The sequence below is a fragment of the Caballeronia cordobensis genome (genome assembly GCF_001544575.2).
Taxonomy (GTDB): Bacteria; Pseudomonadota; Gammaproteobacteria; order Burkholderiales; family Burkholderiaceae; genus Caballeronia; species Caballeronia cordobensis.
In genome coordinates this window covers 112786-162779 of record NZ_FCNY02000016.1, presented here as the reverse complement: position 1 = coordinate 162779, position 49994 = coordinate 112786, and the positions used below count along the sequence as shown (strand labels likewise).

Annotated in this window: 49 protein-coding genes (1 of these 49 running past the window's edge); 15 read left to right on the top strand and 34 right to left on the bottom strand. The window is 63.7% G+C overall.

All coding sequences use genetic code 11. From position 1 onward, the window contains the following. Positions 1-1869 (top strand): NADP-dependent malic enzyme (locus AWB70_RS27470; RefSeq protein ID WP_060854219.1); only part of this gene is annotated, 1869 nt, incomplete at its 5' end. Here the strand turns inward: AWB70_RS27470 and AWB70_RS27465 are convergent. From AWB70_RS27465 to AWB70_RS27455, 3 genes are read right to left on the bottom strand one after another with little or no spacing between them, the layout of a single operon-like run. Then, entirely contained in the window at positions 1870-2436 is a 567-nt protein-coding gene (locus AWB70_RS27465) for an SLOG cluster 4 domain-containing protein (protein ID WP_053570005.1), read from the bottom strand. It abuts the gene before it with no gap. Then, positions 2433-2939, bottom strand: coding sequence for a flavin reductase family protein (locus AWB70_RS27460; protein WP_235024363.1), 507 nt, complete (start codon positions 2937-2939; stop codon positions 2433-2435). Before AWB70_RS27460 ends, AWB70_RS27465 begins: the two co-directional genes overlap by 4 nt. A 17-nt stretch (positions 2940-2956) precedes the next feature. Beyond that, positions 2957-3538, bottom strand: coding sequence for a cyclase family protein (locus AWB70_RS27455; RefSeq protein WP_053570003.1), 582 nt, complete (start codon positions 3536-3538; stop codon positions 2957-2959). Between the two features lie 96 nt (positions 3539-3634). On the opposite strand from AWB70_RS27455, the gene AWB70_RS27450 reads away from it, so the two are divergent. Then, the gene (locus tag AWB70_RS27450; RefSeq protein WP_053570002.1) at positions 3635-4420 is read left to right on the top strand and encodes a helix-turn-helix transcriptional regulator; all 786 of its coding nucleotides are present in this window, start codon (positions 3635-3637) and stop codon (positions 4418-4420) included. On the opposite strand, the gene AWB70_RS27445 is transcribed toward AWB70_RS27450, so the two are convergent. The 7 genes from AWB70_RS27445 to AWB70_RS27415 form a co-directional block, all read right to left on the bottom strand. After that, positions 4411-5328, bottom strand: coding sequence for a LysR family transcriptional regulator (locus AWB70_RS27445; RefSeq protein WP_045457913.1), 918 nt, complete (start codon positions 5326-5328; stop codon positions 4411-4413). The genes AWB70_RS27450 and AWB70_RS27445 overlap by 10 nt on opposite strands. 67 nt (positions 5329-5395) lie before the next feature. Then, entirely contained in the window at positions 5396-6724 is a 1329-nt protein-coding gene (locus AWB70_RS27440) for an MFS transporter (protein WP_053570001.1), read from the bottom strand. A 172-nt stretch (positions 6725-6896) separates the two neighbouring features. Beyond that, a complete protein-coding gene (locus AWB70_RS27435; RefSeq protein ID WP_014192956.1) occupies positions 6897-7583 on the bottom strand; it encodes an isochorismatase family protein in 687 nt (228 codons plus the stop codon). A 200-nt stretch (positions 7584-7783) separates the two neighbouring features. After that, positions 7784-8800 carry a porin gene (locus AWB70_RS27430; RefSeq protein ID WP_235024362.1) on the bottom strand — a complete coding sequence of 339 codons (1017 nt, stop codon included), beginning with the start codon at positions 8798-8800 and terminating at the stop codon, positions 7784-7786. Positions 8801-8814: 14 nt separating this feature from the next. Beyond that, a complete protein-coding gene (locus tag AWB70_RS27425) occupies positions 8815-10152 on the bottom strand; it encodes an MFS transporter (RefSeq protein WP_053570310.1) in 1338 nt (445 codons plus the stop codon). Between the two features lie 134 nt (positions 10153-10286). Further along, positions 10287-12041, bottom strand: coding sequence for a hydantoinase B/oxoprolinase family protein (locus tag AWB70_RS27420; protein WP_053569999.1), 1755 nt, complete (start codon positions 12039-12041; stop codon positions 10287-10289). A gap of 13 nt (positions 12042-12054) precedes the next feature. Continuing rightward, on the bottom strand, positions 12055-14148 hold the full coding sequence (locus AWB70_RS27415) for a hydantoinase/oxoprolinase family protein (protein WP_053569998.1): 2094 nt from the start codon (positions 14146-14148) through the stop codon (positions 12055-12057). A gap of 542 nt (positions 14149-14690) precedes the next feature. Between AWB70_RS27415 and AWB70_RS27410 the strand changes: the two genes are divergently transcribed. The 4 genes from AWB70_RS27410 to AWB70_RS27395 are packed head-to-tail and all read left to right on the top strand — an operon-like array spanning position 14691 to position 17784. After that, positions 14691-15560, top strand: coding sequence for a transporter substrate-binding domain-containing protein (locus AWB70_RS27410; protein ID WP_053569997.1), 870 nt, complete (start codon positions 14691-14693; stop codon positions 15558-15560). Positions 15561-15587: 27 nt separating this feature from the next. Then, on the top strand, positions 15588-16232 hold the full coding sequence (locus AWB70_RS27405) for an amino acid ABC transporter permease (protein ID WP_045458037.1): 645 nt from the start codon (positions 15588-15590) through the stop codon (positions 16230-16232). After that, positions 16229-16888 (top strand): amino acid ABC transporter permease, encoded by a 660-nt coding sequence (locus tag AWB70_RS27400; RefSeq protein ID WP_014192949.1) that lies wholly within the window; start codon positions 16229-16231, stop codon positions 16886-16888. The genes AWB70_RS27405 and AWB70_RS27400 overlap by 4 nt, the downstream gene beginning before the upstream one ends. Beyond that, positions 16885-17784 carry an amino acid ABC transporter ATP-binding protein gene (locus AWB70_RS27395; protein WP_053569996.1) on the top strand — a complete coding sequence of 300 codons (900 nt, stop codon included), beginning with the start codon at positions 16885-16887 and terminating at the stop codon, positions 17782-17784. Before AWB70_RS27400 ends, AWB70_RS27395 begins: the two co-directional genes overlap by 4 nt. Positions 17785-17831: 47 nt before the next feature. Here the strand turns inward: AWB70_RS27395 and AWB70_RS27390 are convergent, their stop codons facing one another. The 9 genes from AWB70_RS27390 to AWB70_RS27350 all read right to left on the bottom strand — a co-directional run bounded on the left by AWB70_RS27390 (position 17832) and on the right by AWB70_RS27350 (position 27230). Continuing rightward, complete coding sequence (locus tag AWB70_RS27390; RefSeq protein WP_053569995.1) at positions 17832-18662, bottom strand: phytanoyl-CoA dioxygenase family protein; 831 nt, start codon at positions 18660-18662, stop codon at positions 17832-17834. 74 nt (positions 18663-18736) lie between these two features. Beyond that, complete coding sequence (locus AWB70_RS27385) at positions 18737-19942, bottom strand: amidase (RefSeq protein WP_053569994.1); 1206 nt, start codon at positions 19940-19942, stop codon at positions 18737-18739. Next, positions 19939-20328, bottom strand: coding sequence for an oxalurate catabolism protein HpxZ (hpxZ, locus tag AWB70_RS27380; protein WP_053569993.1), 390 nt, complete (start codon positions 20326-20328; stop codon positions 19939-19941). Before hpxZ ends, AWB70_RS27385 begins: the two co-directional genes overlap by 4 nt. Then, positions 20325-21524, bottom strand: a complete 1200-nt coding sequence (locus tag AWB70_RS27375; protein WP_053570309.1) for an oxamate carbamoyltransferase subunit AllG family protein — start codon at positions 21522-21524, stop codon at positions 20325-20327. The genes hpxZ and AWB70_RS27375 overlap by 4 nt, the downstream gene beginning before the upstream one ends. 2 nt (positions 21525-21526) lie before the next feature. After that, positions 21527-22165, bottom strand: a complete 639-nt coding sequence (locus tag AWB70_RS27370) for an SRPBCC family protein (RefSeq protein WP_053569992.1) — start codon at positions 22163-22165, stop codon at positions 21527-21529. A gap of 24 nt (positions 22166-22189) precedes the next feature. After that, on the bottom strand, positions 22190-22711 hold the full coding sequence (locus AWB70_RS27365; RefSeq protein WP_053569991.1) for a (2Fe-2S)-binding protein: 522 nt from the start codon (positions 22709-22711) through the stop codon (positions 22190-22192). Beyond that, positions 22708-23544, bottom strand: a complete 837-nt coding sequence (locus AWB70_RS27360) for an FAD binding domain-containing protein (RefSeq protein ID WP_053569990.1) — start codon at positions 23542-23544, stop codon at positions 22708-22710. The genes AWB70_RS27365 and AWB70_RS27360 overlap by 4 nt, the downstream gene beginning before the upstream one ends. Further along, positions 23541-25949, bottom strand: a complete 2409-nt coding sequence (locus AWB70_RS27355; protein ID WP_053569989.1) for a xanthine dehydrogenase family protein molybdopterin-binding subunit — start codon at positions 25947-25949, stop codon at positions 23541-23543. The genes AWB70_RS27360 and AWB70_RS27355 overlap by 4 nt, the downstream gene beginning before the upstream one ends. 18 nt (positions 25950-25967) lie before the next feature. Next, entirely contained in the window at positions 25968-27230 is a 1263-nt protein-coding gene (locus tag AWB70_RS27350; protein ID WP_053569988.1) for an amidohydrolase/deacetylase family metallohydrolase, read from the bottom strand. Positions 27231-27562: 332 nt separating this feature from the next. Here AWB70_RS27350 and AWB70_RS27345 point away from each other — a divergent pair, with 332 nt between their 5' ends. The 5 genes from AWB70_RS27345 (at position 27563) to AWB70_RS27325 (ending at position 32759) form a co-directional block, all read left to right on the top strand. After that, entirely contained in the window at positions 27563-28129 is a 567-nt protein-coding gene (locus AWB70_RS27345) for a MarR family winged helix-turn-helix transcriptional regulator (protein WP_014192938.1), read from the top strand. Between the two features lie 2 nt (positions 28130-28131). Continuing rightward, positions 28132-28893 carry a GntR family transcriptional regulator gene (locus AWB70_RS27340; protein WP_053569987.1) on the top strand — a complete coding sequence of 254 codons (762 nt, stop codon included), beginning with the start codon at positions 28132-28134 and terminating at the stop codon, positions 28891-28893. Between the two features lie 136 nt (positions 28894-29029). Continuing rightward, positions 29030-30661, top strand: a complete 1632-nt coding sequence (locus AWB70_RS27335; protein WP_053569986.1) for a gamma-glutamyltransferase family protein — start codon at positions 29030-29032, stop codon at positions 30659-30661. A 100-nt stretch (positions 30662-30761) separates the two neighbouring features. Further along, positions 30762-32051 carry an oxalate/formate MFS antiporter gene (oxlT, locus tag AWB70_RS27330; RefSeq protein ID WP_374730261.1) on the top strand — a complete coding sequence of 430 codons (1290 nt, stop codon included), beginning with the start codon at positions 30762-30764 and terminating at the stop codon, positions 32049-32051. A 78-nt stretch (positions 32052-32129) separates the two neighbouring features. Beyond that, positions 32130-32759, top strand: a complete 630-nt coding sequence (locus tag AWB70_RS27325; protein ID WP_053569985.1) for a glutathione S-transferase family protein — start codon at positions 32130-32132, stop codon at positions 32757-32759. A gap of 23 nt (positions 32760-32782) precedes the next feature. On the opposite strand, the gene AWB70_RS27320 is transcribed toward AWB70_RS27325, so the two are convergent. Genes AWB70_RS27320 through AWB70_RS27290 form a run of 7 tightly spaced genes read right to left on the bottom strand, consistent with a single transcriptional unit; the run spans position 32783 to position 39409 of the window. After that, complete coding sequence (locus AWB70_RS27320) at positions 32783-33703, bottom strand: ketopantoate reductase family protein (RefSeq protein ID WP_321167021.1); 921 nt, start codon at positions 33701-33703, stop codon at positions 32783-32785. 51 nt (positions 33704-33754) lie between these two features. Next, entirely contained in the window at positions 33755-35197 is a 1443-nt protein-coding gene (locus AWB70_RS27315) for an NAD(P)(+) transhydrogenase (Re/Si-specific) subunit beta (protein WP_053569983.1), read from the bottom strand. Further along, positions 35194-35532 carry an NAD(P) transhydrogenase subunit alpha part 2 gene (locus AWB70_RS27310; RefSeq protein WP_053569982.1) on the bottom strand — a complete coding sequence of 113 codons (339 nt, stop codon included), beginning with the start codon at positions 35530-35532 and terminating at the stop codon, positions 35194-35196. Before AWB70_RS27310 ends, AWB70_RS27315 begins: the two co-directional genes overlap by 4 nt. A 19-nt stretch (positions 35533-35551) precedes the next feature. Next, a complete protein-coding gene (locus AWB70_RS27305; protein WP_053569981.1) occupies positions 35552-36694 on the bottom strand; it encodes a Re/Si-specific NAD(P)(+) transhydrogenase subunit alpha in 1143 nt (380 codons plus the stop codon). A gap of 44 nt (positions 36695-36738) precedes the next feature. Next, positions 36739-37935: a CaiB/BaiF CoA transferase family protein gene (locus tag AWB70_RS27300; RefSeq protein WP_053569980.1), complete on the bottom strand. Its 1197-nt coding sequence runs from the start codon at positions 37933-37935 to the stop codon at positions 36739-36741. Between the two features lie 58 nt (positions 37936-37993). After that, entirely contained in the window at positions 37994-38665 is a 672-nt protein-coding gene (locus AWB70_RS27295) for a glutathione S-transferase family protein (protein ID WP_014192928.1), read from the bottom strand. Positions 38666-38677: 12 nt separating this feature from the next. Beyond that, on the bottom strand, positions 38678-39409 hold the full coding sequence (locus AWB70_RS27290) for an SDR family NAD(P)-dependent oxidoreductase (protein WP_060854218.1): 732 nt from the start codon (positions 39407-39409) through the stop codon (positions 38678-38680). A 178-nt stretch (positions 39410-39587) separates the two neighbouring features. Here AWB70_RS27290 and AWB70_RS27285 point away from each other — a divergent pair, with 178 nt between their 5' ends. From AWB70_RS27285 to AWB70_RS27275, 3 genes are all read left to right on the top strand, one after another. Further along, complete coding sequence (locus AWB70_RS27285; RefSeq protein WP_053570307.1) at positions 39588-40298, top strand: SDR family oxidoreductase; 711 nt, start codon at positions 39588-39590, stop codon at positions 40296-40298. Between the two features lie 23 nt (positions 40299-40321). Then, positions 40322-40912: a 2-hydroxychromene-2-carboxylate isomerase gene (locus AWB70_RS27280; RefSeq protein WP_053569979.1), complete on the top strand. Its 591-nt coding sequence runs from the start codon at positions 40322-40324 to the stop codon at positions 40910-40912. 79 nt (positions 40913-40991) lie between these two features. Next, positions 40992-42179: an acetyl-CoA C-acyltransferase family protein gene (locus tag AWB70_RS27275; RefSeq protein WP_053569978.1), complete on the top strand. Its 1188-nt coding sequence runs from the start codon at positions 40992-40994 to the stop codon at positions 42177-42179. Positions 42180-42261: 82 nt separating this feature from the next. Here the strand turns inward: AWB70_RS27275 and AWB70_RS27270 are convergent, their stop codons facing one another. From AWB70_RS27270 to AWB70_RS27245, 7 genes are all read right to left on the bottom strand, one after another. Beyond that, on the bottom strand, positions 42262-42771 hold the full coding sequence (locus tag AWB70_RS27270) for a MarR family winged helix-turn-helix transcriptional regulator (RefSeq protein WP_053570306.1): 510 nt from the start codon (positions 42769-42771) through the stop codon (positions 42262-42264). Positions 42772-42846: 75 nt separating this feature from the next. Next, the gene (locus tag AWB70_RS27265) at positions 42847-44172 is read right to left on the bottom strand and encodes an LLM class flavin-dependent oxidoreductase (protein ID WP_053569977.1); all 1326 of its coding nucleotides are present in this window, start codon (positions 44170-44172) and stop codon (positions 42847-42849) included. A 47-nt stretch (positions 44173-44219) separates the two neighbouring features. Continuing rightward, a complete protein-coding gene (locus tag AWB70_RS38885; protein ID WP_159680325.1) occupies positions 44220-44375 on the bottom strand; it encodes a hypothetical protein in 156 nt (51 codons plus the stop codon). Positions 44376-44416: 41 nt separating this feature from the next. After that, the gene (locus AWB70_RS27260) at positions 44417-45766 is read right to left on the bottom strand and encodes an MFS transporter (RefSeq protein WP_053569976.1); all 1350 of its coding nucleotides are present in this window, start codon (positions 45764-45766) and stop codon (positions 44417-44419) included. 89 nt (positions 45767-45855) lie between these two features. After that, positions 45856-46989 carry a porin gene (locus AWB70_RS27255; protein WP_053569975.1) on the bottom strand — a complete coding sequence of 378 codons (1134 nt, stop codon included), beginning with the start codon at positions 46987-46989 and terminating at the stop codon, positions 45856-45858. 59 nt (positions 46990-47048) lie between these two features. Further along, a complete protein-coding gene (locus AWB70_RS27250; protein WP_014192919.1) occupies positions 47049-47762 on the bottom strand; it encodes an NAD(P)H-dependent oxidoreductase in 714 nt (237 codons plus the stop codon). An 82-nt stretch (positions 47763-47844) separates the two neighbouring features. Next, entirely contained in the window at positions 47845-48573 is a 729-nt protein-coding gene (locus tag AWB70_RS27245) for an SDR family NAD(P)-dependent oxidoreductase (protein WP_060854217.1), read from the bottom strand. 210 nt (positions 48574-48783) lie between these two features. Between AWB70_RS27245 and AWB70_RS27240 the strand changes: the two genes are divergently transcribed. Continuing rightward, positions 48784-49368, top strand: a complete 585-nt coding sequence (locus tag AWB70_RS27240) for a TetR/AcrR family transcriptional regulator (protein ID WP_235024365.1) — start codon at positions 48784-48786, stop codon at positions 49366-49368. On the opposite strand, the gene AWB70_RS27235 is transcribed toward AWB70_RS27240, so the two are convergent. Next, positions 49360-49994 carry the 3' portion of a helix-turn-helix domain-containing protein gene (locus tag AWB70_RS27235; protein WP_053569973.1) on the bottom strand. 469 nt of this gene lie beyond the right edge of the window, so the window shows 635 of its 1104 coding nt (coding positions 470-1104); its start codon lies beyond the right edge, outside the window; the stop codon is at positions 49360-49362. The genes AWB70_RS27240 and AWB70_RS27235 overlap by 9 nt on opposite strands.

The window sequence follows — 49994 nt, the reverse complement described above, 5'->3', positions numbered from 1 at the left end:
ATCAAGGCGCCGGAATGCTTCTATATCGAGAAGAAGCTGCGCGAGCGCATGAAGATTCCCGTTTTCCATGACGATCAGCATGGCACGGCGATCATCGCGTCGGCGGCGATTCTCAACGGGCTGAAAGTCGTCGGCAAGAAGCTGGACGAAATCAAGCTCGTATGCTCCGGCGCGGGCGCGGCGGCCATCGCGTGTCTGGATCTGCTGGTTCACCTCGGTCTGAAGAAGTCGAACACGCTCGTGATCGATTCGAAGGGCGTGATCTACGAAGGACGCGGCAATCTGGATGCATCGAAGGAGCGCTATCAGGCGAGCACCGACGCGCGCACGCTCGGCGATGCGATGCACGGCTGCGACGTGTTCCTCGGCTGTTCGAGCGCGGGCGTGCTGAAGGCCGAGATGGTCACGACGATGGCCGACAAGCCGCTGATTCTCGCGCTCGCGAATCCGGAGCCGGAAATCCGCCCGGAAGAGGCGAAGCGCGTGCGTCCGGACGCGATCATCGCCACGGGCCGGTCGGACTATCCGAACCAGGTCAACAACGTGCTGTGCTTCCCGTTCATCTTCCGTGGCGCGCTGGATGTCGGCGCGACCACGATCACCGAAGAGATGAAGCTTGCGTGCGTGCGCGCGATCGCGGAACTTGCGGAAGAAACCGATCAGGGCGATGAAGTCGCGAAGGCCTACGAAGGTCATTCGCTGGAATTCGGTCCGGAGTATCTGATTCCGAAGCCGTTCGATCCGCGTCTGATCATCAAGATCGCGCCGGCCGTCGCGCAAGCCGCGATGGATTCGGGCGTGGCGACGCGTCCGATCAAGGACATGGACGCGTATCGCGAGACGCTTGGCGCGACGGTGTATCGCACGGGCATGGTAATGCGTCCGGTGTTCGCGGCGGCTCGCCAGGCACAAGCGCGCATTGTGTTTGCTGAAGGCGAAGACGAACGGGTCCTACGCGCAGCACAATTTGTGCTCACCGAGCGCCTGGCCAGGCCAATCATCGTCGGGCGTCCGGCCATTGTCGCGATGCGACTCGCACGAATCGGCTCGAAATTGGAAGCGGGGAAAGACTTCGAGATCGTCGATCCCGAGAATGACAAGCGCTACCCTCAGTACTGGCAGGAATATCATCGCCTCGGGGCGCGTGACGGTGTGACGCCGGACAGCGCCAAGGCCGCGATGCGTAAGTTCAATACGCTTATCGGCGCGATGCTCGTTCGATTCGGTGACGCGGACGGCATGATCTGCGGTCTTGAAGACGAGTACCACAGCCATCTTCGATTCATCGACCTTATCCTGGGTCGCGCCGAGCGCGCAGGCAACTATGCTGCAATGAACCTGCTCATGCTGCCAGGTCGCAATCTGTTCATCACGGACACCTACGTCAACGAGACCCCCACCGCAGAAGAGCTTGCCGAGACCACGCTGCTGGCGGCCCGCGAGATTCAGCGCTTCGGCATCCAGCCGAAGGTGGCTTTGTTATCCCACTCCAATTTCGGAAGCGTGCGCAGCCGGTCCGCTGAGCGCATGGCGGCTGCGTGCGAGTTGCTCGCGCAAAAAGCGCCGGAGCTTGAGGTAGACGGCGAGATGCAAGGCGACGCGGCGCTTTCGGAAACGATCCGGAAAGCATCGTTTCCCGAGGCAAAGTTCAGCGGCGAAGCAAACCTGCTTGTGATGCCCAACGTTGAAGCGGCGAACATCGCCTACAACTTGCTGAAGGTTGTCAGTGGGGACGGTGTGACAGTCGGTCCTTTCCTGCTCGGCGCGAGCCATCCCGTGCATATTCTCACGCCGGCCGCCACCGTCAGGCGCGTCATTAACATGACCGCCGTCGCATCTGCGAACGCTTCTCGAAAGAGTGCGCGCTAGTCAACGTCCGGACCCGGGTTGATCCGGTTTTGCATCCATCTGGGCGAGCACTTCACGGAGAAAGCTTTCCACTTCTGCGAGAGTTGTCGCAAGCGGAGCATCTTCAATTCCATATTCATGGACGTCGCGCGGACCAAACAGGATCAACGGCTTTCTCCAGCGCAGCGCGATTTCGATTTCCTGCGCGGTGCCCGGCCCTCCCGGTAGTGCCACGATCGCATCGCCGCTCAAGACGTTGACGTGATTCCTGTTGATCGCGCCCTCGTCCTGTCCGGGCTCGCGACGCGGCAACGGTGTCACGATCGCTATGTCGATATACGGATTCGGATACCCGTCCAGCGGAACGAAGCCCGCCATCGGATCGGGTCGTGTGGGCACGATACCGATAGAACGTCCTGCCCTGCCCTCGACGCTGGTGAATGCACGCGAGACTTCCGACATGACGCCCTGACCTCCTCCGGTCAAAAGGTTATGACCGGATTCGGCGATCCATTTGCCAAGCGGAACGGACAGCTCCGACCAAGGTAGTTTTCCTGAACCCATCACCGCAATCGTTTTTAATTTCATGCCTTTCCTACCGCGTGATAACACCGGTCGAAATAGATCAGACCACGAGACTGATCCTCTCGATAGCGCATTTCGAGCACCTCCGCCAGAATAACGCTGTGGGTTCCATACGCGATTGCATTGACGATCTTGCAGTCCATCGATGCGAGAGCATGATCGAGTACCGGTGAGCCGGTTATCAGGGTTCCCCATTGCGCGCAGTCGAAGCGTTTATCGAAAGAGATCTTTTCGCTGAAGCGGCGGGACAACGCCTCCTGCTCGTCCGAGAGCGTATTCACACATAGTACCCCGTTGGCAATGATCGGTCCGTGAGACGAGGCGGAGCGGTTCACGCACACGAGCAGCATCGGCGGCGAGTCGGTCACGCTGGATACAGCCGAAGCGGTAAAGCCGACCCGGCCGGCAGGTCCCGCGCTCGTGATGATGTGAACCGAAGCGCCTACGCGAGACATCGCGTTACGAAAGGAGGAAGTCGGCGATACCGGCCCGATCGGTTGCAGCATGTCTATTCTCCCTTGCATTAGTCGATGATGGCGGTGACCCGGCACGAGAGACCTGTCGCGCCAAGAAATCCCGTCCAACCCGTCACCACCTCGAATGGGCGCGTTCCTGCATGCTTCACTAGATCGCCAAGACGAGCGAGGTTTTCGATCACGTAGGTCCCGTGCTCCGCGCATACCGCATCGGCCTGATTGTGTTCGGGGCCACGACGCAGACCCGGAAAGTCCAGCCCGATAAAAGCAGGTTTGCGTTTCGCGATCGATCGAATGGATGCCCAGTTCAATTGCGGATGGTCCTTGAAATACGCCGGACTGCCGTAGCGAAAATCGGTGGTTCGCCCGGTGTGCAACATGATGAAATCGCCCTCCGACCAGTCAATGCTATGGAGGATCGATGCATCGATCTCTTCGTGGCTTGCGCCGCTCGCATCGACAACCCAGCCGCGCCGGCGGCAGTACTCCGCCGGAGGCCGGTCGTGTCCGAAATTCACGTCGAGGTGCGTGCCAATATGCCCTTGCGACATGTAGCTGTTCGGGTCCTTGCTGGCTTTGCCAATGACCGGGTCCTGCCCGTCGATTGCAAGGGTGAGATCGATATACATGGACGTCTCCGCCGTGGTTGATGTTGATTTAAATATACGGAGTCGCTAGCCTTTCCGCCGGTGAACAAGGGACATACGCCGTTTAAAAATGGACAGATGACCGATATGAATCACCCAAACCTTCCGCCCGCTGCTTTCCCGGTCGCCTGCGTAGTGCGCCATGGGCAAACGGCGCACGCTGGTGCACACAGCCACGCTTGCGGTCAGCTAATTTATCCGCAGCTCGGTGGCGTATTGCTTGAGACTGTTAACAGCCTGATCCGGCTGGCCCCAGACCGGGCCGCGTGGATTCCTGAGGGCGTCAGCCACGGCATAGCAATTGATCGAAGCTTCCGCTACTACAGCCTTTACATCAGTCGGGACCTTCTGCGGCGGGATGAGACGTGCGTGCTTCCGGTGCGCCCCCTGATGCGCGAACTCATACTCGATGCGAGTCAATGGGCTTCGGAAAGCAGTGATGTTGCAACGGCGAAGGCGCTGGTTCTTGTCGATGAAATCCAACGCGCGCAATCGATTGATTCCGCTATCCGCATTCCCGACGATCCGCGCATCGAGAACATTTGCAGGACCTTGGAGCAGAACCCCGGAAGCGCAAAGACGATCGACGACTGGGCCGATGAAGCGGGCGTCAGCAGCAAGACGCTGCAGCGCTATTTTGTCAGTGCTACGGGTATGTCGTTCCAGCAATGGAGAAATCGGGTTCGAATGGCCAAGGCAGTTGAACTGCACGCCGCTGGCCTTCGAATCATCGATGTGGCCATGACTGTGGGCTATTCAACTGAGGGCGCTTACGCCCAGGCCTTCCGCAAATTCTACGGATATCCACCCAGCAGACTGCGATTGGACGGCGCGTCCATAACTCGACCCAGACCTCAACCGTGAGCAGCGACCTCTTTCCTTGATCGTGCTTCAGCCACCTTCAACTCGCCAATGAAGGTGTTGACCGACGGGTTACGCGTGTCCCCGCGCCAGCACACGACCATGTCGATTGCCGTGTCCCTGTCGGTGAGCGGACGGATGCATAAGCCGCTGCGCTGAATATTGCGAATGCACTCGGGATAAACGCTCACGCCGGTATTCGCGGCCACGAGGCCGATGATCCCGTCACTTGTCGACGCCTCTTGCGCGATCGTCGGCGCAAATCCGGCGCGATGACAGATCGAAAAGAAGTGATGCCGGAAGGCTTCCCATGAATGCGGCGTGCCGAGCACGAAACGCTCATCCGCAAGATCGGTAAGCTTCAGCGTCTTCTTCTGCGTGAGCGGATGCGCGGTGGGTAATAGCGCGACCATCTGCTCGCGACCGAACACGCGCGTCTGCACGCCCGGCGCGGCAAATGGTCCGATCATGAAGCCGACATCGATGGTCGAATCGAGCATCGCCTGCTTCTGCACCGTGCTCGGCATATGCACAAGATCGATATTGATCGACGGAAATTTCTTGCCAAACGCCTCGATGAGCGCCGGAAGTGCTCCGTTGATCGCGAAGTCCATATAGGCGATGCGCAGATGTCCGACATTGCCGGCCTCGGCCCGGCGGGCAAGCGAAACCGCCTGATCGATGTGCGCCAGTGCGAGCTGACAATGCTCGGCGAAGACGCGCCCGGCATCGGTCAACTCGACACGCCGCGTGGTGCGTGCAAGCAGCGCTGCGCCCACCGATTCTTCGAGCGCCTTGATAATGCGGCTCAACGCGGGCTGCGTCATGTGCATCCGGTCGGCGGCGACATTGAACTGGAGCGCATCCGCGACCGCGAGAAAGGCTCGGATGTGATGAATGTCGATGCGCATATTCCGTCGTGCCTTCGTTGAGCGTCGGGCGGACCGGGTGCGGGCCCCACGGATTCCGGTGAATGCTCTATCTTATCGGTTGCCGGGACGAACGCAGCGTAATCAATGCCCCCGTCACGAGCAAGGCGGATACCACGTACAGGCCACTGTTCAGGCTTCCCGTCATCGACTTGACGAATCCCAGCATGCTCGGGCTCACGAATCCGCCGAGCAGGCCCAAACTGTTGATGAAAGCAATCGTGCCCGCCGCCGCGCGCGTGCCGCCCAGGAAGTCGGTCGTGATCGCCCAGAATAGCGGCTGCAGCGTGAAGATTGCAGCCGTGGCGATGCTGATGCACACGAGCGCGAGCCTGAGGTCCGAGCCCGCCGCGGAGATGGCGGAAAGCGCCGCGGCACCGATCAGCGCGCAACTCGCTGTATGCCAGCGTCGCTCGCGCGAGCGATCCGAATGGCGGCTGACGAGTACCATCGTGACCACGGCGACGCCGTAGGGAATCGCGGACAGCATGCCGATCGAATAAGCGTCGGTGACGCCCGCGCCCCGGATCAGTGCAGGCAGCCAGAAACTGATGGCATAGACCCCGCAGATGAACGTGAACCAGATAAGCGCCAGCGCATAGGTGCGGCCGCTCTTTAACGCGCCACCAAAGCCGTGCCGCTCGAACATCGACGACGGATCGCGCTCCCTCTCGAGCTGATGCAGTACGACTGCCTTTTCGTCATCGCTCAGCCAGCGCGCCTCACGCGGATTGTTGTCGAGATAGAAGTACGCGACGACGCCGAGCAGGCACGACGGGAGCCCTTCCACCAGGAACAGCCACTGCCAGCCCTGAAGCCCATGCAGACCGTCGAGACGATTCAGCGCCCATCCCGACACGGGGCCGCCCAATACGCCCGCCATCGCCACTGCGGTCAGAAAGAGCGCCATCACGCGTCCACGACGCTCGGCCGGATACCAGCAAGTGAGGTAAAAGATCATGCCCGGAAAGAAGCCGGCCTCGAAGACACCAAGCATGAAACGCATGATGTAGAACGCGGCCGGCGAGTTCACGAACATCATGCCCGCCGACGTGAGGCCCCAGAGCAGCATGATCCGGATCAGCGTCTTGCGCGCGCCGATGCGCTCTAAGATCAAATTGCTCGGCACCTCGAAGAGGAAATAGCCTGCGAAGAAGATGCCCGCGCCGAGCCCGTACACCGCATCGCTAAAGCCAAGATCGTTGCGCATCTGAATCTGCGCGAAGCCGATGTTGATTCGGTCCAGGTAGGCTGCCACGTAACACACGAAGAGAAACGGAATCAGCCGCCACGTGATGCGACGATAGATAGCGCTCACTCTCGCGGACGGCGCGGCTTCATTCGTCAGCGCCGCGCCCGGTACTGTAGTCGGGTTCATCTCTTTCTCCAAACATGCGTGGCTTGAAGTCTCGAACCGATCACCGCGCGGGTGTCGGAGGGCACGCTATCTCTCGGTGACGACATCCGCATGAGACGCTGGATCGGCCTGCGGATATCGTCCCGTTCCAACCGCAAGTGCGGCATCGTGGGCCGCGAGCGGCCCGCGGCACTCAGCCCTTCACGGATTGCAGATAGTCCACGCAGCGATCGACCGGTTCGACATCCGCGAACTTGGCATCGATATCGAAGAGGTTCCATTCGACCGCGCCCGGCACGCGGTCGCCGATGCACTCACGCACCGCGATCGTACGGAAGCCTTCAGCCAGACCGTCACACAGCGTCGTGCGCACGCACGCCGAGGCCGTCACGCCGGTCACGAGAATCGTGTCGACGCCTGCCGCGCGCAGAAAGCCCGCGAGGTACGTGCCATGAAACGAGCTCGCGCGCTTCTTGATCAGCACCTGCTCGCCTTCGATCGGCGCGATACGCGAGTCGATCGCCCAGAGGTTCTCATCCGATTGCGCGACCACATCGACAGGAATCTTGTTGTGCCACAGACCCATGTCGGTATGCGGGTTCTTGCGGTCGGTGACCTGATAGCACGTAGTCACGTGAATGACCGGATGACCGTTCGCGCGGCATGCGGCAAGCAGGCGCTGCACGCCGGGGATGATCTGATCGTCGATGTGCTCGCACGTGAACGGATTGCCCGGTCGCGTCCAGGCATTCGCGAGATCGACGTTGATCAGCGCGGGCTTCTTGCCAAAGCCCACGCGCCGCTGAAAACCGCGCTCTTGATAGAGCTTCGTTGATTCTGCGAAGGCTTGCGCCAACATTTCGTTCAGTCCTGCATTCATCTCTTCAATCTCCGAAAGTTTCTCTGGAACGCCTGGTGCCTTTGTGTGTCGGCAGGGAAACTATAGGTTCGTCATTATTGCTCGTCCAATTCCGTTTTGGCCATGTTTAATAGCGATTTTGGTACGAATAACACGGGCGTCCGCACAAGCGCGAAAAGCCCGGGACAGGCCCGGGCCGGGACGGCGTCAATCATCGCGACTTAGAATCGGCTGCGAATGCCCACGCCGTAAGTCATGCCCGACGACAGCGTGCTGGCGCGATCCGCAAGCACGGCGGCGTACAGGTCCGTTCGTCTCGACACGTTGTAGTCGAAGCCGACGGCGAGCGTGCTGCGGCTCGCCTGCGAAGCGCCCGAGGACTTCGAATGCATGTAGGAGGCGAGCGCCTTGCCGTCACCGATCGGCACGACGAAGCCCAGTTGCACCCCGTTGACCGTCGTGTCCGCGCCGCTGATGTCGTTGGACAGGCGCTGATACTGGGCGTTGAACTGCACCGCGCTCAGGTTGCACAGCGCGGCGACCATCACGGCGGTCTGTCGCGAATAGCCTGGCGCGATCGCATTGAGGTCACCGGGCGTCGTGTCGAAAGGCTGGCTCTGAAACGCGACGCTCAGGGAAAAGATGCCCCCTGCATACGCGGCCGATCCACCCCATTTGTGCGCGTTGCCCGGTTGATTGCCGAGCGCGTAGATCGCGTCCGCGCTAAAGCCCGAAAGGACCGGCGTGCGATATAGCGCCGCATTGTTCCAGGCATATCCGCCGATGAGTCCCTGTCCGTTCACGCCCAGATACGTTTGCAGTACCGTCGGCGAGAACGTGTAAGAGTCGATGAACGGGTTGAACAGCACCGCCGTCACGAAATAGGGCGAGACGATGCGTCCGAGATGGATCGATCCGTACGGGCCGCCGATCGAAACCTCCGCGCTGCGTCCGAAGAAGGGTTCGCCATCGAAGCTGCCCGCGCGTCCGTTCTGAGGCAGGAAAAAGCTTTCCAGCGTGAAGCTCGCGCGCCATCCGCCGCCCAGATCGTCCCTGCCGCGCATGCCCCAGTACGACGTCGACATGCCGCCGCCACCAACTGTCCACGCCTGCCCCCCGCCCAGCGGTTTGGATGAACCGATCCACGCATCGACCGCGCCGTAGAGTTGGACCGACGATTGCGCGTAGGCTGCGGACCCCTGCCATGCCACGACGAGCGCGGCGGCCATTCTTGTCATTGTCTTTACGCGCGTCATGTGCCGGACACCTCGCCACTTTTGCGCGCAAATACCATCAGCAGCGCGGATGCGAAGCATGGCAGCACGCCGAACCAGAATGCGCCCTCCTTCCACGTGCCGCCGTTCGAGAGCAATGCGGTGACGCCGGCGCTGGCGATCACCGCGCCGATCGGTCCCATTGCGGTGACGATCGCGCCGCCCGTCGCGCGAATAGAGGTGGGATAGCTCTCGCCGATGAAGAACAGCGCCGCGGCATAGGGGCCGATCAGGAAGAAGAGTCCCAGACTGTAAAGTGCGACAACGACGGAGAAGTCGCTCGGCGCATAGAGCATCGCAAGAAACGAGAGCGCACCGAGCATCCATCCCGCCACGATAGTATTGCGCCGACCCAGCCGGTCGCCGATGAAGCCATGCGCAACATAGCCCAGATAGCCCACTACGTTCGACAGCACGAGCACGACAAGCGAGCTCTGAAACGACAACGCATGAACCTTGGTGATGACCGTCGTGCCGAGCACGCTGAAGACCTGAATCGTCGACCAGTTCAGCATGAAGCTCAAGCCGAGAACCAGCGTCGAGCGCAGCGCCCGCCCGCGAAACGCCGCACCGATTCCTCCACTGTGTGTCCCATAGTCGAGCCCATGCGCTTGCGCCAGTTCCCGCGCTTGCGCCGTGTCTCCGGCCCGCATCGTCTCGACGATGCGCCGGTGCAGCAGGAACTGCGGGCTCTCCCTGAGCCGCCGCGTCATGAACAAGATCGCGACAGCCGGAAACGCCGCGAAAATGAAGCACCCCTGCCAACCGACGAAGGGCAACAGAACCGCGGTGAGCCCGGCCGCGACCAGCGCGCCGATCGGCCAGCCGCCTTGCACGAGGCTGAAGAAAAAGCCCTTGCGGCGGGCCATGCGCGGATCGTCGAGCGCCGCGTACATCTCGTTCAGATAGGTCGCATTGACGGTCTGCTCGGCGTAGCCCAGTCCTGCGAGGGAACGCACGAGCACCAGCACGGCCTGCCCCGCGTTACCCGCCGCCGCCGTGAGTCCGGAGCAGAGCGCGGCGCCCGCAACCGTCGTGATCATTCCGGTGCGCCGCCCGAAGCGGTCGACGATCGGGCCAACGAGAAACGCCACGACCGCCGAACCGATTGCCACCAGCGTCGCGATCTGCGCCTGTTGTGCCTCGTTCCATTGATAGTGAAGACCGATCTCGGGCAGCAACGTGCCGAACAGAATGAAGTCATACACGGCGAATATCCAGGCGAAAAAGGCCGTCCAGCTTGCTCGGCTCACGTCGCGGGCATCGACGGGTGGCGGCGCCCAGAATTTCTGCGATACGGCGTCTTCTCGTTTCATCATGGCTCTCCTTGCGCTCGCGCGAGTGACCACATCAACGATGATTAGTTGATATGTATAACTAATTAATGAAGTGAAAAATTGAAGAGGAAAGGCAGTTGCGGGCCGGAGAACCCGACCCGCGATTTGATGCGTTAGTTACGGACCTTTGCGCGCAGCGCCTCGGTCGCCGGCAGATCGAGTGTCAGGTCGGACTTGATCACGACGCCGTAGGCCTCGCGTGCGTGGGCGATCGTGCAGAAATCGTCGAGCACGTCGTCGAGCACCTGCTGCGCGGGCCGCTGCAGCGGATCGCCGTAGCCTCCACCGCACGGCGCGTAATACGCCATCGCTTCGCCCGCTTCGAGCGCGACATTGGAGAACTTGGCGGGCATGGGCTTCACACTGCCGTCGCGTGCGACGATCTCCACCTTGCCCACCTGCCCCTCGCGGCCACCGAATGCGCCCCAGGGGACGTCCTCATGACGTTCCGATTCGTGCGTCACGGTGCCGCCTTCAAGCAAGCGCTGCGTCTTCACGACACCGATGCCGCCGCGATGCCTGCCCGCGCCCGGCAGCACATCGTCGCGCAGCTCGTAGCGGTCGCACACCATCGGCAGATGCATGCCGAGGTCCTCGATCGGATTGTTGCGCGTGTTGGCCATCAGGTTGTCGATCGAATCGGGACCGTCCGATGCGGGCCGTCCGCCGTACGCGCCCTCGTTCACTTCGAGAAACACCCAGTAATCGCCCGCCGGACGAAGGCCCGAGTACGCGGCAAACGACAGCGTCGCCGAATTGCCCGCCGTCGTGCGTTCGGGCAGCACCGGGGACAGCGCCTTGATGATCAGATCGATCATGCGGTTGCACTGCGTGAAGCGCGCTTCGGCCGCGGCCGGGAAAATCGGATTGAAGATCGAGCCTTCGGGCGCGGTCACGCTGATCGGCCGGAACGATCCTTCGTTCGGCGGCAGCTTCACGTCCATCAACGCCGTGTCGGTCAGGAGTGCGCGAAACGCGCAGTAGCAGGCCGGTTTCGTGGACCCCTCGAACGGCACGTTGAAGCCCGTCGGCACCTGATCGGCGGAGCCAGTCAAGTCGACTTCGACGCTGTCGCCACGCACCTTCACGCACACCTTGATCGGCAGACGCTTGCCGCGATTCAGCCCGTCGTCGTCGAGAAAGCCTTCGGCGGAATAATCGCCATCGGGAATCTCGGCGATACGATTGCGCATCATCGTTTCGGTGTATTCCATCAGCTGATCGGCGGCGCCGAACACCGTTTCGCGCCCGTATTCGTCGAGCAATTCCTGCATGCGCCGTGCGCCGAGTTGCGCCGACGCGATCTGCGCGTCGATGTCGTCCTTCGTCTGGCGCGCCGTGCGGCTGTTGTAGCCGATGAACTGCCACAGCCCGTCGTTGCGCTTGCCGCCCTCGTAGAGCTTGACGCCCGCGAAGAGCATGCCTTCGGCGAACACATCGGGAATGTCGATGATGAGGCCCGGCGTCGCCGCGCCGATATCGACGTGATGCGCCGTGTTTGCCGCAAACGCCACCAGTTCGCCGCGCCAGAACACCGGCACGACGATGCACAGATCCGGGCTATGACTCGACCCGTAGTACGGGTGATTGTGGATGACCACATCGCCTTCTTCCCACTTGCCGCCCTGCAGGCAGCGGGAAATACCGCGCAAGTACGCGGGAATCGAGCCGATATGCAGCGGCGAGCCTTCCGATTCGGTCAGCGTGTTGTACTTCAGATCGAAGAGCCCGGCTCCGATGTCCTGCGATTCGCGGATGATCGACGAAAACGACATGCGGTACAGCACGTGTCCCATCTCTTCCGCGATCGTATGCAGCGCCCCGCTGATGACCTGCAGGGTAATGGGATCGACGCGTCCGTTTTCCATGGTTGCTCTCCTCTTACGCCGCCAGACGGTTGATATGGATATTGCCGTTCGTCACGACGCGCGCCCGATAACCCGGCGGCACGAGCGTCGTCGAATCGCGCTGCACGACGATGGCGGGCCCGTCGAGCGTATTGCCGGCAAGCAGGCGGCTGCGGTCGTAACGCGGCGTGTCGTAGGTCTCGCCGTCGTCGAAGGTCGTGCGGCGCACGAACATGATCGCGCGATCGTCGGGCCTGACCGATCCCGTCGATAAGGGCGGCCACTGCAAGGCCGGCGTCTTCGCCACGCCGATGACGCGCAGGGTGACGATTTCCACATCAACGTCGTCGAAAGCCCAGCCGTAGTCGCGCTTGTGCTGTCCGTGGAAGTTCTCCTTGATCTGCACGACGTTCGCGAGGCTCACGGCACCGTCGGGGATATCGGCACGCAACTCGAAGCCCTGACCGTGATAGCGGCATTCCGCCACGCGCACATAGTGCTGGCGGTACGCCGGCACGCCGTCCGCTTCGAGGCGTGCACGGCATTGCGCGGTCAGCTCTTCGATAACACCGTTGATCTTGTCGATGTCCTGCTCGCTCACCTTGTCGAGCACGGTCATCACGGAGCGCGTGAACTCGTACTGCATGTCGGTCACGAGCAGGCCGATGGCGGCCGTGATGCCCGGCGCGGGCGGCACGATCACCTCGCGCGCGCTGACGGCTTCCGCCAGCGCGACGCCGTTCAGCGGACCCGCGCCGCCGAAGGGCAGCAACGCGAAACGCCGCGGATCGAAGCCCTTCGCGACGGAATTCGCGCGTATGGCGAGCGACATGTTGGAGTTGAGAATACGGATGATGCCGAGCGCCGCCTCTTTCACACTCATGCCGAGCGGTCGCGCGATCTTCTCCTCGATCGCACGATGCGAGAGCGCTGGATCGATCTCCACACCGCCTCCGAGAAACTGGTCGGGATCGAGCCGGCCCAGCACCACCTGCGCGTCGGTCACGGTCGGTTCCGTGCCGCCGCGGCCGTAGCACGCGGGGCCCGGATCGGCGCCCGCCGAGCGCGGTCCGACACGGAACGCGCCACCCTCGTCTATGTACGCGATCGAGCCGCCGCCCGCCCCCATCGTCGCCATGTCGATCATCGGCGCGAGCACCGGATACGCACCCACGTAGGTGTCGCGCGGATTCATGATCTTGACCTGGCCGTCGGGGATCGTGCTGAAGTCCGCCGACGTGCCCCCGATATCGACCGTGATCACGTCGCGTGCATCGGACATCGCGCCCGCCCAGCGCCCGCCCATCACGCCGCCCGCAAGACCCGACATGAGGATCGACACGGGACGCTGCGCACACATCTCGACCGTCGACACGCCGCCGTTCGACTGCATGATGCGCAGATGCGCCTGTATGCCCGCGTCGCGCAGCTTGCTTTCCAGGTTATTCAGATACAGCGCGGTCTTCGGTCCGACGAAGGCGTTCATCGCGGTCGTCGAAAAGCGCTCGTACTCGCGGATCACATTCACGACTTCGGACGAACACGACACGTAGGCATCCGGCAGCACCGACTGGATGAGTGCCTTGGCGCGGCGCTCGTGCGTATCGTTGAGAAACGAGTACAGGAAGCAGACGATCACCGAGTTGATGCCGCGCGCCTTGAACACGTGCGCCGCTTCGAGCACTTCATCCTCGTTCAGCCCGGCCGCGATCTCGCCGTTTGGCGGCATGACGCGCTCGGTGATCGCGATGCGATTGCGGCGCTTCACGAGCGGATGCGATTGCCACGGCACATCGAACTGGAGCGAGAAATTATGCGGCCGCTTATGGCGGCCGATATGCAGAATGTCGCGGAAACCTCGCGTCGTGAGCATGCCGACTTCGGCGCCGTTGTGCTCGATCGTGATATTCGTGGCGACGGTCGTGCCGTGCACGATCATCGAGACATCGGCAGGTTTCACCCCCGCGAGCTCGCAGATCTCCAATACGCCGCGCAGCACGCCCACCGACTGGTCGTGCGGCGTGCTCGAGACCTTATGAACGAAAACGCTCGCTCGTTCATTCTTGTCCGTTTTTTCGAGGACCAGGTCGGTGAACGTGCCGCCGACATCGACTCCTATTCTTGCCATGGCCATTTCCTCATTGAACCCTGATGAAGCGCTCCTGCTTCGATCTAGCCCGATCGAAGCGATAGCGCACGATTGTGCCGCCGCGCAGCGAAAGCGTGAAACCAACGATAGAAATTTGGCCGCCCAATATTCACATGTCTATTGATATTTCAGCCCGGATTGATAGCACTTGGGATATGAATTAAGCCGCAGTTGACGGACGAACGCGTTGATCCAAAGCCCGCAATCAAACGCGAATCAGCGCCCGCGCAAGCAAGCCGCCGCTTCCCCCATCCCATGTCGCAAGTCGGTGCGCTCATGCACGAAGACGAGGCCGTCACGACATCCGTGGTGCACCACACATCTCGATAGGGCGGCTTGTGCGACGCATGACTACCGGTTCATCGGGAATGCCGGCGCCATCGATCGTTGGCATACCACTTGCATATTCCGAAGTCGTTTCGTCAGTACTCGAACGAATCGTCCGTTCGACGATCGCCAACCAGCGACCGCGCATGCAACCAACGCCGTGCGCGCCATCGCAAACATCAAAGGGACCTCTCATGTCAGCCTGTCTCACCCGTCGCGATGCTGGTCAGTCGAAACAGCGCACCGCCGTCACGCTTCTTCGCTCGTGCGCGCTCATGCTCGTCGCGACGTTCGGTCTGAGCCAGGCGGCTCATGCAGCGGGCGCGGAGGACATCAAGGCGCGAGGCTATCTGAGCGTCGCGACCGAGGACGATTACAACCCGTTCGAATTCGTCGAAAACGGCAAGAACACGGGCTACGACAACGACCTGCTCGCGCTGATGCGCAAGAAGCTCGGCGTCGACGTCAAACAACAGGTGATGCCGTGGTCCGGCATCCTGCCCGGCGTCACGACGGGCAAATACGACATGGCGTTGAGCGCGGTGCTCGTCACCGAAGAGCGCAAGAAGATCTTCGACTTCGCGTCGCCGACCTGCGAGGCCTTCACCGTGTATGCGACCAAGAAGGGTTCGCCGATCAAGACCACGGACGATCTCGTCGGCAAGGTCGTGGGCGCGGAAACGGGCAGCGCGATGCTGACGGACCTCAAGGCCTTCAACGAAGAGCTGAAGAAGAAGCACGGCGGCAACGGTCTCAAGCAGATCGTCGAATATCAGTCGTATCCGGAGGCTTATCAGGATCTCGGGCTCGGTCGCGTCGATGCGGTCGCGAATACGCAGATCAGCCTGAACTCGCTCGTGAAGACGCGCCCGGACGTGTTCGTCGTCGGCCAGGCGATCGGCAAGCCGACCTACATCGCGTGGGCCGTGAAAAAGGGCAATGCCGACGTGCTGAGGATGGTCGATGCCGCACTGCTCGAACTGCGCAAGAGCGGCGAGATGTACCAGCTCCAGCAGAAGTGGCTCGGCGCGAGCTACAAGGACATGCCGCAGTCGGTCAACTGATCTTTACGCCTCTACCATCCCGCATCGATGAACGCCTTCGATTACTGGAGCATCGCGCAGGGCGCGCTGTCGACCGTGCTCCTCTCGGTCGCCAGCATCGTGCTCGGCGTACCGCTGGGACTCGGCCTCGCGTTGATCCGCTGGGCGCGCGTGCCGTACCTCAACCGCATCGTGCTCGCGTACGTGAGCCTGATTCGCTCGTGTCCCGCCGTGACGCTGACGCTGCTGATCTTCTTCGCGCTGCCGCAGTTCGGCATCTCGCTGGACCCGACGCCCGCCGCGATCCTCGCGCTCACCATCAGCACCGCGGCGTTCAACTGCGAAATCTGGCGCGCCGCGCTGATCGACTTTCCGCGCGATCAGTACGATGCCGCCCTCGCCTTCGCGATGCCGCGCAGCCTGCGATTCCGGCGCATCGTGATGCCGCAGATCTGGCGCGCGAGCCTTCCGGGTCTCGTCAACGAGATGACGCTGCAGATCAAGTCGACGCCCGCGGTCGCGGTCATCGGCATCGTCGAAATTACGCGCGCGGCCTTGCGTGTGGGCGCGCGCACCTATGACCCGCTGCCGCCGTTCGTTTTCGCGCTGGTGCTGTACGGACTGATCGTGTTCGTGCTGATCCGGGCGCAGCGCGTGATCGAGCGTCGCCAGCCCGTGGAGGCCCGCGCATGACGGAACATTTTCTGATCGTCTGGCAGCAGCGCGCGGACGTGCTCTCGGGCTTGCTCGACACGCTCGGACTGCTCGCGGTTGCCGCGTTCGCGTCGCTCGTGCTGGGCGCGCTGCTCACACCCGCGCTGATGTCGAAGCGCCCGGCCATCGCGCGGATCGCCGTGCTCTATGTCGATGCGATGCGCTGCGCGCCCTTCCTGCTGTTCGTCTATCTGCTCTATTTCGGGCTGCCGAGCGCCGGCATTCGCCTGTCGAACTGGTGGGCCGGCGCCATCGCGCTGATTCTCTACAACACCGCCTACATGGCCGAGCTGCTGCGCGGCGCGTGGGCCGGCCTGCCCGCGCCGATGATCGAAGCCGCGCGGGCCTACGGCTTTCACGGCTTCGGCCTGGTTCGCCGCATCATCCTGCCGCAGGTCTTCACGGTCGCCTTGCCGATGATCGGCAATCAGCTCGTGCAGATCGTGAAGGACAGCGCGTTCCTCACGGTGATCGCGGTCGGCGAGCTGACGCATCAGATGAACGGCATTCAGGCCACCTATTTCATCCCGTTCGCCGCGTTCATCACGGCCGTGCTGCTGTACTGGGCCATCTGCCTCGTGATCGAAGGCGGCAGCGGATTACTGTCCAGATTCGCCGAGGAACGCAGAGCATGAACATTTCGAACGACGTCCCGCTCACCATCATGCGCGAGACCGACGCGGCCGGCGCATCGTCCGGCCTCGCGAGCGGCGCGGCGAGCCAGGCGGCGCTTACGGTCCTGCAACTCAACGGCATATCGAAGTCGTTCGGCGAGAATCACGTGCTGCGCGATGTCTCGCTCACCGTGCACAAGGGCGAGACCGTGTGCCTGCTGGGACCGTCGGGTTGCGGCAAGTCCACGCTGCTGCGCTGCGTAAACTGGCTGGAGATTCCCGATGCCGGCACCGTCCATGTATCCGGCCGGCGCATGGGCGTGCGCGAAGGCTCGTCGATCAAGATGAACGATGCCGAACTGGCGCGTTCGCGCGCGCGCATCGGCATGGTGTTTCAGCATTTCGCGCTCTGGCCGCATCTGACGGTGCTGCAGAACGTGATGGAAGCGCCGCTGCACGTGCTCGGACGTCCACGCGACGAAGTGCGCGCGCAAGCCGAGCGTCTGCTGGAACGCGTCGGCCTCGCGGCCAAGATGGAGGCGTATCCGTCGCGGCTGTCGGGCGGGCAGAAGCAGCGCGTGGGCATTGCGCGGGCGCTGGCGATGAATCCCGACATCCTGCTCTTCGACGAACCCACCAGCGCGCTCGACCCGATGCTCGTCGGCGAAGTGCTCACAGTGATGCGCTCGCTCGCGCAGGAAGGCGCGACCATGGTCATCGTCACGCACGAGATGGAGTTCGCGCGGCAAGTGGCGAGCCGCGTCGTGTTCATGGACGCGGGACAGGTGATCGAGAGCGCGCCGCCCGAACAGTTCTTCGACTCGCCGCAGACGCCGCGCGCGCGGCAGTTTCTCGCGCGCTTTCACTCGCCGCATCGCGCGGCCGACGCCTGGAACGCGCCTTCGGAACGCGCCTGACGTTCAGGCAGTCGCGGCCCGCATGCGCCGCGACTGCCTGAGCGGATTCATTGCGGCGCACCCATGTCCGCGGCCTGCCTGACTTCACCGTCCTTGTACTTGCCCCAGGTTTGCGCCAGTTCGCTCATCGAACGCGGATCGCAGTCGTATTCCGGCAAGGTGTCGGCATCCCAGTGACCGAAGCGATCGACGCCGCGCACGAGCGTCGCCCGGCGCCGGCCGGTGGCGGATCGCACATGCGCCGGCACATAGAAGAACGCGAAGCCGATGCGCCGATCATCCGAGCGATTCGGCAAGGAACTGTGCGCCGTGCGTTCGTGATGCATCGAAAATTCGCCCGGCTGAAGCGGCATTTCGACCGCCAGATTTTCGTCGATGCCGACGAGCGTCTGCCCCTTGGCGAGCATGTTGTCCTTCGCGTAGGTCTCGACGTGCTTGAGGTCCGGCCCGCTGTGCGAGCCGGGCAGCACGCGCAGCACGCCGTTCACCGAATTCGCCGGCGTGAGCGCGACCCACACGGTCACTTCCTCGTGCGGCGTCAAGCCGAAATACGTCGAGTCCTGATGCCACGACACATAGCGCGGATCGCGACCGTTTTTCGCGAAGATCGACGCGCCGAACAGCATGATGTCCGGCCCGATGAGATCCTCGACCGCATCGAGAATGGCCGGATGACGGCCGAGTTCGACGACCGCCGGCAAGGCCAGATGACCCTTGATCTTGAGCGTTTTGTTGACGTCCTCGCCGGAGGACGCCTCGTACCGTTCGATGATGCGGCGATACTCCGCCGCCTCGTGCGCGTCGATCGCGCGCATCGGATAGACATAGCCGTGCTGCCTGAAGTGCGCGACCTGGGCTTCGGTGAGATGCTTCGTCATGGACGTTCCTTTGAGTGTGCTTCGATCGGAAAGACGCTTGCTCGTCCGGTCACGGGTCGCGCCCGCGCGGACGCTTAACGCATGAGTTCGTGCACCGCGCGCGCGACGCGCAACACGCCTTCGTCCGCGCCGCGCGCGCCGATCACGGACACGCCGACCGGCGCGCCGGCGATGCGCGTCCACGGCATGCTCACTTGCGGCAGGCCTGCAAGACCGGCGACGCACAGCATCTGCTGTGCTCGCGCGCGCGTGTGATCGACCGTTTCAGCCGACGCATCGGTGCGCGGCGCGCCGCCCGGCACGGTGGGAACCAGCCAGTAGGTGCCGTGCGGCAGGGCTTCGGCCATGGCACGGATCGCTTCGATGCGCACCCGCTGCGCCGCTGCAATCTGCTCGCGCGTGATGGTCAGGCTCATCGCGAAGCGCGCGCCGACATCGGCACCGAAGCTCGCCGAATGCTCGCGCGCCCACGCTCCGTATCGCTGGGCGATTTCGCCCGCCTGCAACACGCGAAACGCCTGCGCCCAGTCCGGGAGCGATGCCCGCGGCGTGACGAAGCTCGCGCGTTCGCCGAGCGCCTCGAGCGACGCCTCGAAGCGCGCCGCGACGGGCGCATCGGCGCAGGCGAGCAGGTTGCGCGGCACGTGAACGGCGAATGCATCGTCATCCGGTCCGACGACGCTTTGCGCCAGAACCTCGAACATGAGCGCGAGCGTATGCGGATCGCGCGCGAACCAGCCGACCGTGTCGAAGCTGTGCGCGAGCGTGAGACATCCGTCCGTCGCGATGCGGCCGTGCGTGGGCCGCATGCCCCACACGCCGCAATAGCTCGCGGGCAGGCGCACGGAGCCGCCGCAATCGGTGCCGAGCGCGACGTCCGCATGACGCGCGGCCACCGCCACGACCGACCCCGACGACGATCCGCCCGGCATGCGCGCCGGGTCCGCCGGATTCACGGGCGTGCCGTAGTGCGCGTTGACGCCGGCGAGGCTGTAGGTAAGTTCGTCGGTAACGGTCTTGCCGATCCACTGCGCGCCTTCTTCGAGCAGCGCGCGCACGGCGAGTGCGGTGCGCGCGGCGACCGGCTGCTGATCGCGCCAGACCGGATTGCCGCCGCCGGTGCGCAATCCGCCGATATCGAATACATCCTTCACCGCGAGGCGCACCGTCGCGAGCCGGTCGCCGGTGCGCGGCGGCAGCGCGGCGGGCGGCAGCGAACCGAAGCCATCGGCGACGAATGCGCCATGCAGGCCTGCTTGCAGCAAATCGTTGTGCGTCATGACGGGTCCATCCAGCTGACATGAGCGGTGACGACGCGCCATTGACCGTCGATACGCGCCCACGTCTGCGACTGGCGCCCGATGCGCCGCTCGCCTGCGCGCGAGAACGTGATGTTTGCCACGGCGAAGTCCTCGCCGAAGCTCGTCACCGACCGGTCGATGATCGTGCGCATCAGGCCCTTGCCCGGACGCTGCGCGCGAAACTCGCGGATGGCGTCGTAGCCTTGCAGGTTTTCGGTCGCGCCGTAACGCAGCGTGTGCGGACTCATCCAGAAGAGCGTGTCGAGCATGGCGACGTCGTTGGCCGTGAGCGCGCGCTCGTATTCGTCGAAGGCGGCTTCGACCGCCGCGAGTGTCGCCGGATGGTTGATCGGTTCTGCGCTCATGCGGCGTCGCCGGAAAGGTTTTTGATGGCGCGCGCGAAGAGTTCGGGCGGCGCGGTGTAAAGGCCGCGCCCGAGCAAGCCCGCGCGTCCGTCGCCGCCGATCATCGCGATGGCGGCGAGCGGCGCGATGCCTTCGCGCTCGACGCGCGCCGCATCGAGCACACCGGGCAGCCGCGCGAACGCGGGATGCGGCGCCGTATGAATGCGCGCCTGCCGCTCGCGCCAGCCAGCGGGCAGATATGCCTCGAACGCCTGCGCCGGCTCCGGCGCGAACGCGAGCGCCTGCGCGCCGAAACCGGCCGCGTCGATGACGCCGCTGTCGCCGGTCAGCGGCGCGGCCTCCGCCTGCTGTTGCGGATCGATGCGCGGTCCTTCCGGCGCGCGCGCATCGGCGGTGATCCACTGCGAGGGCGCGCCCGCAAGCCGGATACCGACGCGCTCGCCGTTGCCCGCCAGCGCCACCACGAGCGTCGATGAAGCATCGCCCGCACGCGCCGCCGCCGAAAGCATCAGCGCGCACGCGGCCATCCACGGCGTCAGGAAGAAGAGCGGCGTCTGGGCGAGCATCGCGTCGATTTCGGCGGCTGCATCGGCGAGGCGCGGCGCGAGCAGCGCGCGCAGTGCGGCGGTGGCCGCCGTGGTGCGCGCGTGCAGATCGTCGCCGTCATCGAGACCGGTTTGCGCCAGCGCGAACAGATCGATCGGGCCGCGAGCGAGCGCGGCATCGAGCGCGGGCGCGAGCACGCGGTCGCGCCACGTCATGCGATCGAGAACGCGCGGGTCGCGGCCGCCGAAGCGAATCTGCGGACCCGCGCCGCTGCCCAGCAAGGACCACGCGCGCGCGGCGGGATCGTTCGCGTCGTTCACCTCGACGAGCATCGTGCGCGGCGAGATCACCGCCGCGAGCGGCGTCACCACGCCATACGACTGCGCGCATTCGAGCCGCACCTCGCCTTGCGCGATCAGCCGTTCGGCGTGCGCTTCGTCGTTCGCCCAGCCTTCGTACAGACAGCACAGGACGGCCGACGAACGCACCGGTGCGGACGGCTCGCGCGGATTGTCGAATGGCGGCCCCGCATGCAGCAGCGTAAGGTCCGGCAGACGCACCGCTTCGCGCGCCGCCGCGACCCCGCGCCATTGCGGACGCACCGCGTGGACGCGGCGCAGCGCGCGTGCGTTGGCATCGTCGGTGCGCATGCTCAGCGGGCCGCGAAGGTGAACAGGCCGCGCAGGCGCGACCACAGCATCTTCCAGAACAGATTGCCGACATCGAGCGGCGCGTTTGCCGCTTTCGCCGATGCCGCACGCGGTTCCACGCGCAGTTGCGGCGCGGGCGCTTCGGCTTCCGGCACGACGGCCTGCGCCTGCGCGCTGCTCGATTCAGCGCCTGCGTCGTCGAGCTTCGCCTTGAGATTTTCCGCGAACGCTTCGGTCATGCGCGTCGCCAGTTCCTTCACGATGCCGCCGCGCGAAAACTGCGCAAGGCTGCCGCCGATCGTGTAATCCACCTTCACGTCCACACGCGTTTCGCTCGCCGCCGTGGCATCGAGCGCGAACGACGCCACGCCCTTTACGCGCGACGAACTCTTGCGGTCCACACCCGTTCCCGTGATGCTGCCGCGATACTGCGCATCGTCGAGCTGCATCTCGCCGTCGCCCGCGAACGACGCGACGATCGGCCCGAGCTTGACGGTCATCGCGAGCTTGAGCATGCCGTTCTCGACCGGCGCGGTGAGCGAGGCGCCCGGCAGGCACGCGACGATCTCGGGCGTGTCGTGAAAGCGCGCCCATACGGCGTGGCGCGGATAAGGGACGGTGAAGCTTTGTTCGATTTCCATGACGTGCGAATTCCGTATGAGTGTTCAGGCGGTCGCGGCGGCGGCCGCGAGCGGGGCGGCCGCACGGGCGCGACGCGCATCGAGCACGCGGCGGATCGCGCGGACAATGCCCACGTAGCCGGTGCAGCGGCACAGGTTGCCGGAGAGTTCGAGGCGCACGCGCGCGTCGTCGGCATCGGGCAGGCGCGTGACGATGTCGCGCGCGGTCATCAGCATGCCCGGCGTGCAATAGCCGCATTGCAGCGCGTGTTCGGCGCTGAAGGCCGCGCGCAGCTCGTTCATGGTGACGTCGTCGTCGAAGCCTTCGATGGTGCGCACGGCGCTCCCCGCGCAACTGATCGCGGGCGTGATGCACGAACGGGTCGGCGCGCCGTCCACGTCGATCGTGCATGCGCCGCATACGCCCTGCTCGCAGCCGATGTTGGTGCCGCACAGCATGCGCTGCTCGCGCAGGAAATCGGCGAGACTCGTGCGCGGCTCGACGCGGTCCGCGACCGGCGCACGGTTGACGACGAGTTCGATCGTCTTGATGAATGCGTCGCTCATGATGCTTTTCCGCCCTGATTGCGAATGCCCGCCGCCGCGCGCACGAGCGCGACGCGATGCACTTCATGTTCGTAGCTGCCCGCTTCGATGCCCGCCGCGTCGAGATGCGCATCGAAACACGAGGTGTGCGGATTCGCGTCGCGCAGCAGATCGCGCGCATCGGCGATGGCGAAGGGCGGTGCGTCGATCGCGCCGATCACCGCACGGCACACGCCGCGCGCCGCATCGTCGATGAACACCGCGATGGCTTCGGCGAACTCGCCCGGCTTGCGGTTGAACTTGTAGTAGCTCCAGCGCGCCGCGGGCGAAAGACGCGCGAAGCGCACGCCGGTCAGGATCTCGTCGGCTTCGAGCGCGGTCGTGAATGCGCCGGCCATCCAGTCGCCGCCCTCGATCACGCGCGCGCCGCCCGGTCCCGCGACGAGAAACTGCGCATCGAGCGCGCACATCGTGTTGATCCAGTCCGCGGCGGGATCGGCATGGGCAAGACTGCCGCCCAGCGTGCCGCGATTGCGCACCGCGCGATACGCGATGCCGCGCGCCACATATTCCATGAGTCCGCGCGTGCCGGTCTCGACCTTGCCGTCCTCGATCTCCGCGTGCGTGATGCCCGCGCCGAGCGTGACCGTCTCGCCTTCGATGCAGCATGCCCGCAGCGCCGCGATGCCGCGCAGATCGACGAGCATGTCCGGCTGCGCGAGGCGCAGGTTCATCATCGGTCCGAGCGACTGGCTGCCGGACACGAACTTGCCCATGCCGTCGCTCTGGCCGATGCGCGCGATCGCCTCGTCGCAGGCGAGCGGCTTTGCATAATCGTAGGTCGCGGCTTTCATGCGGGCATTCCTTTTGTCGCGTGGGCCTGGCGTTCGCGCTCCTTCGCGAGCGCTTCGACGACGAGGCGCGGCGTGATCGGCAACTGGTCGATGCGCACGCCGAGTCCGCGCAGCGCATCGTTGACGGCATTGGCGAGCGCGGCGGGCGGACCGATCGCCCCGCTCTCGCCAATGCCCTTCTGCCCGAACTCGGTGTACGGCGCGGGCGTTTCCATGTGTTCGATGCGAATGGCGGGCACTTCGGTCGCACCGGGCAGGAGGTAGTCGGCGAGCGTCGAGGCGAGCGGTTGGCCGTCGTCGCTGTACGGCATCGCCTCGTAGAGCGCCGTGCCGATGCCCTGCGCCGCGCCGCCGTAGACCTGTCCGTCGACGACCATCGGATTGATGAGCACACCGCCGTCTTCGACGATCACGTAATCGAGAATCTCCGTCTGGCCGAGCGCCGGATCGACCGCGACGACCACCGCGTGACACGCGTAACTGAAGGTGCCCGAATCGCGCTTCGCCTGATAGGACGTCGAGACTTCGAGGCCGCGCGGATCGACATCGGACGGCAGCAGTTGCGGCGCGAGATACCAGGTCCGCGCGATGTCCCGCAGGCTGCGCGACGCCTGTCGGCCGACTACCGCGCCGTTCTCCCAGCGCACCTCGCTCAACGGTTCGCCAAGCAGATGCGCGCCGATCTTCAAGAGCCGCTCCTTCAGTTCCTTCGATGCGCGGCCCACCGCGCCGCCCGCCATCACGATCGAGCGAGAGCCCCAGGTGCCGGTGGAATACGGCGTGACGCCGGTGTCGCCGAGCACGATGCGCACGCGGTCGGTGTCGATGCCGAGCACTTCGTGGGCGATCTGCGCGAGCGTCGTTTCCATGCTCTGCCCGTGCGAATGCACGCCCGCGCGCACTTCGAGCACGCCGTCGGGCGTGAGGCGGATGACCGCCGGCTCGTAGCCCGGCACCATCGGAATGCCCCAGCCGTGATACACCGACGTGCCGTGCGCGCCCTGCTCGCAGAACACCGCCATGCCGAAGCCGATGCGCCTTCCGTCCGGCTCGCCGCGGCGCTGCCGTGCGCGAACCGCGGGCAGGTCGATCGCGGCCATCGCGCGGCGCACCGCCTCGGGATAGTCGCCGCTGTCGAAGTGCTTCTTCGTGATGTTGTCGTAGGGCATCTCGTGCGACTCGACGAGATTGCGCAGACGCACCTCGTAGGGCTCGATGCCCGCTTCGAGCGCGATCGCATCCATGATGGTTTCGATCGCGTAGCACACGCCCGTGCGCGCCACGCCGCGATACGGCAGGATCGGCGGCTTGTTGGTGGCGACCGACCACGTGCGGCACTGGAAGCGCGCCATTTTGTACGGCCCCGGCAGGATGCTGCCGATCTGCGCCGCCTCCAGACACGCCGAGAACGGATACGACGAATACGCGCCCGAATCCACATGCGCCTCGCATTCGACCGCGAGCAGGCGGCCGTCGCGATCCGCGTAGCCGGTAACGTCGTAGTCGTGCTCGCGGCAGTTCGCATTCGCCGTGAGTTGTTCGCGGCGATCCTCGATCCAGCGCACCGGCTTGTCCAGTTGCATGGCGAGCCAGGCGCAGCAGACTTCCTCAGGCAGCAGAATGCCTTTGTAGCCGAAGCCGCCGCCCACATCGGGCGCGATCACGCGCACTTGCCCTTCGTCCAGGCCGAGACATTCCGCAAGCCCGGTGCGCGTGATGTGCGGCATCTGCGCGGACGTGTGGAGGATCAGTTGCGACAGCCGCCGGTCCCAGTGCGCAACGCAGCCGCGCCCTTCCATCGGCGCCATGCTCTGGCGCGCCGTGCGCAGTGTGCGATGCACGCGAATCGGCGCGTCGCGGCGGATCGCGTCGAGATCGACGTCGGGGTTTGCATCGACGAAAGTTTCGAGGAAGACGTTGTCGCCCCAGTGTTCGTGCACGAGCGCGGAATCGTCGCGGCGCGCGTCGAGCATGTCGACCACGGCGGGCAGTTCCTCGAAATCGACGAACACCTGCGCGGCGATGTCCTCGGCCTGCGCGCGCGTCGCGGCCACGCACATTGCAATGGTCTCGCCGACCTGCCGCACCTTGCCGCTCGCGAGCACCGGCTGCTCGGAAGACTTGAAGCCCGGCAGACTCGAATTCGCAACGATGGGCTTCACGCCTTCCATGTCGGCAAGCGTATAGATCGCGTGTTCCAGGCCCTCCGGCTTCTCGATGCCGACGATATGGCCATGCGCGATCGGGCTGCGCACGAACGCCACATCGACCATGCCGACCATGCGGATATTGGGCACGTACTCGCCGCGCCCGTGCATGAAGCGCTCGTCTTCCTTGCGCGTGAGCGATGCGCCGATGCCTTGCGGGCGATCGCCGCCACCCTGTCTATACGGACGTTTGATCATCGTGTGAACCTCGCATCCTCAGGCGGCGCGCGCGAGCGGCAGGGTCGGCGAAACGGCGTCGTGGCGCACGCCGTCGCGCAGGCAGAATAGCGGCGACAGCATGCGGTCGGTGATGACCTGCGTGCCTTCGTTGTCCTCCAGCACCCAGCGCCCGCGCCGGTCGTCGAGCACGCTGATGTCCGCGCGGCGTCCCACTTCGAGCGTGCCGATCTCGTGCTCCATGCCGACCATCTTCGCGGCGTTGCAGGTCGCCATCGCGACGACGTGATCGAGCGGCAGGCCGAGCGCGAGCATGCTGGTCATCGCGCTGACGAGGCTGAACTGCGTGCGGCCGAGGAACGAATGCTCTTCGTCGGGATGGCTGTCCGGCGTGCCGGCTGGCGCGGGCACGTGCGTGTTGTAGCCGTGCATATCCGCGCCGAGCGTGTCGGGCACGACGCCCGCATCGAGCACGATGCGCGCCGTCTTGAAGCTGAAGTGCGAGCCGTGGCCCACGTCGATCTTTAAGCCGCGCGAAACCGCTTCATGCACGAGCGGATGCAGTTGCCCGTTCTCTTCGACGAAGCCGCCCGGATGACGGCTGAACGGATGCGCGAGGATATCGCCGGGCTTGAGCGTCTCGACCACCTGATTGAAGATGCAGTCCGGCTGGACCGGCAGTCCGCCGCTCTGTGGCTTCGGCCACAACTGGCCGAAGTGGATGTACAGAGGCAGTTGCGCGCCACGGCCGATCTGCGCGGCGATCTTCATCACGTCGAGGCCCCAGCGCGCGAAGCCGCCGATTTCCGCATGCGCCTTGATGCCCTTCACCAGATCGGCATTGGCCTTGATGGATCTGATGGTCGCATCGGCATCCAGACAGTCGGGGCGATACAGGTCCGGGTAGTAGTGGCCTTCGAGCCCGCCGACGAGATAGGCGGAGATGAACGCGAGCACGCGCGTGGCCGAAGGCTCGGCCACGTAATGACGAAAGCCCGGAATCGTGATGCAGCTCGGACCGCCCTGATCGACGATCGTCGTGACGCCCGACTGCACGCCGCACTGATCCGCATTCAGGCCGAAGCGGCCCGTCACGTACTGATAAACGTGGCCGTGCGTGTCGATGAGACCGGGCAGCACCAGCTTGCCGCCGCAATCGACGACCTCCGCCTGCCGCGCCTGACTCGTGGCGGCGGCGCCGATTGCGGCGATGACGCCGTTGTCCACCAGGACGTCGAGCGTGGCGTCGAGTTTCTGGGCCGGGTCGATGACGCGCCCTCCCTTGAGCAGAACTTGTGACATGTACGGTGCGCTTGGCCGAGTCGAAAGATGCGTGGTGTACCGCAAGTTGTATGCCGGTTTTTATGCATCGATTTACGAGCTGATTTTCTTTTTTCGAATCACTCACTTAGCCGTCTTCTTCAGCGCCTTATGCGTGCCGTACCACGGATCTTCCGAAACTGCCTCGCACCAACTCGGGTGTCGCCGGCGCATTCCCGCACCACGCTCAGGCGCGATGCCTTCTTATGGTGATTCGTCGGTGTACCCCGCATTTGCGGCGCGCCGCGATTTCGGCCTAGAATGCGGCATCGGAGCGTGCGACGCTCGTCCCTTTTTCCACAGAAGTCGCTGACATGCGAAACCCAGTCACCGATCACATCGACATCGAAAGCGTTCGTGCGGAGCTTGCGCAGCGGCAGGCGCGTTCGCCGCTGTTTGCGCGGCCCGGCTTTCTGATTCGTCGCATGCATCAGATTCATACGTTCCTGTTCGTGCAGGAAACGAGCGAGTTCAACATCACGCCGGTGCAATACAGTTTGCTCACGGCGCTGGAATCGCTCGGCGAGATGGATCAGAACTCGCTCGCCATCGAAGTCGGACTGGAGCGCTCCAGCGTCGCTGAAGTCATTCCGCGACTCAACGCGCGCGGGCTCGTGAGCCGCACGCAGGCCGAACATGACAAGCGGCTGCGGCTTGTCAAGCTCACGCCGGCGGGCAAACGCCTGGTGAGGAAGATGTCCGCCGCCGTGCAGCGCGCGCACGCGCGCACCATCGAGCATCTGTCGCCGGTCGAGCGCGACGTCTTCATGCTGCAGATGATCCGGCTGGTCGAAGCCAACAACGCCGACAACCTCGTGCCCTTCCGGCTGCCTGACAGCGAGTTGCTCGCTCAAGACGAAAGCGAAGCCGGCGCGACGTGAACATGCCGCCCGACGCGCGCCCCGCCATCGCACGGCAGGCCACGCTTTCGCGTGCGGATCGCGTCTATTACACGCTCCGCGACGAAATCTTCGACATGCATCTCCTGCCGGGCGACCGGCTGACGGAAGGCGCCATCGCCGAACGCTTCGCGGTCTCGCGCACGCCCGCACGCGAAGCCCTGCAGCGCCTCCAGAGCGACGGTCTGATGCAGGGCTATGTGCGCGGCGGCTGGGAAGTCGTGCCGATCGACAACAAGCGCTTCGACGACCTCTACGAGATGCGCCAGATGATCGAAACCTTCGCCGTGCGCAAGCTCTGCGACGCACAGACGCCGCCGGATGCGCTGCATCCGCTGCTCGATGCGCTCGATCGCATCTGGAAGGTCGGGCGCGCGCGGCGCATCACCGATGGCCGCAAGCTGGTCGAGCTGGACGAAGCGCTCCATCACGCGCTCGTCGCGGCGGCGGGCAACGACGAGCTCACATCGGCGATGCAGCGCGTCACCGACCGCATTCGCGTGGTGCGGCGGCTCGATCTCGTGCATGGCGACGGCATCGCCGAAACCTATGATGAACACGCCGCGATTCTCGACGCCATTCGCCGCGGCGATGGCGCGATCGGTGTCGAACTCGTGTCGCGTCATATCGGCGGAAGCCAGGCCAGTGTGAGCGGCCTGACCCTGCAGCGCCTGCTCGGCGCGCGCACCGGGACAGGGCGCGAAGCCGTCGCGCACGCACCGGCGAGGCCGCGGCGCACCATCTGACGACATCGCGAGGCATCGCACCGGCGTCGCTGATACGGCGCTGCAAGCCTTATCAGGCAAGCCTCGTCAGGGTTATCACCGAGTACTGGCACGGATCTCGCATTGATCGCTTTCGTTGTATACAAGGAAAACGTCAATGCTTCTGGACTACGCGCAAGCCGCAGCCAACACACTGAATCCCACGCGCGGATCGCGCGGCATGGCGGTCGCGCCGCACGCGCTCGCCTCGCAGAGCGCGCTCGCCGTCCTGCGCGAAGGCGGAAATGCGATCGAGGCAATGATCGCCGCCGCCGCGACCATCGCGGTGGTCTATCCGCACATGAACAGCATCGGCGGAGACGGCTTCTGGCTGATCTCGCGTCCCGGTCACGCGCCGGTCGGCATCGAGGCATGCGGCGCGGCCGCGATGCGCGCCAGCATCGATACGTATCGCGCACTCGGCCTGAGCGCGATTCCCTCACGCGGCCCGCTCGCGGCCAATACCGTCGCCGGCACGGTGTCGGGCTGGGACTTCGCGCATCGCTACTCGCAAAACGCGCTCGGCGGTCGCATGACTGTGGCGCGGCTGCTCGAAGACGCCATTCATTACGCGAAGGACGGCATGCCGGTCACGCGCAGCCAGGCCGATTGCATGGCGGGCAAGCGCGCCGAACTGGAGACGGTGCCCGGCTTCGCGCAGACCTTTCTCCCTGATTCACGCGTGCCGCGCACTGGCGAGCGCTTCGTCAACGCGCGGCTTGGCGCGACGCTGCAACACCTTGCCGATGCCGGTCTCGACGACTTCTATCGCGGCGACCTCGCGCGCAGCATCGCGAGCGATCTGTCGTCGCTGGAAACGCTCATCACGCTCGACGACCTCGAACGTCACCGCGCCCGTGAGCGCACACCGCTCGCGCTGCGGCACACGCTCGGCACCGTCTACAACATGCCGCCGCCGACTCAGGGCCTCATCTCGCTGCTGATTCTCGGCGTGCTGGACCGCGTGCTTACCGACGACATGGACCCGCTCGGCCCCGAGTTCGTGCACGCGTGCGTCGAGGCGACCAAGCTCGCCTTCAAGGTGCGCGACGAGAACGTGACCGACCCCGACCATATGCGCATCGACCCGGTCACGCAGCTCGATTCCGCCGCGCTCGACGCGATGGCCTCTCAGGTGTCGATGTCGCGCGCCGCGCCGTGGGGTCAGGGCCGTGGCCCGGGCGATACGGTGTGGATGGGCGTCATCGATGGCGATGGCGTCGCGGTCAGCTTCATTCAGAGCATCTATCACGAGTTCGGCAGCGCAATCGTGCTGCCGCAGTCGGGCATCAACTGGCAGAACCGCGGCTGCAGCTTCTCGCTCGACCCTTCGTCGCTCAATCCGCTGATGCCGGGCCGCCGCCCCTTTCACACGCTCAATCCCGCCCTCGCGCATTTCGCCGATGGCCGCACGATGGTGTACGGCAACATGGGCGGCGATGGCCAGCCGCAGTCGCAGAGCGCCGTGTTCTCGCGCATCGCGCGATTCGGCTGGAATCCGCAGGCCGCGATCGATGCGCCGCGCTGGCTGCTCGGCCGCACGTGGGGCCAGTCCACCGATTCGCTGAAGCTGGAAGCGCGCTTTGCCGCCGGGACCGTCGACGCACTGCGTGCGCTCGGGCACGACGTCGAAGTGCTCGCCGCCTACGACGAAGCGATGGGTCATGCCGGTGCGATCGTTCGCCATCCTGATGGATCGTTCGAAGGCGGAAACGATCCGCGCAGCGACGGCGGCGTCGCGGGCTGGTAACGCTTCAGGGCACATCGACCCTCGCCGTCCGGTCTTGCGCTTCGCCGGACCGGAGGGCGCCTCTCATTCTTCTTGATTCGCACTACAACCGGGGAACGCAATGAACACTCGCATCCAGACGATGCACGACGATGCCGCCGTGCCCTCGCCCGCCGTCGTCGCACATAACCGCTGGCTCCAGCTCGGCCTGGGCCTTCTCTGCATGATGGCGATCTCCAGCCCGCAATACGTCTGGACGCTGCTCACGAAGCCACTGTCGGCGAAGCTCGGCGTGCCGCTGCCGGAACTGCAGGTGACCTTCTCGATGCTCATCATCCTGCAGACGTTCTTTTCGCCGTTTCAGGGCAAGCTGATCGACCGTTTCGGACCGCGCCTGCTGATCTCGCTCGGCACGGTGATGTCGGGCCTGAGCTGGGTACTGGCCTCGATGGCCACGAGCACGTCGATGCTCTATCTCACGTATGGTCTCGTCGGCGGACTGGGCACGGGCATCGTGTATGTCGGCGTCGTCGGACTGATGGTGCGCTGGTTCCCGGACCGGCGCGGCTTCGCGGCCGGCGCGGTGGCGGCGGGCTACGGCATGGGCGCGATCGTGACCACGTTCCCGATCTCGGCATCGCTTGCGGCGCGCGGACTCGACGCCACGCTGTGGATCTACGGCATCGCTTTCGCGATCGTGGGCTTCCTCGCCTCGCAGGGCCTGCGCGTGCCGCGCGATGCGGCGTCCGGACCGGCGTCGGCTGCGGCGGCATCGGGCGTGCCGAATCTTCGTCCTTCGCAGATGATGAAGTCGCCGCTCTTCTGGCTCATGTTCGCCATGATGACGATGATGTCCACCTCGGGCCTCATGGTCACCTCGCAGATGGCGACCTTCGCGGCGGACTTCGGCATTACGAAGGTCATCGTGTTCGGCATGGCCGCGCTGCCGCTCGCGCTGACCATCGACCGCTTCACGAACGGCCTCACGCGTCCGCTGTTCGGCTGGGTGTCCGATCGCTTCGGCCGCGAAAACACGATGTTCTTCGCGTTCGCGCTCGAAGGCGTCGCGATGGCGCTGTGGCTCCTCACGCGCGACAACGCCGTGCTGTTCGTGTTGCTCTCGGGCGTGGTGTTTTTCGGCTGGGGCGAAATCTTCTCGCTGTTCCCGTCCACGCTGACCGATACGTTCGGCACGCGCCACGCGACCGAGAACTACGGCTGGCTGTACATCTCTCAGGGCATCGGCTCCATCTTCGGCGGGCCGCTCGCGGCGCTGTTGCATCAGCATGCGGCAAGCTGGGTGCCGGTCTTTAGCGTCGCGATCACGCTGGATATCGTCACTGCCATACTCGCCCTTTTCGCGCTCAAGCCGATGCGCGCTCGCTTCCTGAAAAAGGCGACGGTCTTCTGACATCACCCGGAATCATGTTGACTGTTCTCGCTATTTCGAATCAACATAGGCGCAACGCCATGCACGAAGCGAGCTCACATGACCCACGTTCCTTACGACCTGTACGGTGCCCGCACAGGCAACTCTATTCGGGTGGCGATTGCCTTCGAGGAAGCCGGACTTCCCTATACGGTCCGGCTGGTCGATTTAAGGCAGGGGGAGCATCAGTCCGCCGAGTTCATGGCCTTGAACCCTTCGGGGAAGGTGCCGGTCATCGTCGACCGCAGTCGCGGCCCTGAGCACGCACCGTTGGTCCTTACGCAGTCGAACGCTATTCTGTACCACCTGGCCGATCTCGCGCCCGAGATCTTGCTTGGCTCGCGCGAGTGGCGCGCCCGCGCGCATGAGCGATTCTTCTTCTTTCTCACGGACGTGATCTTGCCGAGCCACGCCGCGTTCTGGCTTCGCACCGAAGCCACCGCCAACGTCGCCCGGAAAATCCTGAATGACCGGGCGATGCACGCGATCGGTCTCGCCGAACGCTTCGCATCGGAGAGCGCGTTCCTTGGTGGCGACCGGTTTGGATTGGCGGATATCGCCGCGGTCACTATCGTCAATACCTACGAACGTGAGTTGCCATGGAATACGTTGCCCGCATTGAGACGCTGGTATGAAGCCGCAATGGCGCGGCCATCGGTCGTGCGAGGGATGCGGGCATTCGACGTTTGAGTTTCGCGCCCGCGCGTCAATCCTCATGCAGCCGCACGCTGGCGCTCGTACACCTGAAGATGACAATATGCACTGCGCGCGAGCGACATATCGAGGCCATGCCGGTCCCCGCGGCGCACCATCTCACCCACGATGTCTTCTGCCTCGAGACGCCTCTGTCCCTGATCGATATCGCGCATCATCGATGCCGCCCAGGCGGCCGATCGATCGAGCAATCGCTCTCGCATGGCACCTATTGCGTGCTCGGGCAAAGGATAACCGGATAGTCGCGCCACTTGCATGCACTCGCGCATGGCGCGTTCCATCAACGCAACGCCATCGTCTGTCGCGAGAATATCGCGGACCGTGCCGCGCATGAGACACGTCATGAGGGCGCCCGCTGCAATCATCACCCATTTGTTCCAGAGCGCCTGCACGATATAAGGCGATTGTTGACGAACCCCCGACGTGGTCGCCATCAGCGTGTGCAGTGCGCCAATGATCTCGGCTTGCGCATCGTCGCGCGCTCCGACGATCAACGTGTCTCCCGAACCGAAGTGAACGATCTCGCCGCCGCGGTCGAGCATCGTTGCGATATACGCGACGCCACCCGCGATGTGACGCCGATCAAGCCGTTCGTCCAGACGTTCATACGCACGCATGCCATTGAGTAAAGGCAAAACGACCGTATGCGGGCCGCAAGCCGGTGCAAGCTGTTCGATGGCGGCGTCGAGATCGTAGGTCTTGCACGCGACCAGGATCACGTCATAGATGGTATCGAGTTCGCCATGCGTGACCGTTTTTACCTTCCCGCTGAAATCGCCCAGTTCGCTTTTGACTTTAAGCCCCGTCGCATGCAGGATCTCGGCGCGTTTCGGCCTGACCAGGAACGTCACATCCGCGCCGGCTTCGATCATGCGCGCGCCGTAGTAACCGCCGATCGCTCCGGCGCCGAAAACCAGCATCTTCATGGATATTCAAGCTCCTTCGTAAAGTTAGCCAAGTCAGCGACGTGCTCAGGATGACGCCTTCACCATGTCCTCGATCACCTTCTTCGCATCGCCGAACACCATCATCGTCTTGTCCATATAGAACAGATCGTTGTCGAGACCCGCGTAGCCCGCCGCCATCGACCGCTTGTTGACGATCACGGTACGCGCCTTATAAGCGTCGATGATCGGCATGCCTGCGATCGGCGACTTTGGATCGGTCTTCGCGGCAGGGTTGACGACGTCGTTCGCCCCGAGCACCAGCACCACATCCACCTGACCGAATTCGCCGTTGATGTCTTCCATCTCGAACACGCTGTCGTAAGGCACTTCGGCTTCGGCGAGCAGAACGTTCATATGTCCCGGCATGCGGCCCGCAACCGGATGGATCGCGTACTTCACATCGACGCCCTTCCCGGCGAGCTTGTCGGTGAGCTCCTTCAACGCATGCTGTGCACGCGCGACGGCCAGTCCATAGCCCGGCACGATCACCACGCTTTCCGCATTGCCGAGCATGAACGATGCGTCGTCGGCCGAGCCCGCCTTGACCGGACGCTGTTCCGACGCGCCACTTGCCGCGCTCTCGCCCGCCTGAGCGCCGAAGCCGCCGAGGATCACGCTAAAGAACGAGCGATTCATTGCGCGGCACATGATATACGACAGAATCGCACCCGATGAACCGACGAGCGATCCCGCGATGATCAGCATCGGATTGTTCAACGAGAAGCCGATGCCCGCTGCCGCCCAGCCCGAATATGAGTTGAGCATCGACACGACCACCGGCATGTCCGCGCCGCCGATCGGAATGATGATCAGCACGCCCAGCGCAAAAGCGATAATCGTCATCACGATGAACGGCAGCCACGCCTGCGTGAAGAAGAACATCGCGCCGAAGCCGATCATCGCGATGGCCAGCAGCAGGTTGATCAAATGCTGTCCCGAGTACACGACCGGCGCGCCCTGAAACAGCCGGAACCTGTACTTGCCCGACAGCTTTCCGAACGCGATGACCGATCCCGAGAACGTGATCGCGCCAACGAACGTGCCGATGAACAACTCGATGCGATTGCCGTACGGCATCTCGCGTCCAGCCGGTGCAAGCCCGAACGCGGAAGGTTCCGACACGACCGCATACGCAATACACACCGCTGCAAGACCGATCAACGAATGCATCGCCGCGACCAGTTCGGGCATCCGCGTCATCGCGACGCGCGCCGCGACGAACGCACCGATAGCGCCACCGATCACGAGCGCACCCATCAGCAAGCCGAGCCCGACCGCGAGGCCGGAACCGAGCGCGGTGGCTTGCCTCACGATCAATGCGATCGTGGTGAGGATCGCGATGAGCATGCCGGCCATGCCAAACGCGTTGCCGAAGCGGGCGGTGCGCGGATTCGACAAGCCCTTCAACGCCTGAATGAAACACACCGAGGCCAGCAGATACAGCAAGGTCACGAGGCTCATGCTCATCGCGTACCCTCCATCCGAACCTGATCGGACGAAGCGATCCGCTTCGGCTCTTTCTTGCGAAACATCTCGAGCATCCTTCGCGTCACGAGGAAGCCGCCGAAAACGTTCACCGCCGCGAGCAACACCGCAAGCGCGCCGAAAAACCTCGGCCCCGCGCCGACGGTGAGCCCGGTCGCCAACATCGCGCCGACGATCACGATCGCCGAGATCGCGTTGGTGACTGCCATCAGCGGCGTGTGCAACGCGGGCGTGACGTTCCAGACCACGTGATATCCGACGTAGATCGCCAGCACGAAAATGATCAGATCGATGACGGTATGGTTGATGACATCCATCGCCGTGTCTCCTTTGTCGTTATGTCCTGCGTGCGACTTCGCCGTCGCGTGCGAGCAGCGTGGCCGCAACGATGTCGTCGTTCATGTCGATGTTCAATGCGCCGTCCTTCGTCACGATCAGCTTCACGAAGTCGAGCAGATTGCGTGCATAGAGCGCCGAGGCATCGGCGGGAACCTGCGCCGCGAGATTGGCGTAGCCGACGATCGTCACGCCGTGCTTGACGATCACCTCGTCGGTTTCAGTGAGCGGGCAGTTGCCGCCCCTGCGTCCGTCGACAGCGGCGCCGCGTCCGGCAGCGAGATCGACCAACACCGCGCCCGGTTTCATCGCCCGCACGGTTTCAGCGGAGATGAGCGTCGGCGCGTCCCGTCCCGGAATGAGCGCGGTCGTGATGACGACATCGGCCTGTTTTGCGCGCTCGTGCACGAGGGCAGCCTGACGCGTGAGCCATGAGGCCGGCATGGGTCGCGCATAGCCGCCGACACCCTGCGCGGCTTCGCGCTCCATATCGGTTTCGAAGGGCACGTCGAGGAACTTCGCGCCGAGCGATTCGATCTGCTCCTTCACGGCAGGCCGCACATCCGACGCCTCGACGACCGCACCGAGGCGCTTGGCCGTGGCGATGGCCTGAAGGCCCGCAACGCCCGCGCCCAGAATCAGCACGCGCGCGGCCTTGACGGTGCCAGCTGCCGTCATCAGCATCGGCATGAAGCGCGGATAGTGATGCGTGGCGACCAGCACCGCCTTGTAGCCTGCGATATTCGCCTGCGAGCTCAGCACGTCGAGCGCTTGCGCACGCGTGGTTCGCGGCGCTGTTTCGAGCGCGAACGCCGTCACGCCGGCCGTCGCCAGCGCTGCGGCATGCTGCGCATTGAACGGATCGAGCATGCCGACGAGCACTGCGCCGCGCTTGAGCCATGCAATCTCTTCGGCCTTCGGCGACTGCACCTTCAACACCAGGTCGGCGGCAAACGCACCTTGCGCATCGGTGATAGTCGCACCGGCCTCTGTATAGGCCTCATCGTCGAACGCCGCTGCGGCGCCCGCTCCGCGTTGCACGCGGACCCGCAGCCCTTGCGATACATACTTCTTCACTGTCTCAGGCGTTGCGGCAACCCGCCTTTCGTTGTCCCGCGTCTCCGCGGGAATACCGATGTCCATAGTCCTCCGTGAATCGATGTAAGCGACAGATACACGCAGCGGACTCAGCCCGCGCGCGCTGCCCCCGATGTAATCAGCCCTTCGATTTGCGCGTCGCTCAGTCCCACTTCAGACAGGATGTCGCGCGTATGCTCGCCGATACCGGGCGCGGGTCCGCGAATGGCGGAAGGCGTATCGTCGAAGCGCGCGGCAGGCGATGGCTGGCGCACTTCGCCGACGAACGGCTGTTCGAGCGTCTGCACCAGATTCATCGCGCGGACCTGCTCGTTGTCGATGATCTCGTTGCGCCGTAACACGGGAGCGCAAGGCACATCTGCGCGATCGAGACGACGCAGCCACTCGTCGCGTTCACCTTCACGCAGGATCGCCGCCATGATGTTGATGCGCTCGATGCTGTTCAGGTTGCGGAATTCCGCCGTGGCGAAGCGTTCGTCTTCCTTGAGTTCGGGCCGTTCGACTGCATCGCAGAAGCCTTTCCATTCGGCATCCGAAATAGTTCCGACCGTCATGAATCCGTCCCGCGTCTCGAACACGAGATCCGGTCCCACATTGGTTGCGGCCGCGGTGCTTTCGCGGCCGACCACCGTGTACTGCATCATGGCCTCGGGCCAGAGAAACGACAGCATCGTGCCGAGCAACGACAACCGGATGTGTTGGCCGAGCCCCGTCTTTTCACGGGCGAACAACGCGGCGGTGATTGCTTGCGCGGCAAAGATCGAAGTCGTCTTGTCCGCGAGAATCGTACGGATCATCTGCGGGCGGCGTGTGGTCTGCTCCGACTGAATGTCGGCCATGCCGGAAAGCGCCTGAATCATCGGGTCGTAGATGCGCTTGCGTACATACGGGCCATCGTCGCCGACGCCGGTGATCGAGACATAAATAGTGCGTGGATTGATCTTGCGAACATCTTCCCAGCCGATGCCGAGCTTCTCGGTCGTGCCGGGACGAAAGTTCTGCACGAGCACGTCGGCTTTCAGAAGCAGCTTGCGAAACGCGGCCATCGCTTCCGCATTCTTCAGATCCAGCGCAATCGAACGCTTGCCGTGATTGGTCGAAATGAAAAGCGCGGAGAACTGGCCGTTTTCACTGACTTTCTGGCGACTGCGGCGATTGATATCGCCACCGGGAGGCTCGACCTTGATTACGTTCGCGCCCTGATCGGCGAGATGCATGGTGGCGAGCGGGCCCGCCACCACGGTCGAAATATCCAGTATGGTGACGCCGCTAAGAGGTCCGGACATCATCTTCTCCAATGAATGACACGTTTCCAGAAACCGTTTTCTGTGGGCACATCCCGCGCTATCTCGGGATGCGCATGAGATCGGGAATGCTCGCGGGATCCATGAATGTCTTTCTGAACGCGCCCTTGTAGGCGGGACGGTTCGAATGCTGTTCGTGGTACGCGACGATATTGGGCGGCAACTCGAAGCTATATTCGATCGCCCAGTCGATGCAGGTGGTCAGAAGAATATCCGCGCAACTGAGCTTGCCTCCGACCAGAAACCCGCTCTTGTCGATCAACGGCGCGATCGCCTGGAGCTGGTCCATGAAGTACTCCTTGGCGGCCTTGCACGCGGTCGGCGATTCGCCATAGAGACTCGAAAATGTCGTATGGCGGCGGATCACGTAGAGCGTGTGCGCGTCGAACTCCGTCATGATGAAAAAGCACCATTCGTTCAGCTTGGCGCGCGCCTGCGCCGTGGCCGGCACATAGATGCCGGGCGGCGGCGCGAACGCCTCGCTGACGTAGCTGATGATGGCCGCGCTTTCCGTGACCACGACATCGCGATGCCGAAGCACCGGCACCTTGTGCCGCGGATTGATCTTCAGGAATTCTTCGGTATAGGTTTCGCCGCTGCGTGGATGCACCGGATAGAAGGTGTAATCCAGTCCCATCTCCATGAGCATCCAGTGGACTCTGAGATTACGTACCGTGCCCATGCCCCACAGGGTCAGGTCTGTCTCCTCCATGACGCGCTCCCGTCAGAACTTCTCGCTATAGGGCCGCAGATCGGCTTCGAGTGTCCATGCGCTGCGATGCTGCCGATGAATCTGGTAATACGTTTCGGCCACTTCATCGGTCGATAACATGCCGTCGGGCGGCATGCTCTTGGCCAGATCCGGAAACAGCCGATGGATCGCCGGCATGTTCACCGCGCCGTCGATAATCACTGTGGCCGCGTGGATGCCCTTCGGTCCGAACTCCCGCGCAATGCTCTGAATCACCGCACGAGTTGCGAACTTAGCTGCTGCAAACGCGCCGAAGTTCGCCCCGCCGCGCAGCGATGAGGTCGCGCCCGTGAAAATAATCGTGCCCTTGCCGCGTGGCTCCATGTGCCGCACCGCTTCGCGTGCGAATACGAACGCGCCAAATGCACCCAGCCGCCAGACTTTCTCGAAAGCGTCGCCGCTAATCTCCAGCAACGGCTTGCGATGCTGTGCGCCCGCGTTGTACACCGCGACTTCGATCGGCCCGATCTCCTGCTCGATCGTCGCGAGCGCCTCCACGATCTCGCGCTCCACGCGCAGGTCCACCTTCATGCCGGTGGCTTCGCTACCCGCCTCGCGCAACTGCGCGGCGTAGCCCTGCAACTTCTCCAGATCGCGGGCAAACATGACGACGTGATAGTCCGGCGCGAACCGCCGTGCGATCGCTTGTCCCAGTCCTTCTCCGACCCCCGCTATGACCGCCACCTTCTTCGATGTCCTGTTCATCGCTGCTCCGTCTGAGTTCTGTGTCGCCGCGGCGGTTGCGCCGGGGTTCGTGCTATTACCGATTTGCAAATCTGCAGCGGTGGAACTACGATACGTGTGTCCACACCTAATTGCAAGGAGACACCCACCCGTGAATACCCTCATCGCTTCTGATACTGCCCCGCGCACCGCGCTCATCATGGGCGCGGGCGACAGCCTGGGCGCCGCGCTCGCCCGGCGCTTCGCCCGCGAAGGCATGACCGTATGCATTGCGCGGCGCAACGCCGAGCAACTTCAACCGCTCGTCGAGGAGATTCGCGAAGCGGGCGGCAATGTCCATGCTTTCGGCTGCGATGCGCGCAAAGAGGAACAAGTGATTGCGCTATTCGGGCAGATCGAAAAGGAGATTGGCCCGCTTGCCATCGTCGTGTTCAACATCGGCGCGAATATTCAGTTCAACGTGCGCGAAACCACGGCGCAGAAGTACTACAAGGTCTGGGAAATGGCCTGCTTCGCGGGCTTTCTGACCGGGCGCGAAGCGGCCCGCTACATGGCGCCGCGCGGTGAGGGCACGATCTTCTTCACCGGTGCGACGGCCAGCATTCGCGGTGCGGAGGGATTCTGCGCCTTTGCCGGCGCCAAGCATGGCCTGCGTTCACTGGCTCAGTCGATGGCGCGCGAATTCGGCAAGCAGGGTTTGCATATCGTGCATCCGGTCATCGACGGTCCGATCGACACGCCTTTCGTGCGCGAACGCTTTCCCGAACTCGTCGCCGAGCGTCCCGCCGATGGCCTTCTCGCGCCCGACGATATCGCCGATACCTATTGGTTCCTGCACACGCAAAAGCGCAGCGCATGGACGTTCGAGCTCGATATCCGTCCTTTTCTTGAAGTTGTCACTAACTTCTAATCACGTCGCACAAGGGAGTCTTTATGTCCGGCAGCATCGACTTTTATTTCGATTACGGCAGTCCGAGCAGCTATCTCGCCTACAAGCAGATACCCGGCGTGATTCATCGCACGGGCGCGAGCGTCAACTATCGGCCGATTCTTCTTGGCGGCGTATTTCAGCAGACCGCGAATCAGTCGCCCATGGACATTCCGGCGAAGCGTGAGTGGATGGTCAACGATCTGAGCTTCTTTGCGAAACGCTACAACGTGCCCTTCGAGCTCAATCCGTTTTTCCCGATCAACACGCTCGTCCTCATGCGCGGCGCGATCTTCGCTGAACGCGAAGGCTTTCTGGACCGCTATTCCGACGCGGTTTTCGATGCGATGTGGGGCCGTCCACGCAACATGTCCGATCCAGGCGTGATCGGCGAAGTCCTGCAGGCCGCGGATCTGGACGTGGCGCGCATCGTCGCGGCGACGCAGGACGCGCAGATCAAGGACAAGCTGAAAGCGGACACACAGGCGGCGATCGAGCGCGGCGTGTTCGGCGCCCCGACGATCTTCCTGGGCAAGCAATTGTTCTTCGGCCAGGATCGCGTTCCGTATGTCGAGGAACTGCTCGCGAAAGCGTGAACACGCTCGACGCGTCATGCGCCGCCGCCACGCGCGGCCGGCGCGAACTCATTCCATCCACGAATTCAGGTGATATTCGATGACAGCTTTGCAGGAAGTCTTTGTGGTAAGTGCGGTGCGTACCGCCATCGGCACCTATGGCGGCAGCCTGAAGGAAACGCCGCTCAACGAACTCGCGACACTCGTCGTCAAGGAAGCGCTTGCGCGGGCCGCCGTGCCAGCGGACCGAGTGGGTCATGTGGTGCTCGGCAACGTCATTCCCACCGAGCCGCGCGATGCGTATCTGAGCCGCGTCGCCTCACTCTCGGCCGGCCTGCCGGTATCGACGCCGGCGTTCAACGTCAACCGCCTGTGCGGCTCCGGGGTGCAGGCGATCGTGTCGGCCGCGCAGTCGGTTGCGCTCGGCAACTGCGGCATCGCCGTGGCAGGCGGCGCGGAATCGATGTCGCGCGGACCGTATCTGATGCAGGCCGCGCGCTGGGGCGCACGCATGGGCGACACGCAGTTGCTCGACTACATGACGGGGGTTCTGCATGATCCGGTGCACAAGATCCACATGGGCATCACCGCCGAAAACGTCGCCGATCAGTTCGACGTGTCGCGCCTCGACATGGACACGCTCGCGGCGGAAAGTCATCGCCGCGCGGCGGCTGCGACGGAGAACGGTTATTTCCGCAGCCAGATCGTACCGGTGCCCATCGTCAGGTCGCGGCAGGCCTTGACGTTCGACATCGACGAGCACGTGAAAGGCGATACGAACGTGGAGGCGCTCGCAAAAATGAAGCCGGCGTTCCGCAAGGACGGCAGCGTGACGGCGGGCAATTCGTCGGGCATCAACGACGGTGCGGCCGCGCTTGTGCTGGCCTCAGCCGAGGCAGTGAAGGCACATGGGCTGACGCCGCTCGCGCGGCTCGTCAGCTACGGCCATGCGGGTGTCGAGCCGACCATCATGGGCATCGGCTCGGTGCCGGCCGCGCGTCAGGCGTTGCATCGCGCGGGCCTGTCGACGTCCGACCTCGCAACGGTCGAAGCCAACGAGGCGTTTGCCGCGCAGGCCTGTGCCGTCACGCGGCAACTGGAACTCGATCCGGCTATCGTGAATCCGAACGGGTCGGGCATCTCGCTTGGCCATCCGATCGGTGCGACCGGCGCAATCATCTCGACAAAGGCGATTCACGAGCTGCATAGAATCGGCGGCAAATACGCGCTCGTGACGATGTGCATTGGCGGCGGCCAAGGCATTGCCGCAGTCTTCGAACGCTTCTGAGTGACGCGCACGCGCACCCAAAAAAACGGGCCGCCAAAGTTGGCGGCCCGCGGTATCTCTTCGAAGCGATCAGCAGAAGGATTCATTCCGGCTCGGCAATGTCTTCGATACGCGTGTGCGCCCGGAACATATGAACGGTGTCGCGCAGCGTCTTGCGCAGCAGCTTCCATTGCTCCGGACCGACGGCCTCGTAAAACGCGAGTTGTGCCTCCTGCCACGCCTGTTCGCTGGCACGCAGCGCGTTGCGGCCCTTGGTCGTCACCGTCAGGTTTTTCACCCGGCGATCTTCCTCGCTCTGCTCGATCATGAGCAGGCCGCGCGTGATCAACGGCTCGGTCAGGCGCGTCACGCTCGTGCGGTCCATGAGCAAGGCCTTCGCCACTTCGGTGACGCGCGCCGGCGCGAGGGCTTCGATATTGACGATCAGCGTGTACTGCGAGATGGACAGCGGCACGTCTTTCATCTTCGCGTTATAGAGACCGGTCAACAACCTCGACAGCCGGTTCACGTCGAAGAGTGCGCATTGCGAAACCAGATCGACCTTTTCCACCGGACCGGCCTTCGCTTTCTGAGTTTGAACACGTGCGTGCATGGAACATCCCTGCCAGTTGACGGACCCGATGCCCATATTACGTGACAACGCACCTATTTTCAAGTGTGGATCCGTTCAGAAATAGCGATTTGCCGGCCGATTCAGACCAAGATGGTCACGCAACGTCGAGCCTTCGTAACTTTTTCGAAAGATTCCTCGGGCTTGCAGAATCGGCACGACATGATCGACGAAATCGTCGAGACCTTGTGGCAAGTAGGGAAACATCACGATGAAGCCGTCGCACGCCTGCGCGCCGAACCAGTATTCGAGCTGCTCGGCGACCTGCTGCGGCGTGCCGACGACTTCATGCCAGAAGTAACCGCCCACGCGCCGCGCGATATCGCGGATCGTCGTGAGACCTTCACGGCGCGCGATATCGAGCACGCGCTTCTGGCTGCTCACGCCCTGATTGGTGCGAGGCAGATCGGGCAGCGGCTCGTCCGGATCGAAGATCGAAATATCGTGTCCCAACGCGACCGAAAGCGATGCGAGCGCGCTATCGGTATGCACCAGGCTATCCATCATCGAGCGCTTTTCTCGCGCTTCTTCTTCCGTCCTGCCGACCACCACCAGCGTGCCGAGCATCACCTTGCACGGCGTGTCCGCGCGGCCTGCCGCCGCGGCTTGAAGCCTGATGTCCCGATAGAAGGACTGCGCCCCTTCCAGCGTGGTCTGCGCCGTGAAGACGACATCGGCCGATTCGGCGGCAAGCCGCATGCCCGCCGGCGACGCCCCGGCCTGCACGAGCACCGGCCAGCCCTGCGGCGGCCGCGCGATATTGAGCGGGCCCTTGACATCGAAAAACCGCCCGTGATGATCGAGCACGTGCATCTTGCGCGGATCGAAGAACACGCCCTCTTCGGCATCGCAGACGAACGCATCGTCTTGCCAGCTATCCCAGAGACCCGTGACGACGTGCACGAACTCGCGCGCCAGATCGTAGCGCTCGTCGTGACCGCGCAAGTCGTCGAAGCCGAAGTTGCGGGCGACTTCCGGGTTCGCCGTCGTGACGATGTTCCAGCCCGCACGGCCCGCGCTCAGATGATCCAGCGACGCAAAGCGCCGCGCAATATGAAACGGCTCGTCGTACGTGGTCGATCCCGTCGCGACGAGCCCGATACGCCGCGTCAGCGACGACAACGCGGACAAAAGCGTGAGCGGCTCGAACGAGGTCGCCGTGTGACTGCGCTTCAGTCCGTCCATGGGCATGTTAAGCAACGCCAGATGGTCGGCCATGAAGAGCGCATCGAAACACGCGCCTTCGAGTTTGATGGCGGCACGCGTCAGCTCGGCGAGATCGAAGTTCGCGCGCGGATTCGCACCGGGAAAGCGCCATCCGGCCGTGTGAATCGTGGTCGGCCGGAAGAACGCCCACAGGCCCATCTGTTCGCGCTCAGTCATCACGTGCCTCGCTGCGTTCTTCGTCGCGCGTCATGAGTTTCATCGCATCACCATTCGCGCAGCAGCTCCGGGATGCTGTGAAAGTCCATCCAGTCATAGTGCGTATCGCGGTGCAAGGTTCGGCCTTCGTGCGCTGGAAGAGACTGGGGCGCGACGCGCTGGCTGTCGGTGTTATCTGCTATCTCGTGGGTTTCATCGATCATGCTCAGGCTCCGAAAGTGCGTGACTGAAATCGGTGGAAAGCTCAATCCGGGGTATCGAACTGAAGGCTGCCGTTGCCGGGATTCGCCGATGCACAGCGCCGATGGTTGACCCCCGTGATCGCGAAGGCGCCGATAGCGGATGCCACCGCGATTGCCATGAAGCAGGTCGTCGGCGGCAGATTCAGGCTGACGAGCGCGCCGATCAGAAGCGGAGCGACGATCGCACCGACGCGTCCCACGCCCGCCGCCGCGCCGAGCCCGACCGAACGCGATGCAAGCGGATAGAACTGTCCTGTGTACGCGTAGCACAGGTTCTGCGTGCCGACCACCGACGCACCCACGATCGCGATGAGCACGAAGAGCGCCGTCTGGTTCGGCGCGTAGCCGAGCGCGGCGAGCGACGCCGCACCCATCGCATAGAAGAACGCGAGCACCCATTTCAAGCTGAAGCGGTCGCCGACCCACGCGCCGATGATCGTGCCGATAATCACGCCCGCGTTATAGACGAGCAGGAACGTGAGCGCGGCGCCCAGCGTGTGGCCCGAGCGTGTGAGCAGCGTCACGAGCCACGTGCTCATGGCGTACAACATGAACAGCCCCATGAAGAACGCGACCCAGATCAGCACCGTGCTCTGCGCGCGCCCGTCCGCGAACAGTTGTCCGAGCGGCGTACGCGCGCCACGCTCCGCCGCCTGGCCGACGAAAACCGCGTCCGGCGCGAAGCGCTGATCCGGCAGAATGCGCTGCAACACCTTGCGCAATTCATCCTGCTTGTTGGTTTTGACGAGATACGCGAGCGATTCGGGCATCCACGCCATCACGAAGGGAATGATCAGAAGCGGCACGCCCGCGACGATGAAGACGGAGCGCCAGCCGTATGCCTCGATGCAGGCCTTGCCGATCAGCGCCGCCAGCACGCTGCCGATGGTATAGCCGCACATCATCAGTCCGACGAGCCGCCCGCGGCTGCGGCGCGGCGCGTATTCCGACATATGCGCGACCGCGTTCGGCAATGCGCCGCCGATCCCGACGCCGGCAAGAAAGCGCATGGCGCTGAACAACAGCGGTTCGGTCGCGAATCCCGCTGCCAGCGTGAACGCGCTGAACAGGAAGATCGAGATCGCAAAGACCTTGCGACGGCCGATCCGGTCGGCCACCGCGCCCAGCACGATGGCGCCGAACGCCATCCCGAAGAGCGCGGAACTCGCCATGAAGCCGGCGGCGGCCGCGCTGACCTTCATGTTGGCCATGATCGCGGGAAGCGCAACGCCCGGCACGGCGAGGTCATACCCGTCGAGCACGACGACGAGCGAAGTCCAGAGAAATACGACGAAATGGAAGCGGTTGAATCTCGCCCCATCGACCTTTTCCTGCACGTTGATCCTGTCCATGAAATCGTCTCCTGACTGCCGTTCGAGTAATGTTTGATCGCCGGCTTCATCGCGCGAAGCGGCGTTTGCCGCGGTGTTTCCATCGACGCTCAGAACGATTGCCGGATGCCCGCCATCACGCCGAGCTGCCCTTGCCCGGCCGGTGGTGTCGTGCCGCCGCCGCCCGCGCTCACCGAATAGCGCGCGCGGGCGCTGTTCGACAAATACGCGGTTTGCAGATAGACCGCCGTCCGCACGGACAGCAGGTAGGTGCCGCGCAGGACGCCCATCGTCGCGCGCGCGTCCTGCGGTGCATTGACGATGCGGAACACTTCGCCATCGAGCACGAACGAGGGTGTGAACGGATACGACACGCCCAGATAGAACAGATTCGAATGTGCGCCCGGCACGGTGGCGGAACTGGTCACGACATTGCGGCCAATCCAGCCCGCACCGATGCGCGCGCCCTGCACCTTGACCCAGCCATTGGCTTGCAGACGCACGTCCTTATCGCCAGGGTTGGTGATCGGAATCGGCGCGTTGCCATTGAAGAAGTTTGCCGCCGCATTCGGGCCGCCGCGCTGTTCGTCGTAGGCGGCGGCGAGACCGAACACCGTGGAGTCGTAACGCAGCATCGCGGAAATCTGGCGGCATTGCGTGAACTGCCCCGGCGCCGATCCCGCGCAGGTGCCCTGGCCGGGCGAGTTGCCAGTGCCCGCGGAATCGCGTCCGAAAGAATAGGTCGCGCCGAGCGTGAAGCCTTTCCACATGCCCTTGTAGCCGACGGTGTTATCGCTGCGTGCATTCGGCACGTAGGCGTCGAGCGACGCGATACCGTAGATGTTCGGCCCGAGAATGTCGGCGTCGCTGTCCATGAGGTAGGTCATCGAATACTGGCGGCCGAACATGAGCGTGCCGTACGCGCTGCTCAACCCGACCCACGCCTGCCGTCCGAAGAGCCGGCCGCCCTGCCCCAGATCGCCGCCACGCACGTTGAAGCCGCTTTCCAGAACGAACTGGGCCGCGTAGCCGCCGCCGAGATCCTCGCGGCCACGCAAGCCCCAGCGCGACGGAACCTCGCCCGTCACGCCTGGCATGCGAATGACGCGGTCGTCGCTCGCATTGGCATGCGAGACATATTCGACGCCGGTATCGACAATGCCGTAAAGCGTCACGGACGATTGTGCGAAGACCGCCGGACTCGTCAGTGCGAGCATGCTCCACAAGAAACGATGCTTCGTCATGGTGTTCTCAGGGATACGTGAATGGAGCGCGAATGCCTGCTTGCGCGGTCGAGCAGGGCTCACGCCGCGCCGTGCGCTTTGGGCCGCAACAACTCGTCGAAATCTTCGAGACTGGGGAACACCATCGGCTGCTGAGAATCGAGTGTCAGCAGCCGCTCGCGATACGCGTCGAGCAGCGCGGTGCGCTCTTGCTGGCTGATGTACGGCACGTGCCAGCCGATGAAAGGCGGCAACACGTCGAAACCGAGATAGCCGAGCGTGCCGCGCAAAAGATGCTTCAGCAGATCGGGAAGCGGACCATGCACGCCATCCGCATCGAACATGTGCGGCTGTCCGCCCAAGGTCAGCGAGACAAGCGCCTTCTTGCCCTTCAACCCGCCGCGATCGTAGAAGCGCATGCCGCCATAACAACGGCCCGATACGAACACGCGATCGAGCCATCCCTTCATGATGGCGGGCATCGAAAACCAGTAGATCGGGAAATTGAAAATGATCAGATCGGCCCACACGACCTTGTCGAGTTCCGCCTTGATATCGGGCGCGAGCAGGCCGTTGGCATCGGCATGGCGCTGTTCGAGCGCGTAGACGAGATAGTCGTCGTTGGCGCGGCCGAGAAAGTCGTTCGGGCTCGCCACGGGGTTGAACTTCATCTCGTACAGATCGGACACGCGCACGTCGTGTCCGGCTTCGGTCAGCACATCGGCGGCCGCATCGCGCATGGCCGTCGTAAAAGAAGCGGCTTCCGGGTGTGCATGCACAATCAAAGCATTCATCGTGATTCACCAGAGAGGCATTCGAACCGGCCGCACGCTTCGGGCGCCGGCCACGGGGTACGTCGGCGGAATTTCACGCCGTTCAGAACTTCTCGCTATAGGGCCGCAGATCGGCTTCGAGTGTCCATGCGCTGCGATGCTGCCGATGAATCTGGTAATACGTTTCGGCCACTTCATCGGTCGATAACATGCCATCGGGCGGCATGCTCTTGGCCAGATCGGGAAACAGCCGGTGGATCGCCGGCATGTTCACCGCGCCGTCGATGATCACCGTGGCCGCGTGGATGCCCTTGGGCCCGAACTCCCGCGCAATGCTCTGAATCACCGCACGGGTGGCGAATTTCGCTGCCGCGAACGCGCCGAAGTTCGCCCCGCCGCGCAGCGACGAGGTCGCGCCCGTGAAAATAATCGTGCCCTGGCCGCGTGGCTCCATGTGCCGCACCGCTTCGCGTGCGAAGACGAACGCGCCGAATGCACCCAGCCGCCAGACCTTCTCGAAAGCGTCGCCGCTAATCTCCAGCAACGGCTTGCGATGCTGTGCGCCCGCGTTGTACACCGCGACTTCAATCGGCCCGATCTCCTGCTCGATCGTCGCGAGCGCCTCCACGATCTCGCGCTCCACGCGCAGGTCCACCTTCATGCCAGTGGCTTCGCTGCCCGCATCGCGCAACTGCGCGGCATAGCCCTGCAACTTCTCCAGATCGCGGGCAAACATGACGAGATAGTCCGGCGCGAACCGCCGTGCGATCGCCTGTCCCAGTCCCTCTCCGACCCCCGCTATGACCGCCACCTTCTTCGATGTCCTGTTCATCGCTGCTCCGTCTGAGTTCTGTGTCGCCGCGGCGGTTGCGCCGGGGTTCGTGCTATTACCGATTTGCAAATCTGCAGCGGTGGAACTACGATACGTGTGTCCACACCTAATTGCAAGGAGACACCCACCCGTGAATACCCTCATCGCTTCTGACACTCGAAAAATCGGCGACGGTTCGATTCCTGAAACCGTTGCTACCTCTTGATCGACGTGCCGCGCCGTGCGCGCATGTCCAGCGCTGCGTCGCGAGCGGCGCTGCTCGATGCGGTTCACACGTTGAGTCGCGATAAAGGCATCGACAATGTTTCCGTCGATGAAATTGCGTGCAGGGCCGGATTGCACAAGGTGGCGGTTTATCGACTGTTTGGATCGAGGCAAGCGCTCCTGCTGGAATACGTTCTGCGTCACTGCAACGTATTACGCAATATCTTCGACGAAGCGTCCGGGGCTCAACCCGATGATGCGCGGCGTCAGATCTTGCACGTCCTCTCGCGCTTGTCTCCGGGCTTGATCGGCAGGATTCAGGCGATGCAGACGCAATGCACGCGACGCAACGATGCCATCGCCCACTTGCTCGATAACGAGTCGATGAGTCTGCGCGAACATCTGACGAAGCTGTGTATCGGCATGAATGCGCGCGAGCCGGATATGCTGAGCTTCGCGCTATTCTCGGTGTGGCAAGGCGTCGCTTTCAACGCGTGGACCGGAGCGGAATTACCGTCTCCCGATGCGCTGATGAAACTGATCGAGCGCTTGCTGAATGCGTACCAGCCAGGTGAACAGACGCTAACGTGACCCGCTCGTGCCCATGGCGCGATAGATCGTGCCGCGCGATACGCCGAGCCGCCGGGCCGCGCGTGCGATGTTGCCGTCGTTGGCCGCGAGCGTTTCGAGGATGAGCCGGTTGTGCTGGTCGGCGAGACGGTCATCGCGCGACACGGCGATATGCATTTGCGCCGGTCCGTGCGCGGGCGATCCGGATATCGACATGCAAACGGTAAGACCGTTCGGCAAACGATGCAGTACGGTTTCATCGCTCATGCGCAGCACGTCGAACGCAATTCCGAAGATTGTCTCGACATCGCAATTCGGCGCGCGCGAGACGCCCAGCAAACGTGCGCCGACGCCGTTGATCCATACGACGCGCCCGTCTTGCCGAACCCCTGCCAGCCCGGCGGAACCCGGACCGATCATGTCCGTCGCGAGGTGAAACTCGATGAGTCGATATCCCGCCGGTTGCATGCGCAGCAAGCGATTCTCGATCGATGCGGCATACGTCATGACGATTTCCTTCGCGTCGAAGCCGAAGGCGCGGGACTCGACCGCGATGTTCAAGATGCCTGCAAGTCCGCCATGCCAGTCCAGGACAGGCGCGGCCGCGCAGCGTATCGATGCGTGTCCCGCGAAGTAATGTTCGGCAC

Coding starts and splice junctions, on each gene's coding strand:
- AWB70_RS27310 (WP_053569982.1), bottom strand. CDS start 35,532: ATGGATGTCATCAACCATACCGTCATCGATCTGATCATTTTCGTGCTG.
- AWB70_RS27400 (WP_014192949.1), top strand. CDS start 16,229: ATGACGGAACATTTTCTGATCGTCTGGCAGCAGCGCGCGGACGTGCTC.
- AWB70_RS27340 (WP_053569987.1), top strand. CDS start 28,132: ATGCCGCCCGACGCGCGCCCCGCCATCGCACGGCAGGCCACGCTTTCG.
- AWB70_RS27360 (WP_053569990.1), bottom strand. CDS start 23,544: ATGAAAGCCGCGACCTACGATTATGCAAAGCCGCTCGCCTGCGACGAG.
- AWB70_RS27440 (WP_053570001.1), bottom strand. CDS start 6,724: ATGAACCCGACTACAGTACCGGGCGCGGCGCTGACGAATGAAGCCGCG.
- AWB70_RS27270 (WP_053570306.1), bottom strand. CDS start 42,771: ATGCACGCACGTGTTCAAACTCAGAAAGCGAAGGCCGGTCCGGTGGAA.
- AWB70_RS27460 (WP_235024363.1), bottom strand. CDS start 2,939: ATGCTGCAACCGATCGGGCCGGTATCGCCGACTTCCTCCTTTCGTAAC.
- AWB70_RS27415 (WP_053569998.1), bottom strand. CDS start 14,148: ATGGCAAGAATAGGAGTCGATGTCGGCGGCACGTTCACCGACCTGGTC.
- AWB70_RS27345 (WP_014192938.1), top strand. CDS start 27,563: ATGCGAAACCCAGTCACCGATCACATCGACATCGAAAGCGTTCGTGCG.
- AWB70_RS27355 (WP_053569989.1), bottom strand. CDS start 25,949: ATGATCAAACGTCCGTATAGACAGGGTGGCGGCGATCGCCCGCAAGGC.
- AWB70_RS27245 (WP_060854217.1), bottom strand. CDS start 48,573: ATGAACAGGACATCGAAGAAGGTGGCGGTCATAGCGGGGGTCGGAGAG.
- AWB70_RS27315 (WP_053569983.1), bottom strand. CDS start 35,197: ATGAGCATGAGCCTCGTGACCTTGCTGTATCTGCTGGCCTCGGTGTGT.
- AWB70_RS27350 (WP_053569988.1), bottom strand. CDS start 27,230: ATGTCACAAGTTCTGCTCAAGGGAGGGCGCGTCATCGACCCGGCCCAG.
- AWB70_RS27325 (WP_053569985.1), top strand. CDS start 32,130: ATGACCCACGTTCCTTACGACCTGTACGGTGCCCGCACAGGCAACTCT.
- AWB70_RS27375 (WP_053570309.1), bottom strand. CDS start 21,524: ATGCGCACCGACGATGCCAACGCACGCGCGCTGCGCCGCGTCCACGCG.
- AWB70_RS27385 (WP_053569994.1), bottom strand. CDS start 19,942: ATGACGCACAACGATTTGCTGCAAGCAGGCCTGCATGGCGCATTCGTC.
- AWB70_RS27425 (WP_053570310.1), bottom strand. CDS start 10,152: ATGAAACGAGAAGACGCCGTATCGCAGAAATTCTGGGCGCCGCCACCC.
- AWB70_RS27290 (WP_060854218.1), bottom strand. CDS start 39,409: ATGAACAGGACATCGAAGAAGGTGGCGGTCATAGCGGGGGTCGGAGAA.
- AWB70_RS27435 (WP_014192956.1), bottom strand. CDS start 7,583: ATGAATGCAGGACTGAACGAAATGTTGGCGCAAGCCTTCGCAGAATCA.
- AWB70_RS27305 (WP_053569981.1), bottom strand. CDS start 36,694: ATGGACATCGGTATTCCCGCGGAGACGCGGGACAACGAAAGGCGGGTT.
- AWB70_RS27370 (WP_053569992.1), bottom strand. CDS start 22,165: ATGGAAATCGAACAAAGCTTCACCGTCCCTTATCCGCGCCACGCCGTA.
- AWB70_RS27335 (WP_053569986.1), top strand. CDS start 29,030: ATGCTTCTGGACTACGCGCAAGCCGCAGCCAACACACTGAATCCCACG.
- AWB70_RS27445 (WP_045457913.1), bottom strand. CDS start 5,328: ATGCGCATCGACATTCATCACATCCGAGCCTTTCTCGCGGTCGCGGAT.
- AWB70_RS27260 (WP_053569976.1), bottom strand. CDS start 45,766: ATGGACAGGATCAACGTGCAGGAAAAGGTCGATGGGGCGAGATTCAAC.
- AWB70_RS27300 (WP_053569980.1), bottom strand. CDS start 37,935: ATGTCCGGACCTCTTAGCGGCGTCACCATACTGGATATTTCGACCGTG.
- AWB70_RS27285 (WP_053570307.1), top strand. CDS start 39,588: ATGGGCGCGGGCGACAGCCTGGGCGCCGCGCTCGCCCGGCGCTTCGCC.
- AWB70_RS27250 (WP_014192919.1), bottom strand. CDS start 47,762: ATGAATGCTTTGATTGTGCATGCACACCCGGAAGCCGCTTCTTTTACG.
- AWB70_RS27430 (WP_235024362.1), bottom strand. CDS start 8,800: ATGACAAGAATGGCCGCCGCGCTCGTCGTGGCATGGCAGGGGTCCGCA.
- AWB70_RS27265 (WP_053569977.1), bottom strand. CDS start 44,172: ATGACTGAGCGCGAACAGATGGGCCTGTGGGCGTTCTTCCGGCCGACC.
- AWB70_RS27420 (WP_053569999.1), bottom strand. CDS start 12,041: ATGGAAAACGGACGCGTCGATCCCATTACCCTGCAGGTCATCAGCGGG.
- AWB70_RS27410 (WP_053569997.1), top strand. CDS start 14,691: ATGTCAGCCTGTCTCACCCGTCGCGATGCTGGTCAGTCGAAACAGCGC.
- AWB70_RS27280 (WP_053569979.1), top strand. CDS start 40,322: ATGTCCGGCAGCATCGACTTTTATTTCGATTACGGCAGTCCGAGCAGC.
- AWB70_RS27255 (WP_053569975.1), bottom strand. CDS start 46,989: ATGACGAAGCATCGTTTCTTGTGGAGCATGCTCGCACTGACGAGTCCG.
- AWB70_RS27295 (WP_014192928.1), bottom strand. CDS start 38,665: ATGGAGGAGACAGACCTGACCCTGTGGGGCATGGGCACGGTACGTAAT.
- AWB70_RS27390 (WP_053569995.1), bottom strand. CDS start 18,662: ATGACGAAGCATCTCACCGAAGCCCAGGTCGCGCACTTCAGGCAGCAC.
- AWB70_RS27365 (WP_053569991.1), bottom strand. CDS start 22,711: ATGAGCGACGCATTCATCAAGACGATCGAACTCGTCGTCAACCGTGCG.
- AWB70_RS27320 (WP_321167021.1), bottom strand. CDS start 33,703: ATGCTGGTTTTCGGCGCCGGAGCGATCGGCGGTTACTACGGCGCGCGC.
- AWB70_RS27395 (WP_053569996.1), top strand. CDS start 16,885: ATGAACATTTCGAACGACGTCCCGCTCACCATCATGCGCGAGACCGAC.
- AWB70_RS27455 (WP_053570003.1), bottom strand. CDS start 3,538: ATGTATATCGATCTCACCCTTGCAATCGACGGGCAGGACCCGGTCATT.
- AWB70_RS27450 (WP_053570002.1), top strand. CDS start 3,635: ATGACCGATATGAATCACCCAAACCTTCCGCCCGCTGCTTTCCCGGTC.
- oxlT (WP_374730261.1), top strand. CDS start 30,762: ATGAACACTCGCATCCAGACGATGCACGACGATGCCGCCGTGCCCTCG.
- hpxZ (WP_053569993.1), bottom strand. CDS start 20,328: ATGAGCGCAGAACCGATCAACCATCCGGCGACACTCGCGGCGGTCGAA.
- AWB70_RS27405 (WP_045458037.1), top strand. CDS start 15,588: ATGAACGCCTTCGATTACTGGAGCATCGCGCAGGGCGCGCTGTCGACC.
- AWB70_RS27275 (WP_053569978.1), top strand. CDS start 40,992: ATGACAGCTTTGCAGGAAGTCTTTGTGGTAAGTGCGGTGCGTACCGCC.
- AWB70_RS27465 (WP_053570005.1), bottom strand. CDS start 2,436: ATGAAATTAAAAACGATTGCGGTGATGGGTTCAGGAAAACTACCTTGG.
- AWB70_RS38885 (WP_159680325.1), bottom strand. CDS start 44,375: ATGATCGATGAAACCCACGAGATAGCAGATAACACCGACAGCCAGCGC.